This is a genomic window from Halorhodospira sp. 9622, assembly GCF_022228025.1.
GTDB lineage: Bacteria > Pseudomonadota > Gammaproteobacteria > Nitrococcales > Halorhodospiraceae > Halorhodospira > Halorhodospira halophila_A.
The window spans coordinates 54,428-112,098 of the sequence record NZ_JAJNRE010000006.1 but is presented as its reverse complement, the minus strand read 5'-3'; the positions used below and the strand labels follow the sequence as shown (position 1 = coordinate 112,098).

Below are 57,671 nucleotides of genomic sequence, written 5' to 3'. Positions count from 1 at the left end.
TTGGAGGTCAAGGCGACGACCTACACCGGGGCCGACCCGATGCTCAAGCTCAACGCCGAGCATCTGCGCCCTGGAGTTCACTACGTCCTGGTCCAGATCGCCTGGCCGGATGTCTGCACCGTCTACCCGCCGATCAGTAGCGAGCGTGTCCGCGAGATCGGCGAACAACGGGATTTTGGGTACGGCGCTCGCTGGGTGGTGAGCGCCGGAAAGATCCTCGCGCGAGCGAACAAGGAGGTCGCATGAGTACAGCAGCTATGTGGGTGGCAATGATTCCGGCCGTGGTCGTGGCATTCGTGGTCACGGTGCGCGGGGTGATGGATGCGCTGGTATGGCTGATGGGCACGGGGGATGACTGACATGCAGCCGATCATCTGCCTGGACTTCGATGGCGTCATCCATAGCTATGAAAGCGGCTGGCAGGGGGGTCGCGTGATCCCGGATGGTCCGGTGCCCGGGGCGTTTGAGTTCATCCTCGACGCGCTCGGTGAGGGGTACCAGGTGGCGATCCACTCCTCGCGCAGCCACAAGCTCGGGGGCCGGCGCGCGATGAAGCGGTGGATGCGCCGGCACGCCGCCGGGGCATTCCTGATCACCAACCGCAAGCCCTGGATCGACGCCGGGTACCAGCTCGGCGGCGAGTCGTTGAGCGATGAGGCGCATAGGGCTGGGCGTTGGCTGGTCCGCCAAGTGCGCTGGCCGCTGTGCAAGCCGCCGGCGCTGGTGACCATCGACGACCGCGGGTATCGCTTCATGGGCGTGTTCCCGAACCCCGAGTGGGCTGCCTCGATGCGCCCCTGGAACAAGGTGTGAGCCCTATGCCGATGTCTCACGGTGAGCGACACCCTCGGGCTCGGGCAACTGACGAGATCGTTGAGCGGGCCAGGGTTCTACACGAGCAGGGCCTTAGCACCGTCGAGATCGCCCAGCGCCTGGGCTACCACTACTTCACGGTGCGCGACTGGATCCGGTACCGCACCCGGACCCGGCTGACGGGGGATGTCCGATGACGCAGATCGCAGTCCGGGACGAGAACGACCGCCGGCGGCTCATGGCCCTGATCCAGAGCCGCAAGCCGCCCTTCACAGCCAGTCTGAGCAAAGGGGCGCCACGCTCACTGAACCAAAACCGCCTGCAGCGGCTGTGGATGAACGAGGCCGAGGAGCAGGGGGATCAAAGCGCCGAGGAGTACCGGGCGTTCTGCAAGCTGCACTTCGGCGTGCCGATTCTCAGGGCCGCTCACGAAGACTTCCGCGAGCAATACGACCGGGTGGTGCGCCCGCTTGAGTACGAAATGAAGCTGCTGCTGATGCAGGTGCCCATCGACTTTCCGGTGACCCGCTTGATGACGGTGCCTGAGAAGCGTCAGTACCTCGATGACGTTTACCAGCACTTCACGGGGTTGGGCATGGGGCTGACCGAGCCGGATTGGGCGGGGAGGGAACTTGCGTGATGCTCCAGAAAACGCCGCCGGTGCGCTCGAAGAGGCTCCGCGACTCCGCCCGAGGTCAGCAATGCCAGCTTCGGCTGCCCGGCGTGTGCTCTTGGGGTCCCGAGACCGTGGTGCTTGCCCACCCGCCCCTGGGCAACGGGGGCATGGCGACCAAAGGCTCGGACCTCGAAGGCGCGTTCTGCTGCTCGGCCTGCCATGACGTGCTCGACGGCCGGGTGCCGTGCCCGGATCACCTGGGCCCGGGTGCGATCTTCGGCGCCTGGATCCTGGCCGCGGCCCGGACCCGGGCGATCTGGCTGCAAATGGGGCTGCTGCGCGTCGAGGGGGTCGCCCCGCCGCGCGTCGATGAGGAGGGATTCTGATGAGCCGGCGTCATGTACCTCTAGACGCGCTGGATTCCGTCGAGCAGGCCGTTCATGCCATGCAGATCCGCGAGCGCCAGTGCGAAATCTGCCTCTACGCCCGAGACCTCGGCAGCGCATGGGGCGAGCTGGTGACCGAGTGCAAGAAGGGGCTCAGGCGTCCGGCCCGGGGGCGGCGTTGCCGCGGGTTCCGGGCCGCGGAGGGCGACGGATGATCGACTTCGAGTTGCCGGAGCCGACGATCCTGCTCAACCGCTGGCAGCGGATGCACTGGCGCGACCGGCGCCGGCACACCGAAGCCGTGGCCTGGATGGTGCGCGCAGCCGTGACGCCGCCGGCGCAGCCTGTCGCACGCTGCCAGGTTCACATCCAGCGCTACAGCGAGCGGCTGCCGGATTGGGACGGGCTCTACGGCGGGCTCAAGCCGCTGCTCGACTGCCTCGTTCGCCCCACAAAGCGCAACCCGCACGGCCTGGGGATCATCGAAGACGACGACCCGCAGTGCATCGTGAGACTCACCGCCGAGCCGACGTTCGCACCGAGGAAGAAGGGGTGGACCCGCGTTCAGATTGTGCCCGTAGAGGGGGAGGGAGAGGCGTGATACGGACCTACAGCGCCAAGCTGGCCATCACCATCGCAACGCTCCACGGGTGGCAGACGCCAGAATCCGATCAGATGCGCTACCGCTGCCGGATCGACTTCTCGCCTGCGACCAGCACGGCGGGGGCCGTTGCCCATGGGATCGACTGTGGCCGGGTGCTCGCGGCCGTGGATGACTGCCCTGAGCCCTCCCGCCTGTGGCTCTACATCGCCTACGCTGAGCCGGCCGCGGAATGGGTGTCCGATGAGGGCGTGTTCCGGTTGCACGACCTGCTGACCCTCGCCGTGCGGGAGCGGATTCCCGGGCTCAAGGTGGCAGCGGATCGCCTGGAGTCGCTGATGCTCGCGGCGATGGGGGATAAGCGGTGGACCGGACTCGGCAACCCGCGCCTGCGCCCCGCGGACTACGCGCGCAAGGTGGGGTTCCCGCGACAGTCTTGGCCGAACTACCGGCGGGTGGTGCAGGCGGCGCACGACCAGATCGACGATTGGGAGGCGGTAGGACTCAAAAGGGTGGCTGCGGTGCTCGATAGTCGGCTGCCTGATATTGACGCGCAGCAGGTCTGACAATACTATGTCTCGATAACTACCATGCCATTGGTGTAAGCAAGCCCGGCTTCCTCGCGGATCGCCGGGTTTTTTTATTCCTGCCCCCCGGTGCCCCCCACATGCACGACATCGACCAGCTTACCGCCCGGTTCTCGGAGCGGTACGGGATCCCTGTGCGCCTGCTGCGCGCGATCATCGAGGTCGAGAGCGCCGGCAACCCCTACGCTATGCGCATGGAGGCCAACTACCGTTGGCTGTGGGATGTGCGCCACAACGGGCCCCACCGCGGCGGGCCATTCTACGCGCCCCCCGGCGTCTCGCGCCCCACCGAGTCGTATGGGCAGCGCACGTCCTGGGGGCTTATGCAGATCATGGGCGCCACCGCGCGCGAGATCGGGTTCAGGGGGCCTTTCCTCTCCGCGCTCTGTGATCCGGAGACCAACCTCGAACACGGGTGCGAGTACCTGGTGCGCCTGTACCGGCGCTTCGGGGATCAGCACGGCTGGACGGGCGTTGCCGCGGCCTACAACGCCGGCAGCCCGCGCACGACCGATGGGCGCTACGTCAACCAGGAATACGTGGACCGACTGATCCAGGCGGGGTGGGAGGAATGATCGAACGATACCAGGGGCTCGGGCACGGGCGGCTGCTTCTCGTCATGGCCGCCGTCATCGGCTTGATGGTGTCCGTGATGGCTGGCTGCGCGGCCATCACCGAGCGGGGTGACCGGGCCGCCGAGCGCGTCGGCAAGGCGGTGCATGACTACTGCCAGGCGACCAGCGAGCAAGACCGCCAGGCGCTTCGCCAGCGCGCTAACGCCGCCGCGGCCCCGCACAGCGTCAGGGTGAACTGCGATGAGTAAGCGCGGATCCGTGGTCCACCTCGTCCACGGGGCGTTCAACAAGAACGCTTCGGGTTGGGACGCCTTGACCGCCGAACTGATCGCTGCTGGTTGCGAGGCCGTGATCCACGACTACGGCTGGGTGGGCCCGCTGACGACGCGCCGGCGCTCTCGTCGAGCTGGGCACGACCTGGCTACCGAGATCGGCCCCGAGGATCACGTCGTCGCATTCTCCAATGGCGCCTTGGTCTGCTGGGAGGCCCTGGAGGCGGGGATGAAGTGCGACCGCATGTTGCTGATCCAGCCAGCGCTCACCAAGTACGCCGAGTTCGGCCCCGGCGCCCGGAGCATCACGGTCCTTTACAACCGGCGCGATTTCGCAGTGCAGATGGCGCGGCTCTGGGCCTGGGTCAATCCGGTCAGTTGGGCCTGGCGCCACCATTGGGGCGCGATGGGGCGCTACGGCCCACAAACCGAAGACCAGCGCGTGAGCGGCATCGACACCGAGCGCGAGGCCGACACTATCGGGCATACGGCTTGGCGAGAGGAGCACGCCGGGTACTGGCTACCACGGATCGTGGGCCTGATTGAAGACCGATGAGTCAGCCGGATCAGACCAACACGGAACTGTACGTCAACCTGCACCGCGAGTTGGGTCAGGTTGAGGGCCGGGTGGCGACACTGGAGAGAGGCCAGGATCGTATCGAGTCCAAGGTAGACCGGATGGGCGAGACGCTGGGCGGGAAACTCGACGCGCTGCGAGACGATCTAGCGTTCCGTAAGGGCTACGGGACCGGTGGTTGGAAGGTGGTCACCGTGGTCGGCGGAGGCGCCACTTTCCTAATCGGCATCGTCATGTGGGGGCTTACGGAGTACCACCGTGCGCAAATCTCGGGTGCTGTATATAAGCACACGCAAGAGGCGGCAGAGCAGGTTTTGGAGCAACGCGGCCACTAATCGCCGGTGCGGTTCTTGTGCGGCTCCATAGAAGCAGGATCGAAACCATGGGCAAAACCTCCGGGCTTACCGACCGGCAGCGTCGGTTCGTGAAGGAATACCTGATTGACGCCAATGCCTCGAAAGCTGCGGTACGCGCCGGTTATAGCGAGAAGACCGCATCGCGGATAGGCCCGGAACTGCTTGGAAAACCTTGGGTGCGTGCGGAAATCGACAAAGGCCAAAGCCAACGGGCTCAGAAGCTGGAGATCACCGCCGAGCGGGTGATCGAGGAGCTGGCCCGAGTGGCGATGGCTGACCCGCGCAAGCTGTTCCGCGAGGACGGTTCGCCGAAGCCGGTCCAGGAGTTGGACGACCAGACCGCTGCCGCGCTCTCCCGCGTGAAGGTGCGCGCCATCCCGGGCAGCGAGGCGCAGGTGCTCGAGTACCGACTGATCGACAAGAACCAGGCCCTCGACAAGCTGATGAAGCACGTCGGTGGGTACAAGGCCGACAACGAGCAGCGGGGCATGTTCGGCACCCTGGACCGCGACACGCTCAAGGCCCTGCGTGAGCAGGTGAAGGCCGCCGAGCAGCGGGCCGAGCAGACGTCAGTGAACAAGGGCAGCGATGCAGCAGGTTCTCGACCCGAGCTTCATTGAGGGCCTGTCGCCCCTGGAGCGGCGCGCGATCCTCGCGCAGATTGACGAGGAGCTTGCCCAGGAGCGCTTGGCCGACTACCGACCCTACGCCAAGCAGCGCGAGTTCCACGCCGCCGGGGCGAGCTTCCGGGAGCGGTTGCTGCGGGCCGGCAACCAGCAGGGCAAGACGTTTGCGACCGGCGCCGAGGTCGCCTATCACCTCACCGGCGAGTACCCCGATTGGTGGCCCGGCCGGCGCTGGGATCGCCCCGTAGTGGTGTGGGCGAGTGGTGAGACCGGCGAGACGACGCGCGATAACGGCCAGCGCGTACTTCTTGGGCATCCGGGCGAGGAGGGCACGGGACTGGTCCCCAAGCGGTGTCTGACCAGCGATTACGGCATGGCCGCCGGCGTCAGCCACCTCTACGACTACATCCGTGTGAAGCACGCAAGCGGCGGCTACTCCTTCCTTCGGTTTCGCTATTACGCCCAGGGCCGGCGCAAGTGGCAGGGCCCGCCGGTCGATTTCGTCTGGTATGACGAAGAACCGCCCGAGGACATTTACGACGAGGGCCTGGCGCGGACCATCGCCACGGGAGGGATCGTCGCGCTCTCGTTCACCCCGCTGATGGGCATGTCGTCGGTCGTGTCGAGGTATCTGATGGAAGGCTCCGATCAGCGCCACGACACGAACATGACCATCCATGACGCCGAGCACATCGACGCCGAGGAGCGCCAGCGGATCATCGCCTCGTTCCCGGCACACGAGCGCGAGGCTCGCGCCCACGGCATCCCGACCCTCGGCTCCGGGCGGATCTTCCCCATCGCCGAGGAGGAGATCAGCGTCGAGCCGTTCACGGTGCCTGCCATCTGGCCGGTGATCGGTGGCCTCGACTTCGGCTGGGACCACCCGACCGCGGCCGCGAAGATCGTATGGGACCGCGATTCGGACACGATCTACGTCACCAACGGCTACCGAAAAAGCCAGGCGACGCCCGTGATCCACGCCGCGGCGCTCAAGCCCTGGGGGGCGCGCTTGCCGTGGGCCTGGCCGCACGACGGGTACCAGACCGAGAAGGGCTCCGGCGTGCAGCTTGCCGAGCAGTACCGGGAGCAGGGGCTCAACATGCTCCCCACCCACGCCGCGTTCCCAGAAACCCGAGACGACACCCGGCTCTCGCGCACGAGTGTGGAGGCCGGCCTGGCCGAAATGCTCGATAGGATGCAAACCGGCCGGTTCAAGGTGTTCTCGCACCTCACCGACTGGTTCGAGGAGTTCCGCCTCTACCACCGCAAGGACGGGAAGATCGTCAAGGAGCGCGACGACCTCATCGACGCCACCCGCTACGCGATGATGATGCTCCGCCACGCCGAGCCGCCGTCCGCATCCGCCGGCACCACCGTCGCCCGCCCGGCACCTGACTGGAGAGTCTGACCCGTATGACCAAGCCACTGCCCCGCGAGCGCATCGAGCAGATCCTCACCGACCTGCGCTATGAGCCCGCATGGCGTGCCGAGGCCGCGCGCGAGGCCGACTTCTACGACGGCAATCAGCTCGACACCGAAACCATGCAGCGGATGCGCGGTCTGGGCATCGCGCCCATCGTCGTGAACCTGATTCGCCCGACCATCGACACCGTGCTCGGCCTGGAGGCGCGCACCCGCACCGACCCCATCGTGCGCGGCGAGGACGACCAGGCCACCGAGGTGGCCGAGGCCCTGAACGTCAAACTCCAGGAGGCCGTGCGCCTCGCACGCTTCAACACCGGGTGCTCGGAGGCCCACGAATCGCAAGTGAAGGTCGGCATCGGCTGGCTGGAGGTCAGCCGCGAGTCGGACCCCTTCAAGTACCCGTACCGCGTGCAGGCCGTCCACCGCGACGAAATCTGGTTCGACTACCGCTCCCGCGATCCGATGCTCCGGGACGCCCGGTACCTGGTGCGCAAACGCTGGTACGACGCCGACGACCTGGAGGGACACTTCCCGCGGCACAAGCGGCTGATCCGCCAGTCGGTCGCCCAGCGCCCGGCGTGGGATGACCCGAACGGTGTCGATGTCTCACTTGGCCGTTCCTGGGAGATCGAGCAGACGACATCGCTCCAAGAGGAGGAGTGGCTGGACACCGAGCGCCACCGGCTTGCGCTCTACGAAGTGTGGTACCGCGTCCACACCGATATGTGGGTGCTCGACCTGCCCGATGGCCGGGTGGTCGAACTCAACCGGCAGGATCGACGGCACCTGAACGCCGTTGCCGCGGGTCTCGTAACGCCACGCAAGGCCCGCTCCTTCCGGCTGCGCGTGGCCTACTACCTCGGCCCGCACCAACTCGCCGACCGCCCCTCGCCGTACACCCACGGTCACTTCCCCTATGTGCCGTTCTTCGGCTACCGGGAGGATCGCAGCGGCGCCCCCTACGGGCTGATCCGCGCGATGAAATCCCCGCAGGAGGAGGTCAACGCCCGGCGCAGCAAGATGCTCTACAACCTCTCCACCCGCCGGGTGATCGCCGACCGGGATGCGGTGGACGACCATGCCCAGGCGGCGCAGGAGGTCGCGCGCTCTGACGCCTACATCATCACGAACCCGAGCCGGCAGAACGCCAATGGGTTCAACGTGGACACCGACGCGCGGCTCAACCCGCAGCAGTTCGAGGTGATGCAGGAGGCGAAGCAGAACATCCAGGACGCTTCGGGCCTATTCCACGAGATGATGGGTCGCGGCGCCGGATCCGGGCAGTCGGGCGAGGCGATCAAGAGCCTGGTCGAGCAGGGCCAGCAGGTGCTCGGCAAGATCATTGAGAACTACCAGGACGGCCGGCGTCTGGCCGCCGAGTTGCTCATGTCGATGCTCGTCGAAGACCTGGGCGAGAAGACCGACGTGCCGGTGCGCGTCGAGTCGGTCACCGGCGAGGTCAAGGATGTCCTCCTGAATCACCCGGAGCACGATGAGCTCGGCTACGAGTACCGAACCAATGACATCCTCAAGCTGCGCACCCAGGTCGCACTCGACGAGACCCCCAGCAGCACGACGTACCGACAGCACTTGCTCGCCCGGATGATGGAACTGACGCAGGCGTTGCCGCCGGAGCTACAGGCGGCGGTCATGGACATCATCATCGAGGCATCCGACCTGCCCAACCGCAAGGAGTTCGTCGAGCGCATCCGCGCGGTCACCGGCATGGGCGGCGGCAGCAAGCAGCCGCAGACCGAGGAGGAGGCCCTTCAAGCGCAGCAGCAGGCCGAGGCCGAGCAGCGCCAGGCCGAGATGCAGCAGCAGGCCGCCGAGCTGGAGCTACGCGAACGCGAGGCCCGTGTCCGCGACCTGGAGGCCCGCGCCGAGAAGGCCATGGCCGACGCCCAGCGCGCCATCGCCATGGCGCAGAAGACTGCCGGCGTCGATACCGAACACCAGGCCGCGCAGACCGCCAAGACCATCAGCGAGATCGAGCGCGGCAGTCACGAGGACATGCGCGCCGAGGCCGCCCAGCACGCCGACCTGTTCGAGCGCGGGGCCCGCTTGCGCCGGGAGGAGCAGGAGCAGGCGGCAGCGCTACAGACATCGGACGGGTCACGACACGGCCCACCATAACCCTCGCCGCAGTAGACGCGGCACACCGAATCGCCCGGCCTCTGAGCCGGGCTTTTTCGTTCTAGGGGCACGACAGTCCCCGACCACGCAACTCCAGGCGATAGGAGAGACGACGCGATGAGTGGACAGACCGACGACTACCTGAGCAACCCCGACGGTATCCCGAACGATGAGCAGGAGATCGACCGGATCCTCGCTGAACTCGAAGGCGAATTCGACGAGCAAGGCGACGATGCGGGCCAACCAGCCGGCACGGGTGCCAAGGGCGAGGGCGATGCCGGCGAACCGGCCGCGGACCAAACGGGCGCGGTGGCGGATAGCGGGCAGCAGTCCAAGCAGGGCGAAGACGACCCGAAGGCCCAGAAGCAGGAGGGCCAGGGCGAGAACACCGGCGCGGACGATGAGCCCGAGCGGGTAGTCAAGACGCGGGATGGCCGGCACGAGATCCCGTATTCGGTGCTCGAAGGCGCGCGCAAGCAAGCCACCGAGTACCAGCGCGAGGCTGAACGGCTCCGGCAAGAGCTGGAGCAACTGCGCCAGGGCCAGGCCCCGTCACAGGGTGCCCAGGCTGCCCCCCAGCAAGACGGCGGCTCCCCCGATAGTGGAGAGAAGGGCGGCACCGAGGAACTGGACCTGGAGGCGTTCCGGCGCGACTACGGCGACGAACTGGCGAAGCCGCTGGAGGTGCTTTACCGGCAGAACCAGCAGCTCCGCGAGGAGATCGAGCGTCGCCACCAGCAGGCCGAGGAGCGCGTGCAGCAGACCGAGCAGCAGCGGATCCAGGCCGAGGTCGATCAGGCCAAGGCCGCGGTCACCGATGCCAACGGCAAGCCGGTCCTCATCGAATGGGAGCAAAGCGGCGACCCGCGCTACGCCGCCGCTGTGGCCCTCGATGAGCAGCTTCGCGCCAACCCCGAGTATCAGGACTACTCGCTGGAGGATCGCTTCCGCGAGGTGGTCAAGATGCTCGGCGTCTCCACTGCATCGCAGCCCAACACCGAGGACGTGACCGCCGCTGCCGCCCGCCGGCTGCAAGAGGCGGAACGCGCGAGCGACAACACTCCCAACTCTCTATCTGACCTGCCGGGCGGCGCTGCCGCGGGGGTGAGTGAGTCCGAGGAAGTCGAGCGCATGTCGGCAACCCAGCTTGCCGAGAAGCTCGACCGGATGACCGATGCCCAGCGCGAGGAGTTCCTATCCCGGCTCTAGTAGTCGAGGACGAAGATCATGGCTCGTACCAACATCCCCGTCGGCTCTCCGCTGGCGAAGAAGCTCTACTCCGTTGCGGCCTTCGCTGAGACCCAGCGCCGGCCGTCGTTCCGCCGCCGGCTGACCGGCCCCGCGCCCAAGCAGGCTGGGGCGGAGTCCAAGCTCAAGGGTCAAACCAGCCCGGATTACCCCATCGTGCAGATCCGTGACCTGAGTACCAGCGCCGGTGACCAGGTTTCGGTGGATCTTTTCAACATCATCACCGGCCGCCCGACGATGGGGGATCGCAAGCTCGCCGGGCGCATGATGGACCTGACGTTCAGTTCCATGGACCTGCGCATCGACCAGTACCGGGCCGGCGTGGACACCGGCGGTCGCATGACGCAAAAGCGCACCGTGCACCAGCTTCGCGGTATCGCCAAGGCCAACCTGGCCGGTTACGGCGCACGGCTGGAGGATCAGCTTGCGCACGTCCACCTGGCCGGTGCCCGCGGCGACGACGATGGCATTGATTGGGCCGTGCCCAAGGAGAGCCACGAGGAGTTCGCCGACATCGTGGTGAACGACGTGGCGCCGCCGTCCTACGGCCGGTACTTCTGCGCCGGCAGCGCGGACAACGTGAGCCAGATCGGGAGTACGAACATCATCACCCTGGAGACCATCGACATGCTCCGGGCGACCCTCGATGACGATGTGTTCCCGCTCCAGCCGATCCGCCTGCAGGACGCCAGCGGCAACATGGATCCGCAGGCCGACGACAACCCGCTCTACCTGCTCACGATCTCCAGCCGGCAGTGGTACCAGTTCCTCCAGAGCACGTCGGGCAATGATTGGCGCACCTTCATCGCCAACGCCCACGCCCGCAGCCAAGGCTGGAACCACCCGCTGTTCCTCGGCGAGACGGGGATGTGGAACGGGATCCTGGTGAAGAAGCACAACCGCGCGGTTCGCTTCTACCAGGGCACGCCGGTCAAGAGCCACAACTCCAGCGGCACCGTGGTCCAGAACGAGGCGGCCGCGCCGGTGGACCGGGCCCTGTTGCTCGGCGCCCAGGCGCTCGCCGAGGCGTATGGCAACCACGGCACCAGCGGCTACCACGCCAACTGGCACGAGGAGAAGGTGGACCACGACAACGGCATGGAGGTCTCCATGGCGTTCATGGGCGGCAAGGCCAAGGTCCGCTTCAAGCGCCAGGACACCGGCCTGATGACTGACCACGGCGTGATCGCCGTGGACTCCTACGCGCCGGATCCGAACGCCTAAGCCGGCCACGGGGGCGGCCCAGCGCCGTCCCTTCTCCCTGAATCCCTGGAGGACTGAATCATGGCTCGCATCAACTTCGAGCAGCTTCACACCGACATCATTCATGCCGGTGAGTACGGCAACACCGCCACGGCCACCGCGACCCTTAACGTCGATGGCTCCAGCGGCGATACCGTCCACTTCATTCGCCTGCCGGCCCATACCCGGCTCCTCGATCTGATGGTGGTCCACGGTGCCTGCGGCAGTGGGGCCAGCGCCTCGTTCGGCTACATGACCGAGAACGACACCGAGGCGACCTACTTCACCGGCTCCAAGTCCCTGGCCAGTGCCGGTCGCATCCGTGCCGACTCGAACCACGCCCCCAAGGTGGTCGAGGAGGTCTGCGACATCATCGCCTCGCTCGGCGCCAGCGTGGACGGGGAGATCACCGTCGTCGCCACCTACGACTGGCAAGGCAAGTAACCCCGCAATCCGGGGCGGCCACGCGCCGCCCCGCCGGAGGATAGCCCCATGAAGGTGAAGTACATCGGCCGGGAGCCGACCCACCGGGACCGGCTCTACGGCAGCGGCGTGTTCTGGTCCGGGCCGGGTGACGTGCAGGAGGTCGAGGAGGAGATCGCCGAGCGGATGCTCAAGCGCCACCCGGATCAGTACGCCCTAATCAGCGGCGTGACCGACGCCGGGCAGAAGCCGGCCCAGGAGCCGGAGAGCGGCGAGGAGGACGGCGGGGGCGAGGAAGACCTGATGGTCGAGGTCCGCGGCGAGTTCTACCCGCTTCGCAAACTCTCGCGCGACGTGCTCGCCGAGTACGCCGAGCAGCGCCACGGCGTGAAGCTCGACAAGCGCCGCTCGGCACAGTCGCTCGCCGAGGAGATCCGCCGCCTGGAGACGGAGGGCTGAGGCGATGCCGACGGTGACCGCTGAAATGATCCTCAACCGGGCGGCACGCACGCTGCACGACGACACCGGCGTGCGCTGGACCCCGGAAGACCTGCTTACCTACCTCTCCGACGCCCAGCGCGAGATCGTCATGCTCAAGCCGGCGGCCAACGCCATCAATGACGTGGTGGCACTGACCCCGGGCACTCGGCAGCGGCTGCCGTCTGACGGCATGACCCTGATCGACGTGGTGCGCAACATGGGCAGTAATGGCGATACCCCCGGTCGCGCTGTTCGCTCGGTGCGTCGTTACATCCTCGATGCCACTCGCCCCGATTGGCATACCGAGCCGACGAGCGCCGAGGTCAAGCACTTCATGTTCGATGACCGGGATCCCAAGACCTTCTACGTCACCCCTGGGCAACCGGATCCGGCCTCGTACCTGGAAATCGTCTACGCCGCCTCGCCGGCTGAGGTGACCAGCACCCAGCAGGCGATTGGCCTGGATGATGTGTTCCAGACCCCGATCTTCTACTACGTCATGTCCCGGGCCCACGCCAAATCGAGCACGCCGAACCTGCAAGTGGCCGCGATCTACTACGAGCAGTTCCGCGCGGCGGTGACCGGGCGCTCGGATGCGCTGTTCGAGCTGCACCCGGATCAGGCGCAGAAGCGCATGGAGGAGAGCAGCGGCCATGCTTGATACCGCCGCCCTGGTCCGCAGCGTCCAGCTTGACCTCCAGGAGCACCCGGACTATCCGGCGTGGACCGACGAGCACTTCTCGGAAATGCTCCGGGCGGCCATGGACCAGCTTGCCCTGGTGCGGCCCGAGGCGTTCCAGCGGGTGGCGTCGGTCGCCTTGCAGCGGGGAGTCACGCACCACATCCCCGAGGACGGCGTGCGGCTGATCGAGGTCACGGCAAACGTGGACCAGGGCCTTCCCGGCGAGGCCGTTACGCGCGTCGATGGGGCGACCATGGCCCGCTTCGACCCGGCCTGGCGCAGCCGCCCCGAGGCCGACCAGGTGGACCACTACCTGTGGGACGAGCGCCAACCTCGGGTCTTCCACACCGTGCCCGCCGTGCGCTCGGGCACCCGCGTCCAGATCGTCTACATCCAGCAGCCCCCCGCCTTCGAGGTCGGCGAATACCCGACCCTGGAGCAGATGCCCAGCCACTACCGCGAGCCGCTGCGCCACTGGATGCTCTACCGCGCCTGGCTCAAGGGCACCCGCCCAGGCATCGAGCCGAAGGCTCAAGCCCACTACGAATGGTTCTACCACGCGCTCGGCGAGAAGGTGCCGACATCCCAGCGCGTAGACCCCCGCACCCAGGAGCCCCATCAGCGGGCCTAATCCAGACGAGGCAGCACGATGAGCGGATTTTCCAATCACTCCCGCGATATGGCCCTGAACCATATCTTCCGAACCGGCAACCGCTACGTCGCCGTGTTCAACGGCACGAGCGAGGTCAGCGCCAGCGGGTACGCGCGCAAGCCGGTCACCTTCGCCTCCCCGGAGAGCGCCCCAGGCGGCGGTCGGCGCGTACGGAACGCAAGTGCCGTGGAGTTCGACGAACCCCAAGCGAATTGGGGCACCGTCGATGCCGCCGCGATCTACGACAGCGAAACCGGCGGCAACCGACTGAGCGAGATCATCCCCCTGGAGGAGCCGCGGGACGTGCCCGCCGGCGATCAGGCGATCCGGTTCCCGGCCGGCGACCTGTCCATGGAGATCGACTAGCGATGAACGTGAGCGCGCAGCCGATCACCGGCCACTTGCTGCGGGCGCTGGGCTATACGCACGTCCGCTGGGAGCGCCGGGTGCGCGGGCGGGTTCGGTGGACGCGGAGGTTTGAATTGAGGGCAGAGGAATGAGCTACCAAGGTCAGTGGACAGGAAACGAACTGGACGAGACGGTTGGCTTTGTCCGAGAGCGGTTCCGGCGAGACGGGAATTGGGTAGAGGTTCCTGATTACGCCGTCAACGTCAAGGACTTCGGCGCGGTCGGCGATGGCGTTGCGGACGACGGACCGGCCATCCAAGCCGCCCTCGATTCGGTGAGAGATAACGGCGGCGGCGAGGTGTTCGTCCCGAGCGGAATCTACGCATACTACGGGCTTTACGATGAGTCCGATGGGACTATCGAGGGCTCAAACACCTGGCTCAAGAAGGAGTATTACAACTACTTCATTCCGAGCAACTGCCGTCTCAAACTGGCTCCCGATGCAGTGATGGTCCGCATGGCGGACGATGTTGGGAACGGCTGGATCACCAACTACACGAACGGCGAGGGCAACTCCCGAGGCGCCTTCAACATAGAGATTTGCGGCGGAACGTGGGACGGTAACGCTCCGGCTACGTCGGGGAACAACACCTGTATCAACATCGGACAGGCGACCAACGTCTATATCCACGATACCGTAATCAAGGACAACAACCGACACCATATCGAAGTTAACTCATCCCGCCACGTCCGTATCGAGCGGGTGGTTTTCGACACGATGGTGAACCCGTCCAGCGGGACGGAGGCTATACAGCTTGATGGGGCTTTTAACCAGACGGTCTATAAGACCATGTACCCCAGCCCTTACGACGACACCACCAACCACGACGTTCATATAGTCGGGTGCGTGTTTTGGAACACGAATTGCGCTATCGGCACGCACAGCCAGAGCGACGGGCGCTCCCACGAGAATATCATCGTAGAAAGGTGCCACTTCGAGCACGACAGCGAGTATTCCCACGGAAACAGAGAAATCCTCGACTTCCGTGACTACGATCAAGTGCTCATCCGGGGCAACTATTTCAAGAACGTGCCCACGGCAATCTACATCTACAACCGTAGCAACGGAGAACGCGGCCAGCACAGAATTGTCGATAACGTCTGCGAAGGCGTATTCAACACTGATGTTGTAATTGACGCCGAAGGAAACGGCTCTATTTCTGACGTGGTTATTTCGGGCAACCACTTCGGGAGCATCCAGCTTGATGAGGTTTCGCGGGTCATCGAGCAAGGGAACTTCCTGGGGCAACCGACGACCACTACCGGGGCGACGGTCGATTACCAGTCCACGAACAATTTTGTGGGCAACGATTGGGTCGGCAGCGATACCGGGAGCGTAGAGCCGGTAGAACCCGGTGCCGAAGCGATGTTCCTAGTAGCCCACGGCGACGACGCTGACGCCCTGCGCCCTTCCGGTTTTGCGGGAGGTACCTGGGTTGGAGAGGTGGAGCCGCTTAACTGGTCCTACCCCGATGTGTGGCTCGACGTGACGGACATGAGCTGGTCCATTGCGCCGCAACCAGGGGCGGGGACCGAACCCGAACCTGGTGACTACCACGCCGAGGTTATCACTGACGCGCCGGTAGCTTACTACCAACTGCTTGAGGAGTCGGGCGATGTTGCCGCGGAGTACAACGGGGACCATGACGGCGTTTATGAGTCAATGACTCTGGGTGAGGAAGCCCCGCTTGGGCTTTCCGCGGTTGAGGCGACCGAGGATGCAAGCCGAATCGTGGTGCCCGACTCCCCGGCACTAAGTTTCGGCGACACACAGGCTTGCACGCTGGAGGCGCTTATATGGGTGTCGCCGGAGGGTGGAACAAACCGAGTTTCCGACCGAGCACACATATTCAGAAAAGGCTCTTACGGCCACACAGATTTTGAGTATCTGTTTAGAATCCAAGACTTCGACGCCCACCTTCGGTTCCAGATCAACAGTGGCCCGGGCGGTACCGAGTCCTGGGCGCAGGTTGACTCCGTGCCCAAAGAGACGTGGTTGCATGTTGCCGCCGTTTACGATTCAGGCGTCATGCGTATATACGTCAACGGGGTTGAGTCAGCGGTCAACTCCTCGGCGGTTTCTATGTTTCGGCCGAGTGAGGACATAGCGGGGCTTGCCGTTGGCGGCGAGACGGGATTGGCCGATGAAGACCCCTTCTGGGGCGGTATTAGGGGTGGTTTCAACGGCCTCCTGGCCTCTCCCGCGGTCTACGACTACGCGCTATCTGCCGAGCGGATCGCCGCGCACGCCGCAGCAGCAGGGCTGCTTGATGACTAGCGCTGCCGCGTGCCGGGTTGAGGGGGAGGCGCGGGAATGAGCTATGTGACTTACACCGATGCCGACGGCCTTGTGTACCTGACTTCGGAGGGTCTGGCCTTGCGGGTGTTGGAGGCCGTCCCGTTCCATGATGTTTCCGCCCGCGGGGTATCGCAGACCGGCGCCCAGGCGGCTGCGGAACTCACCGAGCCGCGATTACTGCCTGTTTCTGCCACGGGCCGGGCGCAGACGGTCGCCCGTGCCAATGCTGACCTATTCGCCCGGTTCCACCACGCATCCGCTACGGGTCGAGCGCATACATGGGGCCAGGCCAGCGCCCAACTGGAGGCTCTGGGGGCGGCGGTCACCGCCCGGGGCCGCGCCCATACCCGGGCCACGGCTCGGGTCGCCTACCTGTACGGCTTCATCTACCGGCCCGCGACCGTCACCAACTGACCGGGGTTCCCCATGGAGAAGATCGACACGCTACTGCGGGACGTGCTGCCCGAGGCGCCCGGCTGCCCCAAGGTCGTGGCGCTGAACGCGGTGCGCCATGCGCTCAACGAGTGGCTGCGCGATGGCCGGGGGTGGCAGGTCCGACTGACGCTGACCCCGGCCGAGGATGGGGGCTACGAGTTCGAGCCCCTGGAGGGCTCGGTGGCGCTGGCCCTGGTCCACGCCCGGGACGCGGAAGGCGAGGTCATTCCGGCCCGCTTCTCCCCGCCCAAGCGCGTCGAGCCCGAGGGCGACGAGCCGGCGCACAGCGCCGACGTGCTGCTGGGTCTGGCCGAGCAGGCGAACGAGGTGCCCGAGTGGCTGCTGGCGAAGGGAGCGGAGGCCGTTGCCGCGGGGGCCAAGGCCCGGCTGCTGGTCATGCCCGGGGTGGAGTGGAGCGCCCCGGAACTCGGGATGCACTACCGCTCGGTCTACCGCGATCACCTATCGCGCTTCCAGCTTGAGCGGGCCCGCAACTTCACCACCGACCCGATCCGCACGGCGCCGAGCCGGTTCTAAGAGGGATCACCATGCACCATCGCACACGGTTCTTCCGGGGCTCCTGGCCGCGGCGCTCGGCTCGTTTGCTGGAGGAGGGGCAGGCCCAGGCGGCGCGCAACTGCGACTTCGACAGCGGCGCGCTGCGTCCCCTGCGCGAGCCCGAGCCGGTGGAGCTGGTGGACCTGGATGGCCACACGGTCGGGACGATCTACCGCTGGCGCATTGACGGCAACGACTACTGGCTGCGCTTCCCGGGGCAAGTGGACGTTGCCCCCGGCCCGCTCAACGACGACGTATGGCAGCGGATCTACTTCGCTGGTGATCCGCGCTATAACGAGCCGCGTTACACCTACACGCCGGCGGTTTACCAGGGTGGTGAGCGGTACCCGGTGACGAGCTACCGGCTGGGCGTGCCCGCGCCGAGCAATGAGCTTGCCGTCAGCGCCGTCGAGCCGCAAAGCGTAACCATCGACGCCATTCACCGGGAGTGGCCGATCCGGGTGGTCACGGATGGCGAGCACGGCCTAGAGGACGGCGAGGTGGTGCGCTTTGACATCGAGGCGCAGAGCCCGGATGAGGAGGAGGGCGAGAACCACCTGGCCGAGTACCTGAACCACCTCGACGGCTTTCAAATCCGGGTCGTCGATGAGACCACCTTCACGCTCAACAACACCGACGCCGAGAACGTGGCCTACAGCGCGTTCGTCTCCGGCACGTTCCGCCCCTTCTACCCGGAGGAGTGGCAGGAGGTGCGCTTTTACACGCACACCCTGGTCACCGAGCTTGGCGAGGAGGGGCCGCCGACACCGGACCCGGTGCAGATCACGGTCGGTGTGACGCAGGCGGTGGAGATCGAGCTTCCGCCGCTCTCGGTCGATGAGGGCGCCGGGCGGCTGATCGAGCGCCGGCGCATCTACCGCACGGCCTCCGGCAACCAGGGGGCGGAGTTTCGCTTCGTCGCCGAGGTGGAACTCTCCGATCAGAGCTTCACCGACACGGTGCGGAGCACGGTCCTGGGTACGGCGCTGGAGAGCACGGCCTGGGATCCGCCGCCGAAGGGGCTGCGCGGGTTCGACACGCACCCGGGCGGATTCATGCTCGGGTTCACCGACAACCGGCTCTACGCCAGCGAGCCGTACCGCCCGCACGCCTGGCCCGAGCAATACAGCCTGAGTCTGGACGAGCCGATCACCGCGCTTGGGGTGTTCGATGTCTCCATTGCCGTGGCCACGGCCGGGCGGCCGTATCTTGTCACCGGCTCCGACCCGCGCGCGCTCCAGGCCCGGCGCCTGGAGGTCAACGAGTCGTGCGCCTCGCCGGCGTCGATGGTCTCGTTCGGCTACGCCTGCGTCTACGCCTCCCCGGCCGGCCTGGTGCAGATCAGCACCCGTGGCGCCGAACTGCTGACCCATCAGCACATCACCGAGCGCGAGTGGGCAGCGTACAAGCCCGAGACGATCCGCGCCTTCGAGTGGGGCGGGCGCTACGTCGGCTTCTACGACGGCGGCGGGTTCATCTTCGACCCCCGGCAACCGGAGCTTGGCTTCATCGACCTGGACCTGGAGGCCATCGCCGGGCACCGCGACCCGCTCGATGACGGGCTCTACCTCCTCGACCCCGAGGGGATGATCCAGCGCTGGGACAGCGCCGATGCGCGGATGCCGATGCACTACCGCTCGCCGCAGTTCCCGGTCCCGCTGCCGGCCAACGCCGGTGCCGCGCAGGTGATCGCGGCCAGCTACGAGAACACCACCTTTCGCCTGTTCGCCGACGGCGAGCCGGTCCACGAGCATACGGTCACCGACCCCGACCCCTTCCCCTTGCCGGGGGGATACCTGGCTCGATCCTTCGAGTGGGAGGTCACCGGCACCGACACGGTGGATGAGGTCGCCTTCGGGGATAGCATGGAGGCGCTGGCGCAATGAGCAAGCCGACCCGCACCACCCAGCTTCCCAGCGTGCCCACCGACGCCAGCCCAGCCGAGCGCCAGTTTCTTGACGCGGTGAAGCAGGTCATCGAGCTTGGCGAGGGCCAGCGGGGCGACCCGCTCGATGCCAAGCTGACCCGGCGTGACCTGGTGGAGATGGGGCTCGCCAAACTCAAGGAGGGGCTGCGCGCCGGTGTTGGCGTCGGCGGCACCCTGGAGCCGGTCGAGCCGCCGCCGAACGTCACCACGCCGCCGCGGGTGGCTGACTTCCAGGCGCAGGCCGCGTTTACCCGCGTCATTCTCACCTGGGGGCGGCCGCAGTACAGCAACCACTCCCACGTTGAAATCTGGCGTGCGCAGGTCGCCGACATCGGCCAGGCGGTCATGGTCGGGGTGCAGTTCGCGCGCATCCACACGGATGTCGTGGGAAGTAGCTGGAGTGGCTACTATTGGGCCCGCAACGTCTCCCTCGCCGGGGTCCGGGGCCCGTTCTCGCAGTCGCGCCAGGCCGAGACGGCCCGAGACGCCGACTACTTCCTGGAGCAACTCACCGGCGAGATCACCGAGTCCCAGCTTTACGACAGCCTGAACCAGCGCATCGACCTGATCGACGGCGACATGGATGGTTCGGTCAACGCCAGGGTGGCCCATGAGCGAGAGGAGCGGATTGAGGCCGATGAGGCGCTAGCCCAGGACATCACGCAGGTTTCAGCCAGCGTCGGCGAGAACCAGGCGGCCATCGAGGAGCGGGCCAAGGTCACTGTGGACGGCGAGGACGTGAACGCGCAGTGGACGCTTCGCCTCCAGACCACCAACGACGGTACGCCGGTGGTCGGTGGCATCGGCCTGGAGGCCGACGGTGATGCGGTGACCTTCGGGCTCAACGTGGACCGCCTATGGCTCGGTCACCCATCGGTGGACTACACCCAGGAGGGCAAGGTCTTCCCCTTCGTCGTGGACGGCGGGACGGTCTATTTGAACGAGGCCGTCATCAAGGATGCCTCGATCAGCTACGCGCAGATCAAGCAGGCGGCGGTCGATCAGATCGCTGCCGATTCCCTGGAGGCGACCGAGGCGTACATCGGCGACCTGAACGTATGGGATCTTGGCGTTGAGAACGCCATCCAGAGCGACAACTTCGCGCCCGGAAACTCCGGTTTCAGGATCCGGCGTGACGGTACCGCCGAGTTTATGAATGGGTATTTTCGGGGCAATATCCATGCAACCTCGGCGGATATTGATAATATCCTCACCCTCGGCGGCAACAATGTCGTTATTACGCGGGGTTCCAATCTGACCTCAAGGAACCTGAGCACTTCCTGGCGCGAACTCGGCAGTGTGAATCTCAATTCCGAGGGGCAGCCGGCGCGTATTGACGTGATGGCCATGTTATTCGGCGCGGACATTCCTGTAGATAGCAGCCAATGGTATGTCTCATTCAGCCAGGGAAGCACCAGCATAGGCCGCGTGCAGGCCCGCCTTTTGAAAAACGGGAGCACGGTGCATAGCTGGGGCAACGTCGGCAGTTATGTGACGTGGGCCCACTCCCTTGGCTACCTGTATATCTTCTCGCAGGGGTTGGGTCCAATGAGCCTTTCGTACCTCGATCAAAGCCCGGGAACCGGGACGAATACCTATACGGTCCAGGCCCGGTATACGGGCTCGAATATGGCCTTTGAAAATCGGGGCGGCACGATGACGGCGACGGGGCTGAAACGATAAGCGCGCGCGCTTTTGAGGGAAACGATCTTGACCCAATCCGTTTATGAAGCAACGGACCCACGGCGCATACAGAAAATCATGGACAGCCCCGAGGTCGCGGGCCGGTGCGGCCAAGGCAGTGCTTGGGACGCCTACCTGAGCGACCCGGCGACCACGGTGCTGGGGGTCTACGAGGGTGGTGAGATTACCGGCATTTTCGCCATCGACCGGATCAGCGATTCCAGTGCGCAGGTTCACAACCTGCTCACCCGCCGCTGCTCGGACAAGGCCGAGGCGGTGCGCCTGGGGCAAGCGCACGCCTTCGGCGCCCTGGGCTACTCGCGGCTGCTTGGCAAGGTCGAGGCGGACAACCGCCCGACGCTGCACATGGCCGCCAAGAGCGGGATGCAGCGGCTCTACGAGCACGAGGGCGAGGTCTACACCGCGCTCAATATCCAGGACTGGCCCTGGCGCCTGGAGCGTTGGATGCGAGCGGCCTCGGGGCTCGACGGACCCTTGGGGATCATGCTCGGCGCGCTGTGTAGGCTGATCCATGCCGGGGGCGCCTTGCGCGGGGCGGCGCTCTACAACGAGTGGGCAGCGGTTCACGAGGCGCCGATGGTCCAGGTCCACCGATACACGCACGATTCCGCCATCGTCCATTGCGACGGGGCGTTCTACCTGATCCAGCCCGGCCGGGTTGAACCAATCGAGGTGACAGCATGAGCGGAGGACGCAGCGCGGCCCGGCGTGAGCGGCGGCGGATGCGCGAGGCCCAGGAGCAAGCCAACAAGCTGGCTGCCCAGCGGCTCAAGTGGGCCCAGGGGCAGATGGATGAGTACAACGACCTCTACGGCGATCTGGAAAGCCGGATGATCGCCGAGGCCGAGCGTGGCGCCCATGCCGACTACGCAGGCGTCACGGATCGGGCCGCGGCCGATGTCTCGCAGCAGTTCGAGCGCCAGCGCGAGGATGAGCGCCGGCGCATGGCCGCTTTCGGCATCGACCCGAGTTCCGGGCGCTTTCAGGGCATGGACCGGCGGGCGGGGCTTGCCGAGGCGACGGCCACCGCCGGCACCGTCAACCATGCGCGTCGGGCCGAGCACCAGCGGGCGCAGGCGCGTACCGATGCGCTGCGCGGTGGGGCGATGAGCATGGGCTCGCACCGTTTCTCGCTGGCGCACTCGGCCACGGACGCAGCCCATGCCGGGCGGGTGAGTACGAAGCAGAACACGGCGGCGATGCACCAGGCGGAGGCAGGCGCGGCGGACGCGCGGGCCGCGGGCACCGGACAGATGATCGGCACGGTCGTAGGCGGTGTCGCAGGCGCCATGATCGGTGGGCCGGCGGGCGCCATGGCGGGCGCGTCGATTGGCGGCGGCGCGATGGGCGGTGGCGGCGGTGGACCAACCTTCCAGTACACCCCCAGCGCCGCACCGACGGCAGCCCCGGCCTCGGGCAATACCGCCGGGCTGTGGCGCCCCGACCCGACGAACAACGCGCAAGTCGCCACCCACGTCCACGGCACGCCCTCCACCGGGTTTGGGCTCTCCCCCTGGCAGCAGCAGTACCAATAGAGGAACGCGATCATGGCTGGATTCTTCGGCGGCATGGCCCAAGGGCTGACCCAGGGGGTGAGCACCGGCGCGCAGCTTCGTAACCAGCGCGAGATCGCTGGTCTGCGACGGGCGCAGAATGAGCGCGCGCAGCAGGTCCACGATCAGCAGATGGCCGAGCACCAGCGGGCGCAGATGCAGCGCACCGCTCGGGACTTCTACGGCGCGATGCAATCCGGCGACGAGGCGATGGCTACGCGGATCGTCCAGCAGAACCCGGAGGTCTTCCGCGCGGCGTTGCACCTGAACGAGAAGCGCCACCCGATTGGCGCGGCGCAGGTGTCCGACGATGGCGAGTGGTCGCTTCTGATCGGCTCCGAGCACACCGGCACTGCCGGGCTGTGGACGCAGGATGGGCAGCCCTCGGCGCAGGCCGAGGATCAGGTGCTGGGCTTCCGGCCCGAGGACGTGGCGCGCTTTGCCGGGATCGAGGCCCCGGAGCCGGACCTGGAGTGGCGCGAAGGGGTGTACTTCGATAAGCGCACCGGGGATCCGGTGGCCGATCACCGGGAAATGATGAGCCAGGGCTCGCAGTTCAGCGAGCCGATGCGCCACGAGGAGCTTGGCTGGGTGCAGCGTGGCCCGGATGGGCGGCTCTACCAACTCGACGCACCCGGGGCTTCGGGCACGGGCGCCGGCGGCGCCGGGCTGGACCTGACCCCGGGCAGCACCGACTACAACCGGATCTACGACACCCTCGGCCAGCAGGTGAACAACTACGTCCGCCGCCAGGTAGGCGAGGAGTTCATCGGCGACCCGAACGTGGCCCATGTCGAGAGCTGGGCGCGGGATGCGGCGCTAAACGTCTACCGCCAGGAGGCCGAGGCCGGGCACCTGATGCCTCCGCACGAGGTTGGCAACGCCGCAGCCCGGCTGGCCTTCTCCGGCGACTACCCACTTTTGCACCCGCAACGCGCGATGGAGGCAGCCGCCGAGCAGATCGACCAGGAGCGCAAGGAAGCCGGCGAGGGGCGCATGAGCCGGCGCCATGTGGATGAAGAAGCGGTACAAGCCCGCGCGCAGCAGATTCAGGCGCAGGAGGCCGAGCGTCTGCGCGCGGAACTGGCCCAAATGTACGCCGGCCAGGGCGCGGGCCGGCAGGCCCCCGGTCAGCAGATGACCCCCGGCGGGCAGCAGATGTTCGCCGGGCAGCAGGCGGAGCAAGGACCGGGCGCGGCCGACGCGCTCCCCTACCGGGATCAGCGCACGGGGCTTTCGTTCGGCGAGGGCATGGCCGGCGGGCCCATCTTGCCGCGGGATCAGTTGGGGATGGGTCTCGAACGCCCTGAGACAATCTCCAATAACCCGGTGCGGGTCAACGACAGCGCCGCCGTCCAGGCTCGGAATCGGGCGCTCGATGCGGTGGGCGATTCCATGCAAACGGCCCGGGACTACTACACCGACCCCGACGGTATGTACCAGCGGAATACCGCTGGGCTGCGCGAAGGCATCGGCAAGGCCGGCGATGCCTGGTGGCGGGGTTACGAGACCGTCGAGGGCGTTCGTCAGAACGTCGCCGGGCTGTTCCAGCGCCGGGCCGAGGCCCCGCCGGAGGATGTGGCGGCGACCATCGAGGAGGTCGTTCAGGGGCGGACCCCGAGCCGGGATGCCCTGGGCAAGACGATCCGCTGGGCGCTGGAGCATGAGGATCAGGTCGATGCGGCGCTGATGCGCCGGTTGCGTGAATTGGCACGCCGGACAATGGAGAGGGCCGAGTAAGCATGGTGCAGCTCGAGGGCGGGTGGAAGAATCAGGGGCTCACGGACCAGGAGCGTGCCCTGGACGGCAGAGCTGTCATGGCGGCGCAGGATAGCCAGCGCACGTTTGAGCGGATCCGTGCTCAAGTCCCACGCTGGTCCCCGGAGCGCAAATCCCGCCTGGTCACGCGCTTGGCCGAGGAGGGCCTGAGCCCGACACAGATCCGGCAGCAGATCACCCGTCTTGGCGTCGATCCCGCCGAGGTGGAGGGGACGCTGGCGAAGCTGCCGCAGCCGGTGACCGCCGGCGCCCCGATAGCACCCCGCCAGGAGCCGGCTCCCGCCCAGGCAGCCACCCCGGAGCCGTCACTGCAGCCCGAGCCCACCGCGCAGCCGAGCGGCCCCGAGGACTGGTCGGACCTGATGCGTGGCCTGGATGAGTCGGTGCATCGCAAGGCCGTGGCCGAGCGCCATGCCGCCGAGCGCACCGTCGCCGGCCATCTGGTCGAGGCGCCGAAGGCCGTGGCCCGTGGTGCCACGGGCGCCTTGGGCGAAACGCTTAAGGGCTTTCAGCTTGATGTGGACCGGATGGAACATCGCCGGGGTGTTGGCCCGAATCGCCCGGTGGAGGAAGGCGGGCTGTATCGGCTCGGCTCCTACTTCTCCGAGGGGGTTCGGGACCGCCTGGCGCCGCACCCGGCCTATGAGCAGAGCTTCGTGCAGCAGGCGGCCGAGGGTGGTGGTTCGCTGGCGTTCTATGCCGGCCTGGCCGTGGTGGGCAGGGGCGCGGGCATGACCCGGGGTGGGGCGCAGTACGTCGCCCCGGCGCTCTCGGCGCAGGCGGCCGGTCAGTCCGAGGCGTATCAGAACGTCAAGCAGTTCATGGAGGAGAACCCGGAGCGGGCGGCCGAGCTGGGCATTGACGATGAGTACGCCCTGGAGCTTTCCGCGGAGGGCCGTCTGCCGGGTATCGTGCAGATCCTCTCCCTGGGGCCGATCCTGCGTCAGATCCCGGAGCCGATGCGCCCGTCGGCCAGCGCCTATCTGTTGCGCCGCATGGCTGAGGCCGGCGTGACCGAGTACACCGTCGAGAATGCCGGCGCGCTGTTGCAGAACCTTCTGCGCCGTGAGTACGACGAGGACCACCCCATTTGGGACGAGGTGCCCGAGCGCGGCGAGACGGCGGCCGTTGGCGCCGCCGCCCTCCAGGCGCTCCTGTTCCCGCTCCAGCGCCGCGGTGCGCGCGCCCCGTCGGCCACCCGTGACACCGAGCAGGATGCCCCGCTCGATTCGCTCTACGGCCAGGAGGAGCAGTCGCCCACGGCCGCGTCCGAGCGATTCGAGCGTGTGCAGCCGGAGGATGATGCGTACAGCCAGGCGGACACGCCGCTGGAGCAAGAGCAGCCGACCGAGTACGAGGCGGGCTGGGTGGCCCGGACGGGCACCTACGCGGACCCGGTTGCCGAGGGCGAGGAGCCCGCGCAGCAGGCGCCGCACGCCGAGCCGTCGATGGCCGCCGATGAGATCGGGGTGGAGTTCCCGATGCAGGAGGTGCCGGTCGCGCAACTCCAGCTTTCGCACGACGTGCCACAGTTCAAGCGCGGGGCGGATGAATCGGGGGTGGTCGAGCCCCTGGGCGGTCAGTACGAGCGCCTGGGCACGGCGCCGATCCTGGTATGGGAGCGTGAGGACGGCCGCCAGGAGGTGATTACCGGGCGGCACCGGCTGGATCTGGCTCGGCGCACCGGTGAGCAGACCATTCCGGCACAGGTCGTGCGCGAGGCCGACGGCTTCACGCGCGAGGATGCCATGGTCGCGGATGCGGAAATGAACATCCGCGACGGACAAGGGGAGGTTGCCGACTATGCGGCGTACTTCAAGCAACGCGGAACGGATGAGGCGCAAGCGCAACGCCGAGGCTTACTCGAACGCGCTAAGGGCCGAGATGGATTCGCCATCGCGTCCCAAGGATCGGAAACCCTTTATCAACTACACCAGAGTGAGCATATCGGGGACCGGCAAGCGGCAGCGGTAGCCCGGGCAGCACCCAACGACGAGCGGCTGCAGGCGCTCGGCATCGAGCGCATCCAGCGCGGGGAGAGCATCGAGACGGCCACCGCCATGATGCAGGCGGTGCAGGCGATGGGCGCCGAGGGCCGCGGGCCCGAGCAGGTGGATCTGTTCGGGCTCGATGACTCGGCCATGCGCCAGGCCGAGGAACTGGCGAAGAAGGCCGCCGCGCGGCAGCGGGAGATCAGCGAGGACATCCGGCTTCTGCGCAACCCGTCGAAGAACCCGCAGCGCGCCCGCGAGCTGGGAATCGACGTGCAGGATGAAACCGGCGCCCGCGAGCGGCTGCGCTCCCTGGAGGCCGAGCGCGAGCGGTGGCAGCGCTGGCACACCGACCCCGAGCTTCGCCGCTCGCTTCTCCAGCAAACGCAGGGCGAGGCGCCAGCGCAGGAACCGGCGCAGGAGCAGCAGCCCCCGGGGCCGGTTGCCGAGGGGCAGACCGACCTGTTGGGCCAGGCCGTGCCCGAGCAGCGCGAGGCCCGGGCCTAGACTCCCACCCCGACGCAGGGCGACATGATCGGGGGCGCCACGCCGGAGCAGCAGCGCCTTCACGACGAGCAGCGCGCCGTTGATGAGCGCCTATCCGGCGGTGAGGCCGGCCACGTCCCGGCCGGCGCCGGCGAGGGGGCGCTGTTCGATGGCTCGCAGGCGCAGACCGACATCGCTGACGCCCCGGCCGCCCCGGAACTGGTCTACAAGGCCGATGGCAGCCCGTACCCGACGCAGGCCGCCGCCCGTGCCGCCGCGCGCAGCCGCAAACTCTCCGATCACACCCCGGAGCAAGTGGGCGAGGGCGCCTGGGCGCTTCGCCCCCCGCAGGCCGAGCCGAGCGCGCAGACCGCCGCCCCGGCCGAGGCCGCCACCGAGCCGTCCCCGGAGGCCGTGGCCGAGCCGACGCCGGAGCCCCAGCCCGCCGCGGAGCCGGCCGCGACCACCCCGAGCGAGCCCTTCACGCCGACCCACGAGGCGTCCGACGGCGAACTGGTCCGCGCCCTGGAGGACGAGGACGGGGTGTACGTCAACCAGGCCGGTGAGGAGATCATCGACTCGGGTGCGCGCCCTCTCCCCGCCGAGCGCCAGCAGCCGGTGGAGGCCGCCGAGCAGACGGCCGCCGAGCCCGCGGCAGCGCAGGGCGCCGAGGACACGGCGAGGGCCCTGGGCCTCGATGGTGACCTGTACCACGGCACCGCCGCCGGTATCGACTTCGACCGCTTCGACGCCGCGCGCTCCGGTTCCGGCGTCGGCATGAACGCCTTTGACCAGGGCGATCACTTCTACCTGACCGAGAGCCGCCGGGCCGCCGAACTGTTCGGCCAGTGGGCCGAGAACAAGCGGGAGTTGCAAGCCTCGCGGATGCCGCCCGATGACGCACGCGGCTCGGTGCTGACCTTCCGCCTGGACCCGGATGCCCGCGTGATGCAGGTCGAGCGGATGCCCCGTGGCCGGGACCGTGCGCAGAAGGTGATCGACCAGGCGCAGGAGCAGGGCTACGACGCCATCGCCTTCCCCGAGCGCGGTTTCGAGACGGTGGAGGGCTCGCTGGATGTCTACAACCTGATCCGTTCCGAAGGACTCCCGCGCACCCTGATCGTGCTCAACGAGGATGCGTTCACCCGGACCCGGGATGAGGCGCAGGCCGCGGCCATTGATGAGCAGCAGCCCCGGCATATCCTTCGCGCACTCGGCGCCCCGCTGCCGCGCTCGAACGAGTCGAAGGGGGATGCCCGCAAGCGCGCAGAGAAGGCCCTGGAGGCGGCGCGTCGGATCGACGAGGGGGTGGACCGGCTCACCGGCAAGACGATCAAGGAGCAGATCCTCGCGCCCCTGGGCCTGGCCAAGAACGGCCGGGTGGCCGAGATCCGCGAGCGCGTGAAGCAGTGGCGCCGCGAGAACCCGGATTCGGCCCTCACCGAGCGCGCAGAGATCGCCCGGCGCTACGATGCCGGCAAACTGAGCGTGGCGGACGCCTGGGAGCAGGGTCTAATCCGGCAGCATCCCGGCGCTTTCCCGAAGAAGGTCCGCTCCCTGCTTCACGACACCGGCAACACCGGGGTCTACGACTGGCAGAAGGGCCTGGAGGAGTTCCTGGAGGCCCGCGACGATCAGAACGTCCAGGATAGCTACAACCTGAACCGTGAGGTCGCCGCCGGGTACTTCGACGGCGGAGAGATTGGCGAGATCCCGGCCCACTTGCGCCGGGTGCTCGCTGCCCGTGAGTTCGGGCTCGATGTTCCCGCCAAGGCGTGGGCCGCCTACGAAGACCTCTCCGATGTCCGTGCCGAGCGTGAGCGCAGCCGGGAACAGGCCGCCGAGCGCGAGCAGGAGCGCCAGCGGCAACAGGAGGAGCAGGCCCTCGATGCCGAGCGCCTGATGGAATACGACCGGGGCCACGAATCCGGCCGGCGCAAAAAGGCGATCAGGCGGGAGGCCGCGCGCCGTTTGCGTGAGCAGATGGAGCGTGCCGGGGATCCGCAGGTCCGCCGCGAGCTTGAATTGGCGCTGTACGTCGCCGACCGCGGGAGCTTTACGGACGAGCATGGGCGCAAACTCCTCTCCAACATGAGCCCCCGCGCCCAAGAGCAGGCCCGGGAACTCAAGCAGCAGATCATCGAGGAGGTGCGCCGCGACACCCAGGACCGGGATACCGAGTCCCTGGAGCGCGAGACACAGGAGGCCGAGGGGGGCTGGCTGCGCGCGCGGTGGCGGCGCATGGAGAATTACCAGCGCCAGCGCATTGCCGAGGAGGCCGGGGAGGCGGACCCGGAGTGGACCAGTCGCCAAGGGCATGAGCAGATCAGCGCATCCACCCTGGAGCGACTGCGCCCGCTCATCGAGCGCGATCACAGCGAGGACTCCCCGCGCACGCGCCTGGAGCAGATGCGCCCGAGCGAGCGCGTCCAACTCGCCCGGCGCGCGGGCCTGGAGGCGCGCAAGGGGCTGGCCGCCCCCCATGTCCTACGCGAGAGCGACGTGGAGGCGCTTGCCCGGCAACTGGAGCAGGAGTCGCCTTCGCGGGTCGATCAGGCGGCCGCCGAAACCGAGACCGCCCCGAGCGAGGCCCAGGCCGAGGCCGGCAACTACCGCAAGGGCCAGGTATCGCTGCACGGTCTGGAGATCAGCATTGAGAACCCCCGCGGCTCGACGCGCAGCGGCACGGCCGCCGACGGCACCCGGTGGGAAACCACCATGGCCGACCACTACGGCTATATCCGGCGCAGCGAGGGTGCGGACGGCGATCACGTCGATGTCTTCCTCGGGCGACAGGCCGAGGATCCGAGCCTGCCGGTGTTCATCGTCAACCAGGTGGACCCGCAGAGCGGCGCCTTCGACGAGCACAAGGTCATGCTCGGCTACCCGAACGAGCAGGCCGCCCGTGAGGGCTACCTGGCGAACTACGAGCCGGGCTGGCAGGGGCTTGGGTCTATCGAGGCGATGGACCTGGAGGGGTTCAAGGCGTGGGTGCGCAGCGATCAGACCGCCGAGCCCGCCGACTCCCTGGCCGGTCAGCTTGCCGGGATGGACGAGGCCGAGCTATCGGCGCTGTTCGATGAGGTGGCCGCCGAGCGTGGTGCCGCACAGACCGAGCGCCCCCAGGGGGCCCGGGCCAAGACGGCCGAGAAGCCCGATGGTAAGAAGCGCCCGCGCAAGCAACAGGCCCGCGCCGAGCAGCAGGAGTCGGTCGAGCGCACGGCCGCGGAGATCGCCAAGAGCATGGGCGGAAACCTCTCCAGCGCCGGGCAGGAGGCGGTGGCGGGGCTTGCCGCGCTGTTCGGGACCAAGGCCGGGCGGCTGAGTTCGGGGCTGTCCTTCGATGAGAACACCTACCAGCAGGCCAAGCCGCACTTTCAGGCGATGCTCCGCGACTTCCAGGCCGCCGGGAAGGATCTGCGTGCGTTCATCCGCGCGGTACTCGATAATTTCGGGACGGGAATCAAGCCTTACGTCCTGCGCTTTGCGCGGGATCTGCAAGAGGGGCAGGGCCATGGAGATCAAGATGCCGTATCTGCGGGCGATGCAGGAGCGGGCGCCGCAGATTTACCGCGAGCTGATGCGCTCCGGAACGATGGAGGAGCATCTGAGCGAGGTGTCGAAACAGGCGCACGCCATGTACCGAGAACTGACGGCCAACGCGCCGAAGTACCCGGACGGGGTGGTGAAGGAGCCGCATCACCGGGAGGCCGAGGAGATCGTGCGCGAGACGTTCATCGACTTCGAGAGCGACCCGGACGAGATCCACAGAACTTTACCGTAGAGCCCGGCGGGCTCCAGGAAACCCGCGGCCCGAAGCAGAAGGCGCAGGATAACCTGCGCGCCATCGAACTGATCCAGGCCCTTGAGGCCGAGGGTCGGCCGGCCACCCCGGAGGAGCAGGCGCAGCTTGCCCGCTACATCGGCTGGGGTGGGCTCAAGGGTGCGTTCCCGGACGCCCAGGGCGAGTACGCCAAGGGCTATCGGGACATCGGCACCCGACTGCGCGAGCTTCTGAGCGATACCGAGTACCGCACCGCCGAGCGCAGCTTGCAGTACGCCCACTACACCTCGGAGACGGTCACCCGGGGCATGTGGGATCTGGTCCGTCGGCTCGGGTTCGACGGCGGCCAGGTGTTCGAGCCGGGCATGGGCGTGGGCAACTTCCCCGCCACCATGCCCGCCGACGTGGCGGCGTGCACGCACTACGCCGGCCTGGAACTCGATCACATCACCGCGCGCATCGCCCGGGCGCTCTACCCGCGCTGGGGCGTGCGCCAGGACGACTTCACCCGGACGCCCTTGCCGCGGGACACCTTCGATCTGGTGATCGGCAACCCGCCGTTTGCCGACATCCCCATCCGCAGCGATTCCCGATACCCGCAAGGGTTCCTCCTGCACGATTACTTCTTCGCCAAGTCCCTGGATGCGGTGCGCCCCGGTGGGCTCCTGGCCTTCGTCACGTCGGCCGGGACCATGAACAAGGCCGATGCCAGCGCCCGCGAGTACCTGGCTGATCGGGCCGATCTGGTGGGCGCGATCCGTCTGCCGGGTGCCGCCTTCGAGAAGACCGCCCACACCTCCGTCACCACCGACATCGTGGTACTGCGCAAGCGCCTGGAGGGGGAACTGGCCGGGGATCGTAGCTGGACGGAGACGGTTGAGGTCACGCTCCCGAACAAGCACGGGCAGTCGATCACCGGGCGGATGAGCCGCTACTTCGCCGAGAACCCGGAGATGGTGCTCGGCGAGCAGGGGTTCTTTGACCCGCTCTACGAGAATCGCTACGCCGTGCGCGGGATCAAGGGCCAGCCGCTCGACAAGGCCCTGGCGCGGGCCATCGAGCAGTTCCCCGAGAACGTTATGGCCGAGGGGGTGACCCAGGACGAGCGGGCGGAGATCGACTTCGGCACCGATCAGAAGAAGGACGGCTCGTTCTACTTCGACGGCGAGCGGCTGATGCAGGTGCGCGACGGTGTCGGCGTGCCGGTGAAGGCCCGCGGCAAGGGGCAGGCGGGCATTCCCAAGGAGCATATCGAGCGCATCCGTGGCCTGGTCCCCATCCGTGATGCCCTGCGCGCGGTCTACGCCGCGGATCTGGCCGGGCAGCCGGACAACGCCAAGGTGGCCCGTCAGCGTCTCAACGAAGCCTACGATGCCTTCGTGGAGCGGTTCGGGCCGATCAACAAGCTCGAACGCCAGTACCGGCGCCCGACCATCGTTCAGCAAGAGGCCGCCCGGGCGGAGGCACGTGAAGAAGCCCGGTATGCCGGGGAGCTCTGGCATGAGGGCGACTTCGACGCCTCGGGGCTGATTGCCGAGGGAGCATCGCTGACCAAGATCGCCGCCGTGCGCAAGGCCGCCCGCGAGCAGGCCGAGCGGGAGGGGCGCAGCTTCGACGAGGGGAGCTTCGACCCGGCCGCCATGGAGGATCTGGTCATCGAGAAGCGGGAGAACATCGACCCGTTCATGGATGACCCCGAGAGCTACCGTCTGCGCGCCATAGAGCGATATAACGACGAAACCGGCGAGGTGACCAAGGGCGGGGTGTTCCGAGAGAACATCATCACCCGTGAGCGCGCGCCCGAAATCCGCTCGGTCAACGACGCGATGCTCCATGTCCTCAACCGCAAGGGCCGGCTCGACATCCCGGAGATCGCCGCGCTCTCGGGCAAATCGCAGACGCAGGCCATCGAGGAGTTGGGTGAGAGCATCTTCAAGCTCCCTGGCACCGAAGACACCTACGTCCTGCGCGATGCGTACCTCTCGGGCAACGTGCGCGAGAAGCTGCGCCGCGCCGAGGCGGCGGCGGAGAAAAACCCCGAGTTCGAGCGCAACGTCGCCGCCCTGGAGGCGGTGCAGCCGGTCGATCTAACGCCTTCGGAGATCAGCGCCACCCTGGGCGCCCCGTGGATCCCCGAGGCAATCGTGGAGCGGTTCGCCACCGATGGGTTAGGGCTTCGCACGCTCACCGCGCGCTATACGCCGAAGCTCGCCTATTGGGAGGTCAGTGGGGATAAGGGATCGGCGGCGTCCACCGCCGAGTGGGGCACGGCGGACCTGTCGGCCACCGAGCTGATCGAGCACGCACTGAACCGGCGCACGCCACAGGTCACCCGCTCGGAAAAGCTCGCTGACGGCACCCGGACCACCTGGGTCGATACCGAGGCCACGCAGGCTGCACAGGACAAGCTCAAGACGATCAAGGAGAAGTTCTCGACCTGGGCCTGGGAGGACGAGGGCCGGGCCGCGGAACTGGCCGAAATCTACAACGAGCAGTTCAACTCGACGGTCGTGCGCGAGTACGACGGCTCCTACCTGACCACGCCGGGCGTCTCGTCCGCTTGGCAGTGGCGCCCGCATCAGAAGCGGGTGATCGCGCGGATCATCCAGTCGGGCAACACATACATGGCGCACGGCGTTGGCGCCGGAAAGACCTCGGCGATGATCGGCTCGGGGATGGAAATGCGCCGGCTCGGGCTGGTGAAAAAGCCCATGTACGTGGTCCCGAATCACATGCTCGCGCAGTTCACCAAGGAGTTCTATGAGCAGTACCCCACGGCACGCATTGCCGTGGCAGATGAGCGGCGCTTTCACACCAGCCGGCGCAAGCAGTTCATCGCCAACGTGGCGAGCGAGGACCTGGACGCCATCATCATCACCCACTCGGCGTTCGGGATGATCCCGGTCAGCAACGAGTTCCAGGACGGTCTGATCCAGCAGCAGATCGACGACTACCGCGAACTGCTTGAGCAGATGGACAAGGATGCCGAGAACCGCATCACGCGCTCCCGGTTGCAGAAGCAGATCGAGCGCCTGGAGCAGCGGCTTACCGGCAAGGCGGAGAAGGCCACGGACCAGGTATTCACCTTCGAGGAGATGGGGGTGGATTTTCTGTTCGTGGACGAGGCCCACTACTTCCGCAAGCTGGACTTCGCCACGAAGATGTCCGGCGTGAAGGGGGTCAGCCCCGAGGGCTCGAAGGCGTCGTGGGATCTGTACGCCAAGAGCCGCCACCTGGAGCGGGTGAACCCGGGGCAGAACCTCGTGCTGGCCTCGGGGACGGCCGTGACCAACACCATGGCCGAGCTCTACACAATCAGCCGCTACCTCCAGCCGCAGGAGTTGGAGGCGCGCGGGCTGTCGCACTTCGACGCCTGGGCCGGCGCCTTTGGCGATACGGTCACGGACCTCGAGCAAGACGCCGCCGGCAACTACAAGTCGGTGACGCGCTTTGCCAAGTTCGTCAACGTCCCGGAACTGTCGAACATGGTTCGCCAGAACATGGACGTGGTGACCAGCCAGCAGCTTGGCGAGTACGTCACCCGGCCCCGGTTGCGCGGGGGCAAGCGGCAGATGAACCTGGCCGAACGCTCGGAGGCGCTGGTCGAGTATCAGGCGAAGCTGGCCGCGCGGATGGAGGCCATCGAGCGGCGCAAGGGCCCGCCGGAGCCTGGCGACGACATCATGCTCTCGGTCATCAACGATGGGCGCCATGCCGCCATCGACATGCGTTTGGCCGACCGCGAGGTGAGCGAAGACCCGGGCAGCAAGCTCAACATGCTCATCGACAACGTGGCCGAGATCCACCGGCGCACGAGCGCGCAGCCGTTCTACGAGCCGCGTGCCGATGGCTACAGCGAGACCCCGGTGGACGCTGGCCCGGCCACGCAGATGATCTTTGCCAACCTCGGGCTCTCGGGCACACGGGGCTTCTCGGTGCCGAACTACATCCGCGCCGAACTGGCCCGCCGCGGGGTGCCGCGCTCAGAGATTGCCGACATCCGCGACTACAAGACCCACGCCGCACGGCAACGGCTGTTCAACGACGTGAACGAGGGCAAGGTCCGCGTGCTCATCGGCTCGACGGCCAAGATGAGCACCGGCGTCAACGCCCAGCGCCGGCTCTACGCGGTCCATAACCTCGACCCGCTTTGGTACCCGGCCGACGACGAGCAGCGCAACGGCCGGATTCTGCGCCAGGGCAACATGAACCCCGAGATCGAGATTCACGACTACTCGACCAAGGGCACCTACGACTCGACCATGTGGCAGATGATGGAGCGCAAGGCGCGCTTCATCGAAGGCTTCTTCCGCGGCGACCCGACGCTGCGCGACATGGATGACCTGGGCGAAGCCAGCCAGTACGAGCAGGCCAAGGCGCTCTCGACGGCCGACCCGCGGATCATGCAGCTCACCGAACTGCGCCAGAACCTTGAGCGTGAGCAGCGGCGCAAGGCGGCGCACCAGCGCGAGCAGTCGGTGATCCGTCAGCGGATCAACCGCGCACAGATGAGCCGCCAAGCCTCGGAGAACCGGATCCCGCGCATCGAGGAGGACATCGCCCAGCGCCAGGACACCAGCGGCGAGGCGTTCACCGCCAAGATCGGCGATCAGGCGTTCACCGACCGCTTGGAGGCCGGCCAGGCGATGCTCCAGCGCATCGAGGAGTTAAAGCAGGGGCAGGGCATGGCGCCGCCGAAGAAGATCGGCGAGATCGGCGGCTTCGACATTATGGCGACGGTGTGGGGCACCCACGAGCGGTTCGCCGACGTGGGGCTCAAGCGTGCGGGCGACTACTCCGCCGACGTGCGCGTGACCGGCTCGGCCCGGGGCCTGATCCAGTCGCTTGAGCACCAGCTTCGCGGGTTCGAGTCGGAGATCGAGCACCACCGAAAGCGCATCACCGAGGCCGAGCAGGAGGTTCGGGAGTACGAGAGCCGTCTGAGTCAGGAGTACGACGGCGCCGAGCGCCTGGAAGACCTGCAAGGCCAGGTGCGGGCCCTGGAGGCGGAACTCGCCCGCGAAAGCCAGGAAGGCGGCGAGGCCGGCGGCAGCGAGGAGCGGTATGCCCGCGGCCCCTACCACGATCCCTGGATCGGCATGGTCCCGCGGCAAGGCCCGTCGGAGCACTACACGCAGCGCCAGGGCGACGCGGTGGACTGGCACCACAGCAACATCGTGGTGGACATGGACGCCTACGAGGCCGACAGCACCCTACGCTACGTCCGCTACGGCGATGCGCACGAGGTGCGGATCAGCGGCTCGCCGGCCCTGGCGCCCTATGGCCGTGGGCGGGCGCAGATCCGGCGCATGGCCACCGAGATGGTCGAGCGCGGCACACCGGGCGATGTTCGCCTGCGCGTCGATGACATGGCGCTTGGGCACGAGATGGAAGGCGTGGACCTGGGTGCGCTGCGCGATTGGGCCGAGGGGCCGAGCCTCAAGCGGTCCTCGACCCTGGGGCAAGGGCTCCCGGTCGAGCAGGCCCGGCGCCACGTTGCCGCGGTCAGCGCCGGGTGGAACGGCCCGCGCCTGGAGACGGTGCAGAGCGTGCGCGACCTGCCCGCCGACATCCACGCGCTGGCCGAGCAGGCCGGGGCCCTGGAGGATATGCGCGGGGTCTACTACCGCGGGGTGATCTACCTCGTGGCGGATCGCCACGACAGCGCCCAAGCCCTGGAGCGGACCCTGCTGCACGAGGCGGTCGGCCACTACGGGCTGCGCAATCTCCTCGGTACCCGGATCCGCCCGGTGCTCAATCAGGTGTGGGCGGCCACCGGCGGCGTGAAGGGCAATCAGTCGATCATCGACAGCTACTTCCAGCCTGGCACCTTCGATCCGCAGAACGCCACGCACCGGGCGATCATCGCCGAGGAGCGCCTGGCGCAGATGGCCGAGGATGGCACCCACGCCGGCATCATCGAGCGGGCGGTGGCGGCACTGCGCGAGTGGCTGCGCGGGCTCGGGCTGACCATCCGACTCAACGACGCGGACCTGCGGGCCCTGTTGCGCCGGGCTCACCGCTCCCTGGAGGCGCAGACGCCGGATCAGATGGCCGGCGAGGCGGCCTTTGCCCGGCGCGGCCAGGAGGGCACCGAGGCGTTGGACCGGCAGCGCCAGGTCAGCGAGGGCATCCGCAAGGGCGCCCCGGTGGATCGGCTGTTCAGCGCGGTCTTCGACCTGACCGGCAGCACGGATGAGTACGGCCGCTTCCGCCCGGGTGTGCAACTGACCGAGCAGATCCGCAAGACGCTCCACGAGCGCACGGTGGACCCGGAGGGCACGTTCGGGCGCTGGCTGCACCCGCTGGTGGAGCGGGGCCGGGCCGGGCTCATCGACCGCTACGGCGTGCCCGAGTCGTTCATCCAGCGCGATGCCGCCCGGGAGTCGGAGAGCCGGCGGATCCTCGGGCAGATGGAGGGGCTGGTCGAGCAGATCCAGAAGGCCGACCTCAGCCGCGAGGAGCGCCTGGTACTCCAGCGCGTGCTTGATGAGGGCGAGGTGCCGACCGAGGCGCTGGAATCACTCTCGACGCCGATCCGTGCCGCCCTGGATGACCTGACCGGGCAGATGATCGAGCTTGGGCTGATAAAGGCCGATAGCGCGATCACCGACTGGCTGCACCGCAGCTACCAGAAGCACGAGGCGGAACTCTCGGGACTTCCGAAGTGGATGCACCAGGCGCAGCGCAAGCACCGCAAGAAGATCGGCGGCGACTCGCTGCGGATGCGCGGGCTCAAGGAGGAGGTCACCACCGAGCGGCTGCTTCGCAACGTGCCCCGCGACTGGTGGGGCCGGAAGCTGCGCCCCGGCCAGGCCGACACCCACCTGGTGGGCACCGAGTGGGTCATGCTCGACCGCCTGGAGCCCACCCCCGAGGGCATGGACCCGCTCACCGGCATGGACCCGGCGCAGCCGACCCACCGCCGGGTGCGCGAGCGCGTGTTCTGGCCCGCCGACCGGGAGCTTCCGGCGCGCTTTGACACCTGGGAGAACCGCGGCACCTTCGAGGTGGCCGGTGCCCGGGGCGATAAGCTGATCCTCCGCCGCGACTTCACTCGGGCCGAGCGCGAGGACATGGGCCAGGTGCTCGATGTGCGCTACAACCTCATCAAGAGCTTCCAGCTTCTCGCGCACGATATTTCCAGCGCCCGGTTCTTCTCCGACATCGCCAAGAACCCGGATTGGGCCACGCACGAGCCCACCACCGAGACCGGCGAGGCGCCGGAGATCGTCAACGCCGAGGAGGCGCGGCGGCTCTCGACGTTCGTGGGCGTCGATTGGGTGCGGGTGCCCGAGACTCGGGTGGCTAAGGGCGCCAAGGCGTTCAAGTGGGGTGATCTGGCCGGCATGTACGTCCGCCCGGAAATCTGGCGCGACCTCAACGAGCTGGACATCATGCAGACGCCGGGGACGTGGCGAAAGCTGCTGACCCACTGGAAGCTGAACAAGGCCCTGGCCCTCGATACGCCGATCCCGACTGCGGACGGATGGACCACGATGGGGGAAATCCAGGAGGGCGACACACTGTTCGATGAGAACGGAAAGCCCTGCACGGTCTTGGAGGTGAAGGACGTTCAGCACGGCCGACCCTGTTACCGGGTAGAGTTCTCGGATGGGACCAGCATCGTGGCCGACGATGAGCACTGGTGGTTCACGAACCACCGTAACGATGGGGGCGCCGTTCGTACCACTGAGGAAATCCGCAACACGCTCACGATCAACCATCGGGGCGAAGCGGCCCATTCGATCCGGGTGGCCGGCGCACTGGAACTACCGGATGCCGACCTACCCTTGCCGCCCTACGCGCTGGGGGTTTGGCTTGGAGACGGCCACAAGAGAAGCCCCCGCTTATACGTTGGCGGCCAAGACCTGGAGGAGGTTGTCTCCAACCTGGAGTCATCCGGGGTGGTTTGCACCGCCCCGATAAAGGATAAGCGCAACAACGTCTATTCGTTTACGATTCAGAAGCAGCCTGGACGCTGTATCCGTGGCCACGACGACAGTCACCGCAACCCGAAAAACTGCGGGGAGTGCGAGCGAGAGGCCCGCCGAGAGAAATCCATCGGCGAGCCGATGTCTCCGGTAGTCAACGCGGACTTCGGGGACCGAATGCGTGACCTGGGTGTGATCGGCGATAAGCACATCCCCGGCGAGTATCTGCGGGCTTCGCAGCAGCAACGGCTGGAGCTTCTGCAAGGCATCGTGGACTCTGACGGGTGCATCACAACCAAGGGGGAGTGCATCATCATCAGCAGCTCCGAGCGTCTTGCCCGGGGCATCAAAGAGCTTGTGACCTCGCTCGGGTACAAGCCGACCCTGCGTCCGTCTGAGTCTCGCCTGAACGGAGAGTGCGTCGGCACACACTGGAGAATCTACTTCCGCCCGAACACGGATCGCCCCGTAGCCACAATCCGGCGCAAGGCCGAACGGATCCGGCCGGCCTCGGTCTCCCGGCGGCGCTCGGGGAACCGACAAATCGTATCCATCACCCCGGTCGATTCGGTGCCTGTGCGGTGCATTGCGGTCTCGTCGGAGAGCCACCTGTACCTAGCCGGCGACGGCATGGTGCCCACCCACAACACCGCCCGCTCGCCCGTGGTCCACGTCAACAACGTGATGTCGAACCTCGGGCTCATGGACCTGATCGACGTGCGTGTGCGTGACCTTGCCGCGGGGATCCGGGAGTTCGCGCACAAGGGGCCCATGTACCAGGAGGCGCGTGAGCACGGCGCCTTCGGCGGCACCTTCGTCCACCAGGAGATCCAGCGCGACGTGCTCGCGCCCATCGTCGATGAGATGCTCGCCGAGGCCCGGCGCGGTGAGGAGTCGATGGGTGGCCGGGTGCGGTTCCTATCCCAGCTTGGTTACCGGCTGTGGGACGGGGTGAAGAAGGCCGACCGGCGCATGGTGGACTTCTACCAGGTCGAGGATGAGATTTTCCGCATGGGGACGTACATGCGCCTGCGCGGCATGGGCATGGATGCGCCCGAGGCGGCCCGGCAGGCGCGGGTGCAATTCCTCGACTACAACATCCGCGCCCCCTGGGTGAACGCCGCCCGGCAGAGTGTGCTGCCGTTTATCAGCTACACCTACCGCGCGGCGCCGGCCATCGCCACGGCCATCGCCCACCGGCCCTGGAAGCTCGCCAAGTACATCACTATCGGTTACCTGACCAACCTGCTTGCCTTCGAGCTGGAGCCCGGCGACGAGGACGAGGAGCGGCGCACGATGCGCCCCGAGGTCCAAGGCATGACCTGGGCCTCAATCCCGTTCACGGACATCGGCTGGAACCGCATGGTGCGGCTGCCGTGGCGCGATCAGTACGACAACCCCATGTACATCGACATCATGCGTTGGGTGCCGGCCGGCGATGTCTTCGACACCCAGCAGGGCGTCACCGGCGTACCGGCCTGGCTGCAGATGGGTGGCCCGCTCCAGATCGGCTTCGAGCTATACCTGAACAAGCAGAACTTCACCGGGCAGGAAATCTACGACCCGCTCGCCTCGGACTGGCAAGACCGGCTCAATGCGCGCATAGGCTACTTGTGGCGTGCCTACGTGCCGAGTGGGGCGTACATCCCAGGCTCCTGGCACAATGCCTCGCTCATGTCCGCACTGCGCGGCGAGCGCGACCTTCTCGACCGCCCGGCGAGTATCCCTCAGTCTCTCGCCTCCGGGGTCGGCATCAAGGCGCGCGGGCACGATGTGGACCTCGGGTACTGGTTCCGAAGCATGGAGATCGACCAACGCCGGCGCGCGCTTCACGCCGAACGTCGAGCGCTGGAACGCGACTATCGGCGGAACGCAATCAGCTATCCGGCATATAACCGAGCCGTGAGACGTGTTGAGGCAAAGACGGACCATCTGTCCAGCGCAGCAGCGGCGATTGCCCCGCGCTGAGGGGTGTTGAATGCGTGGTGCCCCAGCTCAAGAGATGATGAATTGCGTGAAAGGGAAAGGCGCGCGCTGTTCCGCCTTCCACGGCCCCCGGGTCACTTCCGCTGCACGGGCGTACACGCGCTGTAAGAACTTCGCTCGGTGCTTTTGCGTTGGTCCGGTAGCCTTTATCACCGTTTCCTTGAGCGGGTGATTGCTCTCGATGAGCCACTCATTCCGGGTCGCTAGCTGCTGCATGTAGCTACGAGCAGGCAGACTGTCGTGCTTTTTCTGGTTGCAGTCCTTGCACGCGAGAACTAGATTCCAGACGCCGTCGATGGGTTGATCATGGAGGCCTCGCGCTGCGCTAGCGAACGGTACGAAGTGATCGACGTGCGAGCCGTCCAGACCCTCTGGCAAATACGAGATGGGACAGTAGCAGTAAAAGCAATGCCCGCGCTGGTAGCCGTTAAGAGAGGGCCGCACCGAAGCCCTGAAGGGTGTTCGCTTTCCAAGTAGGGCCGGGATCAGCGACTCGCTCGGCTCCTCGTAGGCCATCAAAAGAGGCTGTCCCGATCCGTATCGGGTCTCCCAGGCGCGCTCGACCAGTTGCCAGCGGGTTTCGACTTCTTGGGTAATTTCTGAAGTGACCTCTGAATTAGCGAGCTGGAGTATTTCGTCGGTCAGGCGGATCCCGCCACTGCGTTTTCCCTTGCGTTCGTCGATGTAGAATTGCGTGGGATCCGCATGGGGCGTTTCTACGTTATGAAATGCATCAATAACGTGGTTGAACCCGTGGATTAGTGTCGCGCTCTGAAGTTCGGTCTCGTTAATCCGCCCTTCCACGTAATGGAAGCACGCCGCGACGTACCGGCTTGACCTGCTGGTCATCTGGCGCGGAACCTCGCGGACATGGCGAACCATGTGGCGCTGGTAAGGTACTGCAAGTTCTTCAAGGGTTACGAACCCTCTCCCCTCGGCCGCGAGCTCTAACAGAGCGCGTCCGAGTGCGAACTTGTAGGTCGCAACATTGCGCCCGTGAAGAATGATGTCTCGCCAACCTTGTTTAAGCTTCGGATCACTCATCGGGGTCCTAGAGTTATTTGAAAAAATCCGAAAGTCCCTGGTTGTGCCGTACCGTGTAATTCTGTACACGTGAGTAGTAGCGCTCTATATTGTAGCGAGGCGGGCCTTACGGGAGGTTTTCGACAGCCGAGGGCAACCAGCCGAGGACTCGATGTCTGTCTACCCTACGAAATCCTCGCGCAGGTGTGCAAACCCGCTCGATGGGCGAGGAAATCCGCAACTCGCCGCTCCGGGTCAGGCATAGACCTATGTGGCATGTCGAGCGTGATTGACTCCCATCAAGGCAAGTGAAAGGCCGGGCTGCTCGGCTACCGAGGGGCGAGATGGTACCCTGATAAGCCTCGTGGGAAACGTACTCGCACTCTGCGCCCGAGGACAAGGATGGCCGAGCAAGCAGTAGACGCGGAACACCCGGTCGAGCAGTTCATCAGCCGTTGGAGCGGCGTCGCCGGGACCGAGCAAGCAAACTCCCAACTCTTTCTCACCGAGCTGTGTGATGTCCTAGAGCTTCCGAAGCCGGATCCGGCCGGGGACCGCGCTGAGGAGAACGAGTACGTCTTTGAGCGGCGCCTGCATGAGCACGGCCCAGATGGTTCCGTCCACAACCGGAGGGCGGATCTCTACCGGCGTGGCTGCTTCGTTCTGGAATCGAAGAAGATCAGGGCCGGAGAGAACACCACCGGCTGGGACAAGGCCCTCAAGCGGGCGTTTGAGCAAGCCCAGGGTTACGTTCGGGCGCTGCCAGCGTGGGAAGGTCGGCCACCGTTCATCCTGGTGGTCGATGTGGGCCAGGTCATTGAGTGCTACTCAGAGTTCTCACGTAGCGGCGGCAACTACGTCCCATACCCGAGCCCAGCCCAACACCGAATCCGCCTGGAGGATCTTCGGGATTCAGAGGTCCGCGAGCGCCTTCGGCTCGTCTGGCTCGAACCGGACGCGCTCGACCTGTCCAAGCGCGCGGCGCGTGTTACCCGGCAGATCAGTGATGACTTGGCAAAGCTCGCGCGCTCGCTAGAGCAGGGCGGCTACGAGGTTGAGCGCGTCTCCCGATTCCTGATGCGGGCCATGTTCACGATGTTCGCCGAGGACATCGGTCTTATCCCGCACGGCCGCTACCAGGAAATGCTGCGGGAAGTACGCCAGAACCCCGAGGTGTTCCCGGATGCCATGCGATCCCTCTGGGAGCGGATGCGGGATGGTGGATTTGAGTCTCGTTGGTTGGTGCGCATCCCGCAGTTCAACGGCGGGCTCTTTGACGAGATCAACCCCATCCCTCTCAACACGGACCAGCTTGATCTACTGATCAACGCGGCCTCCCACGACTGGACCGAAGTGGAGCCGGCGATCTTCGGGACGTTGCTGGAGCGGGCCCTGGACCCCAAGGAGCGGCACAAGCTCGGCGCACACTACACCCCCCGGCCGTACGTTGAACGCTTGGTTCTACCGACGGTCGTCGAGCCCTTGCGCGAGGAGTGGGCAGACGCACAAGCCCAGGCGGCCATGCTGCTTGCCCAGGGGAAGGAGAAGGAAGCCCGCGAAGCCGTGGAGCGCTTTTTTGGTCGGCTGCTGGAGACGCGCGTGCTCGATCCAGCTTGCGGCTCGGGCAACTTCCTCTATGTGGCGATGGAGCACCTCAAACGCCTTGAGGGTGAGGTTCTAGAGCTCCTCTCGGAGCTTCGTGGTGGGCAAACTGGCTTCGATGCCGAGGGCATGACCGTGGACCCGCACCAGTTCCTCGGTTTGGAGATCAATCCGTGGGCAGCCCACATTGCGGAAATGGTGCTTTGGATCGGCTACGTCCAGTGGCACTACCGAATCCATGGGCGCGTGGATAACCTGCCGGAGCCAATCCTGCGTCGGTTCCACAACATCGAGCATCGGGATGCGCTAATCGAGTACGACGATGTGGAGCCACAACTCGATGGCGATGGTCAGCCGATAACAATATGGGATGGTCGCTCGTACAAAGAGCACCCGGCTACAGGCGAGCTGGTCCCTGACGAGGCTCAGCGCCTTCAGGTCTATCACTACATTAATCCCCGACGAGCGAACTGGCCGGAGGCGGATTTTATAGTCGGGAACCCCCCGTTCCTCGGTCCTTCCAATATGCGCCGTGCCCTCGGAGACGGTTATACCGATGCGGTGCGATGCGTATTCAGGCGTCTAGTGCCAGATTCGGCGGATTTTGTACTATATTGGTGGCACATCGCTGCTGAGAAGGCGAGATCGGGGCAGGTGCGGCGCTTCGGGTTCATTACGACCAACAGCCTTCGGCAATCGTTCAATCGTAGAGTTTTGGAAGCTCATTTACAGGATAATAAGAAGCCACTGTCTCTGGTTTTTGCGATACCGGATCACCCTTGGGTGGACGGCAATGACGGCGCCGCCGTGCGGATTGCGATGAGCGTCGCACAGCACGGCCATCACGAAGGTGTGCTTGCGACACCTACTGATGAAGTCCGAAGTGCCGATGACGGAGTTACGGTGGCGCTCAGAAAAAAAGAGGGCGTTATATACCCCACTCTTTCCGTTGGGGCCAACGTCGGCGCCGCTCGGTCGCTTGCCTCGAACACGGGTTTAAGTGCCATGGGAGTTAAGCTCCACGGTTCCGGTTTTATCGTAGAGCCGGATAAAGCAAGTCAGCTTTCTAAAGAAAGCCTGGACCCGACCGACCGGGTGATCCGCGATTTCAGGAACGGTCGAGACGTCTCACAGATACCGCGTGGTGTAAAAGTCATAGATCTCCATGGACTTGACCTTGAAACCGTCCGTAAGCGGTATCCCGCAATCTATCAGCATGTTTTCGAGAGGGTTAAACCCGAGAGAGACCAGAACAAGCGCTCTGTCTATCGTAATTACTGGTGGGTCTTCGGTGAACCTAGAATCGACTGGCGACGCATGGTAGCGGGACTCCCGCGTTACATATCTAAAACAAGAACCTCTAAGCACCACTTTTTTGTTTTTTTAGAGCATTCAATCCTGCCAGAATCTAAACTGGTCAATATAGCACTTGATGCTCCATTCTACCTGGGTGTGCTGTCTAGCCGAATCCACTTTGCTTGGGCATTGGCATCGGGAAGCTGGCTCGGGGCGGGCAACGATCCGACCTACAATCATTCCAGTTGTTTCAATACCTTCCCCTTCCCCGAGGTGGGCGATAGCCTGGCTGAGCGGATCGCAGACCTCGCCGAGCATCTCGATGCTCACCGCAAGGAGCGCCAAAGGCACCACTCGGAGCTTACGCTCACGAACATGTACAACGTCTTGGAGAAGATCCGCGCCGGGGAGACGCTGACGAAGAAGGAGCGCACAATCCACGAGCAGGGGCTGGTCTCGGTACTCGCGGAGCTACACGATGAACTCGACCGGGCAGTGTTCGAGGCGTACGGCTGGGATGATCTCGCAAACGTGCTTGTCGGGCGTCCCGGTGGGACCACGCCCCTTCAAGACAAGCCCGAGGACCAAGAAGAAGCCGAGCAGGAGCTACTGCAGCGCCTAGTAGACCTCAATGCCCAGCGCGCTGCTGAGGAGGCCCGAGGGCATGTCCGCTGGCTGCGTCCTGAGTTTCAGGCGCCAGACGAGGCGGGGGAGCAGACGAGTGAGAGCAGCGGGCACCAGGCGGAGCAGACCGAGTTGGCCACGGTTTCTACCGCCGCAGAGCCGGCCGGCAAGAAGCCGACGTTCCCGAAGAATACGGGTGAGCGCATCCGAGCGGTTCGCCAGGCCCTCTCTGAAGGGCCTCAGACGACCGACAGCATCGCGGCGCGCTACACACACCGGCCCCGTAAGGCCGTCCAGGCTGCCCTAGAGGCCCTGGAGGCCATCGGTATGGCGAGCCATGAGGGTGAGCTGTGGTGGCACACTTAGAAAGGAGAATGGTGTTCGATCTGCTTGAGGAATAAATTCCGTAGGGGGGGGGGTTATGGAGTGGCTGGTAGGACCAATAGCTATAGCGATTGTTATTTTTCTTGCCCACGCACACGGTGGGAATGTTTCTAAAAAAATAGGCGCAAACCCAAAAACCCATTCTATCAAAGAGGGGCTAGACCTAGCGAAGAAGCGTCAAGAAATGCCTAGATATAAAAAGGCAGGGGGAAACTTCGTGAATGATGAGGAAGAGGTTGCACTCCGGCTTGTCCCGCAATATGCAGATGCCATCCACGATCATGTCAGACCTATTTACGAGGATGCTAAGAAGCGGTATGGATCTGCGGGAGAATATTTGGGTGGTGGCTTTTATAACTTCACGGTTGGTGTATTTGCTGCCTTTTCTTCCGTCGCAACACAATCGGCAGGTTTTCGAGAGTTCGGCACATTTAACTCGTTCTGTCTTCTGAGGGTCGGCGCGAAGCTCGCCGGGGAACAAAACGCAGAGTCCTTTTTGTTGACCGTAAATAAGTCTATGGGATGCGATGATAAGCCGCCAGGATTTGAATCCGGCATTCGCTTTGGGACTCTGGCAGCTAATCAATTTTTTATAGAAGAAGATCCATACCGTAGCCGTGAGACTTTAAAGTCGGCGTTTGAAGCCCAGTTTAGTTATCTTTTGTAGGGTCGTCCCTGTGTATAGAACCGCCCACGATCATCGGTTCAGGCTGCCGCCGGATATATCTTGTGCTGTTGGGTGAGGCAAGTAATAGTCCTGAACGCTTGGTTTAGGTAGAAGGATAGGTAGGGGCTGCCCATCGGCAAGCAGGACACCTCACACCCGGTCAGGAAGCTCAACCAAATGACTTGCAGTGACTCGGCGCTATACAGACACACTGTCTTCCTGTATTTGGCCCCTTCCATATGTGCCGTGTTTAGATTGTCCAGAGTTTTATAAATAATTGAAAGGTGCCCAGTATGTCGTATTCAGAACAAAATATTGCGAAAGAACAAGAATTAACGGTTTTTGAAGGCGCAGAGAGTGAAGAAGAAGAGCCGTTTGTCTCTTACGACATCGCTACCTACCCGTCGGATCTTACCCTCTCTGTGATTTTCGAGATGTGGAAAAACGAAGATCTGGAGATTCCCAGGTTTCAGCGGCACTTTGTTTGGAGTATAAAGCAGTCATCCTTGCTCATTGAGTCCTTTCTGATGGGGCTACCAGTTCCGCAGGCTTTTATATATGTAGACGAAGCGAACAAAAATCTAGTAATAGATGGTCAGCAGAGAATTCTTAGCGTGATCTATTATTTCGAGGGGTACTTCGGCTCAGAAAATTTACAGGGACGCCGGCAGGTTTTTCGGCTGACTGGATTAAATGAGAAAAGCCCGTATGCCCGCAAGCGATTTGTCGATCTTGATGAGTCAGATCAAAGGAAACTTAAGGGTTGCGTTCTTAGGTTTATGAACGTGCGGCAGCTCGACCCCAAAAAAGAACATACAAGTATATATCATATATTTGAGCGTCTCAACACCGGAGGGACTCCGCTCAAGCCACAAGAGATCAGAAACTGTGTTTTTCGGGGGAAGCTAGTCCAGGTTCTTGGAGAGCTTAACAACCTTCCACAGTGGCGTCGAATCCTCGGAAAACGGGGCCTCGATAAGCATCAAAAGGACGTTGAGTTAATATTGCGTGTGCTGGCTTTATATAAAAAGTGGGGGGAATATGAAAAGCCGATGAAAGAGTTCCTGAACTCCGAGATGCGGAAGAACAAAAACGCACAAGGAAACAGGATTCACAAATTCAAAGAGTTATTCCCCGCGGTTTGCGAAAAGGTAGTTGAAGAGTTAGGCGATAAGCCTTTTCATATCCGAGGGCCGCTAAACTCGTCAGTACTCGATTCCGTCCTGTGTGTACTTATTGAGTCTGGTGCCAAATTCCCGAAAGACTTCGCAGAGCGTTACAAAAAACTTGTTGCGGACTCCAGTTTCGAGGAAACGACATACTACGGAACCAGCGACGAGAAAGTGCTAAAACAGCGATTTGAGATCGCTAAAAAACACCTCGTGGGATAGTGCTTATGGCCTACACCGACCAATTCAGAGCGACTGATGATTACATCGCGCACACCAATGCCCTTGTCAAAGACATAGATGATCCGTTTATAAGACAACGATACATTGGTTTTATCACCATAAGTGCGGTTACTGCTTACGAGTTGGCAATAAAAGATATACTAATAGAGTTCGCGCGGCGCAAACATAACGTATTTGGCGCATACATTGAATCGGTGTATGAGAGGATTAACGGAAAAATATCTATTAAAGACTTGAAAAAAAATCATGTTCCGAAATTTGGTGCAAAGTACGCAAAACGCTTTGAGCGCCATTTGGATAAGTATGAAAAAGAACACTTAACACGCTTTAGACGCAGTATAAAGTCCTCGTACGGTAACATAATAACGTGGCGGAATGTGTTCGTCCATGAAGGAAATCTGGCCGGTAACGCTAGCTATGATGAGGCCGTGAGTGCATACGAAGACGGAAAACAGTTGATTCATGTTGTTGCCAGGACGATGGTTCGCTGAGCTTCGTACTAAGGTCTGGAAAGCCAACCAAGTATGCAGCGGACGCTTGTTCCTCGCGCCGATTAAAGCTTCGTTGGGTTACATAAGGGCACTTATATGATTTATTCGGTTCTGGCTATTCCGGTTTTCGCACTATTCTTTATGTTCGCATGGGGCGCGGCTCCATGCTGGCAGTTTGAGGGTCTTTGGCGTAATAGGTTTGGTGAGCATCCAAATCCGGCCAAGTTGTTTGAGGTTGGTTTGGCGCCTGCATCACGTAGACAGGCTTCGTTCGTGGTCTTTATGGGTCTTTCCGGTATCGTTTTGGGAGCAACTTGGCTGTTTTCTTCGTCACCCATAGAATGGTTATTGTTAGTTGCAGGAGCTTCGGCCATAGGCGGCGCTGGTGTTGGGTATCTGTTGCATCACGTGGGCTCGGGAAAAGAAAAAATTGAGCGATACTTTGAAGTAACGTCACGCGAGAGCTAATGGCCCCCTCGCGAATCGTGTGGGTGACAACGGCTTGTAGCGGGGTAGCCGACGGCCGGCGTGACCCTGTATGTGGTGCCTCGCCGTCTTGACCAAGCGAGGAGCTGCCATGGCCACCGAGCACGGCTTCGTCACGTCCAAGAGGGTCAGGCCAAGAAGGCGGGCGGGCTAGAGCTACACCGCACCGTCGCTAGAGCGTCGAGCAGGCCCATTCGCGTAGTGCGCTCCCGATGATCGAGCCGACGACGGGGAAGACGAGGAACACGCCCAGGCCGATGCCGGCAAGCTGGTAGAGGTAGTGCCGGTGGGTCAGGGCGTGTCGCCGCTTGCCCAGGGCATCGAGGCCCATGAAGGTGGCCAGGCCCGCGGCAAAGGCCGGGGCGACGGTGGCGGCGGTCAGCAGCCAGCCGATGCCTTCATCGAGCAGGCAATGGGCTTCGTTCATAGGCCGAGCATCAGGCCGAAGACCAAGGCCAGGGTGATGATATTGCAGACGGCCATCCGGCCGGGGTGATTCTCGTTGGCCCACATATTCCAGATGATGAACCCGAGTACGACGAGGAACTCCACGGCGCTCTCCGTGCGAGGGGGCAGCCTCGGAAGTATGGCAGATGCGAGGGTCGCTGCACTGCTGCACTGGTGCTGCAGCAGAGTGCAGCAGTTCGACTGGTCGGGACTGGTCGGGGTTTGTCGAAAACGTGTAAAATCAGCAACCTAGAGCGTAAGAAATTGATTAAAAAAGGCCCTGGAACGCACTCATAATGCGAAGGTCGGTGGTTCGACTCCACCCATAGCCACCAGATACCTTACCTGAGTCCTCCCCGTTTTATCCCCAAGTAATGGCCCGAGCGGCAAATGGCCAAAACCGCGGGGACGGCGGTGAGGCGTGCGAGGATTAGGGCCATCTGCGCTTTCCACCGCTGAATCTCCCTGTCTGGAGTGGGGCGCCAACGGCTACCAGGCTCCGTAGTATGATCCTGGTATACACGCGTCCGTGAGCCTGGTATGTCCCCACACCCCGCCCCATCCGACGAACGCCGCGGTCCCGCCGGGAGCGCGCTCGGCTATCTGGACTGGCTATTCAACCCCTTTCAGCGCCGCGATGCCCAGGCCGTTTACGACCTGCTCGGCACCGGTGCGATCACCGCCGAGGGACTCTATCTGAACCTGGGCTACTGGGCCGAGGAGGACGACCTGGATGCGGCCAGCGCCGCGCTGGCGCGGCTGGTGGCCGATACCGCCGGCTTCGGTCCGGAGGACACCGTCCTCGATGTCGGTTTCGGGTTCGCCGATCAGGACCTGCTCTGGGTGCGTAGTCACGAGCCGGCCCGGATCATCGGGCTGAACATCACCGCCTCCCAGGTGGCCGTGGCCCGGCAGCGGGTGGTCGAGGCCGGCCTAGAGGAACGCATCGAGCTCTGCGAGGGCTCGGCCACGGCCATGCCGCTGGCCGATGCGTCGGTGGACTGTGTGGTGGCCCTGGAGTCGGCCTTCCACTTCCAGACCCGGGCGGATTTCTTTGCCGAGGCGTATCGGGTCCTGCGCCCCGGCGGACGTCTGGTGACCGCCGACATCATCCCGCTGCCGCCGGCCAAGCGTGCCGTGGATCGGCTGCGTCAGCGCCTGTCCTGGTGGCTGGTGGCGAGCCGTTTCGCCATCCCCGAGGCCAACCGCTACACACGGCTCGCTTATCCCGGGTATCTGACCGCGGCCGGCTTCGTGGACGTGTACGTGCGCTCGATTCGCGAGCAGGTGTACGCGCCGCTGCACGCGTGGCTGCGGGCGCACCCGGAGACTCTCGAGCGGATTCATCCGGTGGCCCGTCTGCCGGCGCGCTGGGCGCGCCGGATGGATGCGGACCGGCTTTACGCCGGGTTGGACTACATCCTGGCCAGCGCCGTCCGGCCCTAGTGGGTGGGGGGCGAGGCACTTCGACGCCGACCCTGGTCCAGGCCACGCCTGAATCGGCTATCATGCCCCGATGACCATGGGAACGCACGACGAGGACAAGGTATTGCTGTCGGCCATCGATGATCCGGAGGATCTGCGGCGCCTGCCGCTGGAGCGATTGCCGGCCGTGGCCCAGGAGATGCGCGACTATCTGGTCGAGAGCGTCTCGCAGAGCGGGGGGCACCTCGCTGCCGGGCTCGGGGCCGTGGAGCTGACCCTCGCGCTTCACTACGCCCTGGATACCCCCCGCGACCGACTGGTCTGGGACGTGGGCCACCAGTGCTACGCCCACAAGGTGCTCACCGGCCGGCGCAGCCAGTTGCCCCGCATCCGCCAGGCCGGCGGTCCCGCCGGATTCCCCGTCCGCGACGAGAGCCCCTACGACGCCTTCGGGGTGGGCCACTCCTCGACGAGCATCAGCGCTGCCCTCGGCATGGCGCTGGCCGAGCGTGCTGGCGGCGAGCACCGGCGTTGCGCCGCGATCATCGGCGATGGTGGCCTCAGTGCCGGCGAGGCGCTCGAGGCGCTTAACCACGCCGGCGACGTGAAGGCCGATTTGCTGGTCGTGCTCAACGACAACGAGATGTCGATCTCGGAGAACGTCGGCGCCCTGTCCAACTACCTCACGCGGCTGCTCTCCGAGCCGCTGGCCGGGCAGTTGCGCCGGGGTGCGCGGGACATGCTCCGCTACCTTCCGCCGATCCACGAGCTGGCGCGGCGCACCGAGGGTCACGTCAAGGGGCTGCTGGCGCCGGCTACGCTCTTCGAGGAACTGGGCTTCCACTACTTCGGTCCGGTGGACGGGCACAACGTCGAGGGGCTGGTCCGCGTGCTGCGCAACCTGCGCGATCAGCCCGGACCGCGGCTGCTGCACGTGGTCACCCGCAAGGGCAAGGGCTACGCCCCGGCCGAAGAGGACCCCATCTCCTACCACGGCGTGAGCTGCTTCGACCCGGCCCGCGGGCTGACCAAGGGGGCGGCGAGCAAGCTCAATTACACCGATGTGTTCAGCCGTTGGGTCTGTCGCGCCGCCTGCACCGACGAGCGCGTGGTGGCGATCACCCCGGCGATGCGCGAGGGCTCCGGTCTGGTCGAGTACGCGCGGCGTTTCCCTGAACGCTACTTCGACGTTGGCATCGCCGAGCAGCACGCCGTCACCCTGGCCGCCGGATTGGCTTGCGAGGGCGCGCGGCCGGTGGTGGCCATCTATTCCACTTTCCTGCAGCGCGCCTACGATCAGGTCATCCATGACGTCGCCCTGCAGCGTCTGCCGGTGCTCTTTGCCGTGGATCGGGCCGGGATCGTCGGTGCCGACGGCGCCACCCACCAGGGCACCTACGACCTCAGCTACCTGCGCTGCATCCCGGATCTCACCGTCATGGCGCCGGCCGATGAGGCGGAGTGTTGGCGGATGCTGGCCACCGGGCTGACCCTCGACGGGGCCGCGGCGGTGCGCTACCCGCGCGGCACCGGCCCCGGCGTGGCACTGCCCGACGACATGGAACCAGTGCCGGTGGGCCGGGCCGAGGTGCGCCGCGAGGGGGGCAGCGGTGTCGCCCTGCTCGCTTTCGGCGCCCTGCTGCCGGTGGCCGAGGCGGTGGGCGAGGAGCTCGACGTCACGGTGGTGAACATGCGCTTCGTCAAGCCGCTGGACGAGGCGCTGCTGCGCCGGCTCGCCGGCGAACATCGGCACCTGGTGACGCTGGAGGAGAACGTCATCGCCGGCGGGGCCGGCAGTGGCGTGGCCGAGTGCCTGTCGAGTGCCGGCGTGCACACCCCGGTCACCCACCTGGGGCTGCCGGACGCTCCCGTGCATCATGGGGCGCGCGGTGACATCCTGGCCGAGCACGGTCTGGATCGCGACGGTGTCCGCAGGACGGTGCAGGGGCTACTCCAGCAATCGTAGCAAGGAGGCGCCATGCCCGAGGCTTCGCTGGTCGACCAGGCGCTGACGCGCAACAAGGCCCGGCATGAGCACTACGCCGGATTGGACTACATCCGCCTGACCGACGGCTTCTCCGGCTGGCCGCGGGGCACCGTGTTCCTCGGCGATCGTGCCGTACCCGGCTACCCCTCCATCGGTCGGGTGCTGAACCTCGAGCAGGGACTGGCGCAGCACTTCCGGGCCCCGTTTCACGCCGAGGAGAAGATCGATGGCTTCAACGTTCGCCTGATCCGTTACCGGGGCCAGGAGCTGGCCTTCTCCCGGGGTGGCTTCGTCTGCCCGTTCACCACCGACCGTCTGCCCGATCTGATCGACTCCGCCGTCTTCGACGCCGAGCCGGATCTGGTCATCTGCGCCGAGGTGGCCGGGCCGGGCAACCCCTACCTGGAGGGGCACCCCCCGGAGATCGACGAGGACGTGGCGCTGCTGGTCTTCGACCTGATGCGCTGGGACCGCGTCGAGTTCATGGAGGTCGAGGAGCGCCGCGAGCTGCTCCGCGCGCATGGGTTGCCGGCGGTGCCGTATCACGGCCGCTTCACCGCCGATCAGGCCGGCGAGCTGCGCGAGGTGATCGCGGGGCTCGATGCCCGCGGGGTCGAGGGCGTGGTGCTCAAGGAGGAGGGCGACCGGCGCAAACGGGCCAAATACGTCACCCCGGCCTCGGTGGTGCAGGATCTCAGCGCCATGGGGGATGCGCTGCTCGACCTGCCCCCCGAGTACTTTACCAACCGGTTGATGCGCCTGGTTCTGATCCTTGAGGAGTCCCCGGAACTCGACCGTGAGACCCTGCGCACCGAACTCGGCGGGGCGCTGGTCGACCCGCTGCTCGATGCCGCCCGCGAACACCGTGAGACCCACAAGGTGGCCCACCACTTCTGCAGCCGGTTTCGCCACCGCGCCAACGCCGAGCGCTTCGCCGAGCACTTGCGCCGGGTGCCGCAGAGCCAGATCCACGCCACCGTGCGCAGCCTGGAGCAGGCCGCCGACGGCTACTGGGAGCTGCGCTTCGACCGGGTTTTCCCGCGCATCAGCGGGCTGCTGGGCAACTTCCTCAGCGGCGGGCAGGTCTACGACTAGGCGTACTCGTCCACCTGATGGTCGCTATCGCCGCTGCTGGACCGTCGCGCGCGGGCACGCTGGCCGCGGCGCAGCCGCTCATCCACCGCGTCCGGCCGCCCGGTCTCGTCGCCGGAGTGGCCGATCGGCTCGATACGCGGGTACGGGGCCACCGGCTGGATCTCAGCGATCCCCTCCAGTTGTCGGAGGCGGATATCGCGCTGCGTATCCCGGATCGGGGGGACATGGAACACGGCACCCTCCTTCGGCCTGGGGCCGGGCTGGTTACTTCCTAACCAGTGTAGCGGCGCCTGCGTCTGTTGACTTGAGTCACACCGGTGGCGAGCGGTCACGGCGTCCGCTACCAGTCCTCCTCTTCGTCCCAGTCCTCGTCATCCCAGTCGCCGTTTTCCCAGTCGTCATCGTCCCAGTCACCCCAGTCGTCTTCGCCGAGGCGCTCGCGACGGTTCTGCAGGTACGACTCGCGCATGAAGATGTAGGAGTCGGTGCCGGTCTCGGCCATGAGTTCGTCCAGCGAGAGCAGGGCTACCCGGGTATCGATGCCGGCGATGATCGGCACGGTGTAACGCTCCGGAGAGGGAATGTCCGCCCAATGTGTGGGGCTGTGGTATTCACGACTGAAATACTGGGCCGCCAGGCCGCTGCTGTCGCGTGCCGTGCTCGGGCCGAGCAGCGGCAGGACCAGGTAGGGGCCCTCGGGGGCGCCCCAATGGCCCAGGGTCAGCCCAAGGTCGCTGCGCTCCCGCTCCAGGCCGGCGGCGCCAGCCACGTCGAATAGGCCCAGCACGCCGATGGTTGAATTGATGGCGAAGCGGGTGACGCTGCGTGTCCCGGCGCTGGCACGGCCTTGCAGCAGCTGGTTGCCGGCGTGAAACGGCTCGCGCAGGTTGTTGAGGAAATTGCTGATCGGGCGGCGCACTCCGCTGGGCACAGTGTCACGGTAGGCAACGGCCACCGGGCGGATGGCGTAGCGGTCGGCGACCTCATTGAAGGCGTGCACCCGGCGATTGAAACCCTCCAGCGGATCCCAGGTGCCCTGATCCCAGTCGTCGTAGGCGCCCCAATCGTCGTCATCCCAGGCCTCATCCTCGGTGGCCCACTCGTCCTCTCCGTTGGGATTGCCCGAATCCCCGGAGCTGGCGCAGGCGCCCAACAGCGGTAGCAGGGCCAGCAGCAGGGCCCCGTGCAGCAAGCCTCGTCTCATGAAGGGTCTCCGCAATCCGGTGGGGCCGGCGCTTGGGCCGCCGCGGCCCCCTTGCCCGGGTTGAGCAGGTTGTCGGGATCCAGGGCGCCCTTGATCCGCTGCATCAACTCCAGGCCCAGGGGGTCGGCGCAGCGGGCGACCTCGTCGCGCTTCGCCTGGCCGACGCCGTGCTCGGCGGCGACCGAGCCGCCATGGCGGCAGACCACATCGTGCACCGCCCGATGGAAGGCTTCGGCGCGTGCGCGGAAAGCCTCGGGCTTGGCGTCCGGCGGCTGGCTGAGGTTGAAGTGCAGGTTGCCGTCGCCCACGTGGCCGAAGATGCAAGGGCGGACGCCGGGGTCCAGCTCGGTCACGGCGGCCAGGGCCTCGGGAACGAACGCGGCGAGAGTGCCGGGGCGCACCGAGATGTCGTGCTTGATGCTCGCCCCGGCGCGTTTCTGACCATCAGGGATGGCCGTGCGCAGCCGCCACAGCCGTGCGGCGGCGGCCTCGGTGGGGGCGAGCAGGGCGTCGTCCAGGTCGCCGGCGGTCTCGGCCGGTTCCAGAGCTGCTGCCAGCGCCTCGTCCAGGTCCGCCCGCGGGTCGGCCGTGGCGAGTTCCAGCAGCAGGTACCAGGGGGAACCGGGCAGTGGGTTCTCCGGGGTATCGTCGAGCAGCTGGCCCATCCCCAGGGCCTCGGCGCTCATCAACTCGGCGCCGACCACCGCCTCGCCGCTCTCGGACTGGGCGGCCCGCACCAGGGGCAGGGCCGGCTCCAGCCGCGGCAGGGCGAGCAGCGCCACGCGGCGGCTGCGCGGCGGCGGGAGCAGGCGCAGGGCCGCGGCGGTGATGATGCCCAGCGTCCCCTCGGAGCCGATGAACAGATCGCGCAGGTCGTAGCCGCTGTTGTCCTTGCGCAGCCCGCGCAGATCGCTCCAGATGCGGCCGTCGGCCAGCACGACCTCCAGGCCCAGGGCCAGGTTGCGGGCGTTGCCGTAGCGCAGCACGTTCAGCCCGCCGGCGTTGGTCGCCAGGTTGCCGCCGATTCGGCACTGCGCCTCGGAGGCGAGGCTCAGCGGGAAGAAGCGCTGCGCGTCGGCGGCGGCCTCCTGCAGGTGGGCCAGGGTGCAGCCGGCCTCGGCGACCAACAGTCCGTCGTCGGCGTCCAGGCTGCGGATGCGCTGCAGCCGCTCCAGGCTCACCACCACCTCGGTCTCGTGCCGGGGAGAGCCGCCGCCGACGGTGCCGGTGTTGCCCGACTGCGCCACCACCGCGGCGCCGTGCGCTCGGCACAGGGTGACGGCGGCGGCCACGGACTCGGCGTCGGAGGGGCGGACCACCAGTCGCCCGCGGCCTGGAAACTGGCCGCGCTGCTCGGCCATGTAGGGGGCAGTGCGCGTGGGCTCGCTGAGGACGGCATCGGGGCCCAGGCGTGCGCGCAGTGCCTCGGCCAGCGGGTGTTCTGCGGTCTCGACCATGACCGGCATTATGCCGCTAGAGATAGGGGGACGCGAGCCAGCAGGCGGCGTCGCGGACCCGCTCCAGGGGCGGGCGCTGGCGCAGCTCCTCCTCGCTGATGCGGCGCGAGCGGGCTCGGATGCGTTGGCAGTCGGCGGCCATCTCGCCGGCGATGGTGCGGTCGTAGAACTCGGCGTTGAGCTCGAAGTTCAGCCGCAGGCTGCGCGGATCCATGTTCGAAGATCCGACCTGGGCGTAGCGCCGGTCCACGATGAACAGCTTGGTGTGGGCGAACGGCGGTGGCTGGTAGTAGATGTTCACCCCCCAGTGGATCAACTCGCCGAGCATGTGCCGTGTGGCCCAGTGGACGAAGGGCAGATTGTTCTGCTCGGGCAGCAGGACGTTGACCTCCACGCCGCGCAGTGCCGCCGCCTCCAGGGCGGTCATCAGTGAGCGCATGGGCAGGAAGTAGGGCGTGACCACCCAGATCTCCTCGCGGGCCGCCGACAGGGCGCCGATCAGCGTCATGACTAGCCGGTCCAGGTCCTCGTTGGGTCCGTCGGTGATGATCCGGCTCAGGGCGCCGTCCACGTGGGGTCTGCCGCGGTGTGTGGTCCCTCGCTCCTCGCCGGTGGTGAACGCCCAGTCCTCCAGAAATACCTGCTCCATCTGGCTGACCACGGGGCCGTCGACTAAGAAGTGGATGTCCGCTACGCGGTGCTCGCGGTCGGACTGCAGCAGGTGGCGGTCGCCCAGGTTCATGCCGCCGGTAAAGCCGGTCTGGCTGTCGACCACCAGAATCTTGCGGTGGTTGCGCAGGTTGATCGACAGTTGCGGCGGCAGCAGCCGCGGGGGCAGGAAGCGGGCCACCGGCACCCCGGTGCGACGGAGCAGCCGGCTGGCGCGGGGCCAGGAATAGAGTTCGCCGACACCGTCGATGAGCACCCGCACGTCGACCCCACGGCGGTGCGCAGCGGTGAGGGCACGGATGAACTGCCGCCCGCTGGTGTTGCTCTCGAAGATGTAGGTGCTCAGGAAGATCGTCCGCTGCGCCGCGTCGATCGCCTCGAGCATGGTCGGATAGGCCTGCTCACCGTTGCGCAGGGCCTGGACCCGGTTGCCGTACTCCAGCGGCCGCCCGGTGACGGCATCGGAGATGCGGATCTGCTCGGCGTACTCAGGGCCCAACGAGGGGCTGTGGGTCTCCATGGACGGCCCGGGGCTGGGCGGGATGCGCTCCTCAGCCACCAGCTTGCGGGCTCGGGTCTCGACGCGGTTGATGCCGAAGACGTAGTAGAGGAGGGCTCCACCGACGGGGAAGATGATGCACACCGCCATCCAGGACGCGGCCACCTGGGGCTCGCGTTTGGTCAGCAGGGCGTGTACGGCGGCCGCCGGGCCGACGACCGCGGCGATTACGCTGGCGGCGGCGAGTATCCAGGCTGCGGCGTCCATGGGCGCCTAGTCTCGACCTTTTCGCCGCGGTTGGGAAGACGGGCTGCGCGGTTGAGTGGGCCGTCTGCTTTGGATTAGACTAATTCTGTATTTTT

48 protein-coding genes and 1 pseudogene (1 of these 49 cut by a window edge) are annotated in these 57,671 nt (G+C 65.7%); 42 read left to right on the top strand and 7 right to left on the bottom strand.

Translation table 11 applies throughout. The features are described from left to right. The 34 genes and pseudogenes from LRG07_RS05230 to LRG07_RS05075 all read left to right on the top strand — a co-directional run. On the top strand, positions 1-246 hold the end of the coding sequence (locus LRG07_RS05230; protein ID WP_201169703.1) for a hypothetical protein. It extends 255 nt beyond the left edge of the window; the window shows 246 of its 501 coding nt (coding positions 256-501); the start codon falls outside the window, past its left edge; it ends in the stop codon at positions 244-246. Positions 247-360: 114 nt separating this feature from the next. Beyond that, positions 361-813 (top strand): hypothetical protein, encoded by a 453-nt coding sequence (locus tag LRG07_RS05225; protein WP_238641934.1) that lies wholly within the window; start codon positions 361-363, stop codon positions 811-813. Between the two features lie 5 nt (positions 814-818). Then, the gene (locus LRG07_RS05220) at positions 819-1,010 is read left to right on the top strand and encodes a hypothetical protein (RefSeq protein WP_238634735.1); all 192 of its coding nucleotides are present in this window, start codon (positions 819-821) and stop codon (positions 1,008-1,010) included. After that, positions 1,007-1,453 carry a hypothetical protein gene (locus LRG07_RS05215; RefSeq protein WP_238634736.1) on the top strand — a complete coding sequence of 149 codons (447 nt, stop codon included), beginning with the start codon at positions 1,007-1,009 and terminating at the stop codon, positions 1,451-1,453. The genes LRG07_RS05220 and LRG07_RS05215 overlap by 4 nt, the downstream gene beginning before the upstream one ends. Next, a complete protein-coding gene (locus tag LRG07_RS05210; protein ID WP_238641933.1) occupies positions 1,453-1,815 on the top strand; it encodes a nuclease domain-containing protein in 363 nt (120 codons plus the stop codon). Before LRG07_RS05215 ends, LRG07_RS05210 begins: the two co-directional genes overlap by 1 nt. Further along, complete coding sequence (locus LRG07_RS05205) at positions 1,815-2,030, top strand: hypothetical protein (protein ID WP_238641932.1); 216 nt, start codon at positions 1,815-1,817, stop codon at positions 2,028-2,030. The genes LRG07_RS05210 and LRG07_RS05205 overlap by 1 nt, the downstream gene beginning before the upstream one ends. Further along, the gene (locus LRG07_RS05200; RefSeq protein ID WP_201169692.1) at positions 2,027-2,416 is read left to right on the top strand and encodes a hypothetical protein; all 390 of its coding nucleotides are present in this window, start codon (positions 2,027-2,029) and stop codon (positions 2,414-2,416) included. Before LRG07_RS05205 ends, LRG07_RS05200 begins: the two co-directional genes overlap by 4 nt. After that, positions 2,413-2,982 (top strand): hypothetical protein, encoded by a 570-nt coding sequence (locus LRG07_RS05195; RefSeq protein WP_201169691.1) that lies wholly within the window; start codon positions 2,413-2,415, stop codon positions 2,980-2,982. The genes LRG07_RS05200 and LRG07_RS05195 overlap by 4 nt, the downstream gene beginning before the upstream one ends. 101 nt (positions 2,983-3,083) lie before the next feature. Next, complete coding sequence (locus LRG07_RS05190; protein ID WP_238636807.1) at positions 3,084-3,578, top strand: transglycosylase SLT domain-containing protein; 495 nt, start codon at positions 3,084-3,086, stop codon at positions 3,576-3,578. Further along, positions 3,575-3,826 carry a hypothetical protein gene (locus LRG07_RS05185; RefSeq protein WP_238636806.1) on the top strand — a complete coding sequence of 84 codons (252 nt, stop codon included), beginning with the start codon at positions 3,575-3,577 and terminating at the stop codon, positions 3,824-3,826. The genes LRG07_RS05190 and LRG07_RS05185 overlap by 4 nt, the downstream gene beginning before the upstream one ends. Further along, positions 3,819-4,406: a hypothetical protein gene (locus LRG07_RS05180; RefSeq protein WP_238641931.1), complete on the top strand. Its 588-nt coding sequence runs from the start codon at positions 3,819-3,821 to the stop codon at positions 4,404-4,406. Before LRG07_RS05185 ends, LRG07_RS05180 begins: the two co-directional genes overlap by 8 nt. After that, positions 4,403-4,762 carry a hypothetical protein gene (locus tag LRG07_RS05175; RefSeq protein WP_238636804.1) on the top strand — a complete coding sequence of 120 codons (360 nt, stop codon included), beginning with the start codon at positions 4,403-4,405 and terminating at the stop codon, positions 4,760-4,762. Before LRG07_RS05180 ends, LRG07_RS05175 begins: the two co-directional genes overlap by 4 nt. 47 nt (positions 4,763-4,809) lie before the next feature. Then, entirely contained in the window at positions 4,810-5,403 is a 594-nt protein-coding gene (locus tag LRG07_RS05170) for a terminase small subunit (protein WP_238641930.1), read from the top strand. Beyond that, the gene (locus LRG07_RS05165; RefSeq protein WP_238641929.1) at positions 5,372-6,817 is read left to right on the top strand and encodes a terminase large subunit domain-containing protein; all 1,446 of its coding nucleotides are present in this window, start codon (positions 5,372-5,374) and stop codon (positions 6,815-6,817) included. The genes LRG07_RS05170 and LRG07_RS05165 overlap by 32 nt, the downstream gene beginning before the upstream one ends. A 5-nt stretch (positions 6,818-6,822) precedes the next feature. After that, on the top strand, positions 6,823-8,970 hold the full coding sequence (locus LRG07_RS05160) for a hypothetical protein (protein WP_238641928.1): 2,148 nt from the start codon (positions 6,823-6,825) through the stop codon (positions 8,968-8,970). 117 nt (positions 8,971-9,087) lie between these two features. After that, positions 9,088-10,179: a hypothetical protein gene (locus tag LRG07_RS05155; protein ID WP_238641927.1), complete on the top strand. Its 1,092-nt coding sequence runs from the start codon at positions 9,088-9,090 to the stop codon at positions 10,177-10,179. An 18-nt stretch (positions 10,180-10,197) separates the two neighbouring features. Beyond that, positions 10,198-11,442, top strand: coding sequence for a N4-gp56 family major capsid protein (locus LRG07_RS05150; RefSeq protein WP_238636799.1), 1,245 nt, complete (start codon positions 10,198-10,200; stop codon positions 11,440-11,442). Between the two features lie 60 nt (positions 11,443-11,502). Then, positions 11,503-11,904 (top strand): hypothetical protein, encoded by a 402-nt coding sequence (locus LRG07_RS05145; protein ID WP_238636798.1) that lies wholly within the window; start codon positions 11,503-11,505, stop codon positions 11,902-11,904. 48 nt (positions 11,905-11,952) lie between these two features. Continuing rightward, the gene (locus tag LRG07_RS05140; protein WP_238636797.1) at positions 11,953-12,342 is read left to right on the top strand and encodes a hypothetical protein; all 390 of its coding nucleotides are present in this window, start codon (positions 11,953-11,955) and stop codon (positions 12,340-12,342) included. A 4-nt stretch (positions 12,343-12,346) separates the two neighbouring features. Further along, the gene (locus tag LRG07_RS05135; protein ID WP_238641926.1) at positions 12,347-13,024 is read left to right on the top strand and encodes a DUF6682 family protein; all 678 of its coding nucleotides are present in this window, start codon (positions 12,347-12,349) and stop codon (positions 13,022-13,024) included. Continuing rightward, positions 13,017-13,676, top strand: coding sequence for a DUF6682 family protein (locus LRG07_RS05130; protein ID WP_238641925.1), 660 nt, complete (start codon positions 13,017-13,019; stop codon positions 13,674-13,676). Before LRG07_RS05135 ends, LRG07_RS05130 begins: the two co-directional genes overlap by 8 nt. An 18-nt stretch (positions 13,677-13,694) precedes the next feature. Then, positions 13,695-14,063 (top strand): hypothetical protein, encoded by a 369-nt coding sequence (locus LRG07_RS05125; RefSeq protein WP_238641924.1) that lies wholly within the window; start codon positions 13,695-13,697, stop codon positions 14,061-14,063. Positions 14,064-14,193: 130 nt separating this feature from the next. Continuing rightward, positions 14,194-16,383: a LamG-like jellyroll fold domain-containing protein gene (locus LRG07_RS05120; RefSeq protein ID WP_238641923.1), complete on the top strand. Its 2,190-nt coding sequence runs from the start codon at positions 14,194-14,196 to the stop codon at positions 16,381-16,383. A 36-nt stretch (positions 16,384-16,419) separates the two neighbouring features. Further along, positions 16,420-16,818: a hypothetical protein gene (locus tag LRG07_RS05115; protein ID WP_238641922.1), complete on the top strand. Its 399-nt coding sequence runs from the start codon at positions 16,420-16,422 to the stop codon at positions 16,816-16,818. Between the two features lie 12 nt (positions 16,819-16,830). Continuing rightward, the gene (locus LRG07_RS05110) at positions 16,831-17,376 is read left to right on the top strand and encodes a hypothetical protein (protein WP_238641921.1); all 546 of its coding nucleotides are present in this window, start codon (positions 16,831-16,833) and stop codon (positions 17,374-17,376) included. 11 nt (positions 17,377-17,387) lie between these two features. Next, positions 17,388-19,283: a hypothetical protein gene (locus LRG07_RS05105; protein WP_238641920.1), complete on the top strand. Its 1,896-nt coding sequence runs from the start codon at positions 17,388-17,390 to the stop codon at positions 19,281-19,283. Then, the gene (locus tag LRG07_RS05100) at positions 19,280-21,007 is read left to right on the top strand and encodes a DUF1983 domain-containing protein (RefSeq protein WP_238641919.1); all 1,728 of its coding nucleotides are present in this window, start codon (positions 19,280-19,282) and stop codon (positions 21,005-21,007) included. The genes LRG07_RS05105 and LRG07_RS05100 overlap by 4 nt, the downstream gene beginning before the upstream one ends. Positions 21,008-21,085: 78 nt before the next feature. Beyond that, complete coding sequence (locus tag LRG07_RS05095; RefSeq protein WP_238641918.1) at positions 21,086-21,712, top strand: hypothetical protein; 627 nt, start codon at positions 21,086-21,088, stop codon at positions 21,710-21,712. After that, positions 21,709-22,563: a hypothetical protein gene (locus tag LRG07_RS05090; protein ID WP_238641917.1), complete on the top strand. Its 855-nt coding sequence runs from the start codon at positions 21,709-21,711 to the stop codon at positions 22,561-22,563. The genes LRG07_RS05095 and LRG07_RS05090 overlap by 4 nt, the downstream gene beginning before the upstream one ends. Positions 22,564-22,575: 12 nt before the next feature. Then, on the top strand, positions 22,576-24,321 hold the full coding sequence (locus tag LRG07_RS05085; RefSeq protein ID WP_238641916.1) for a hypothetical protein: 1,746 nt from the start codon (positions 22,576-22,578) through the stop codon (positions 24,319-24,321). A gap of 2 nt (positions 24,322-24,323) precedes the next feature. After that, positions 24,324-26,858, top strand: a complete 2,535-nt coding sequence (locus LRG07_RS05080) for a hypothetical protein (RefSeq protein WP_238641915.1) — start codon at positions 24,324-24,326, stop codon at positions 26,856-26,858. A gap of 24 nt (positions 26,859-26,882) precedes the next feature. Beyond that, positions 26,883-29,819, top strand: a pseudogene (locus tag LRG07_RS14045) (hypothetical protein); the annotation flags it as partial. A 361-nt stretch (positions 29,820-30,180) separates the two neighbouring features. Further along, positions 30,181-30,621 carry a TnpV protein gene (locus tag LRG07_RS14040; RefSeq protein ID WP_370641500.1) on the top strand — a complete coding sequence of 147 codons (441 nt, stop codon included), beginning with the start codon at positions 30,181-30,183 and terminating at the stop codon, positions 30,619-30,621. Positions 30,622-30,929: 308 nt separating this feature from the next. Further along, complete coding sequence (locus LRG07_RS05075) at positions 30,930-40,523, top strand: LAGLIDADG family homing endonuclease (RefSeq protein ID WP_370641499.1); 9,594 nt, start codon at positions 30,930-30,932, stop codon at positions 40,521-40,523. A 27-nt stretch (positions 40,524-40,550) separates the two neighbouring features. On the opposite strand, the gene LRG07_RS05070 is transcribed toward LRG07_RS05075, so the two are convergent. Beyond that, a complete protein-coding gene (locus tag LRG07_RS05070; protein WP_238641913.1) occupies positions 40,551-41,585 on the bottom strand; it encodes an HNH endonuclease in 1,035 nt (344 codons plus the stop codon). A gap of 381 nt (positions 41,586-41,966) precedes the next feature. On the opposite strand from LRG07_RS05070, the gene LRG07_RS05065 reads away from it, so the two are divergent. The 5 genes from LRG07_RS05065 to LRG07_RS05045 all read left to right on the top strand — a co-directional run bounded on the left by LRG07_RS05065 (position 41,967) and on the right by LRG07_RS05045 (position 48,508). Continuing rightward, positions 41,967-45,452, top strand: coding sequence for a DNA methyltransferase (locus LRG07_RS05065; RefSeq protein ID WP_238641912.1), 3,486 nt, complete (start codon positions 41,967-41,969; stop codon positions 45,450-45,452). A gap of 55 nt (positions 45,453-45,507) precedes the next feature. Continuing rightward, positions 45,508-46,137 (top strand): hypothetical protein, encoded by a 630-nt coding sequence (locus tag LRG07_RS05060; RefSeq protein ID WP_238641911.1) that lies wholly within the window; start codon positions 45,508-45,510, stop codon positions 46,135-46,137. 293 nt (positions 46,138-46,430) lie between these two features. Further along, on the top strand, positions 46,431-47,528 hold the full coding sequence (locus LRG07_RS05055) for a DUF262 domain-containing protein (protein ID WP_238641910.1): 1,098 nt from the start codon (positions 46,431-46,433) through the stop codon (positions 47,526-47,528). A gap of 5 nt (positions 47,529-47,533) precedes the next feature. After that, a complete protein-coding gene (locus LRG07_RS05050; RefSeq protein ID WP_238641909.1) occupies positions 47,534-48,040 on the top strand; it encodes a HEPN domain-containing protein in 507 nt (168 codons plus the stop codon). A 96-nt stretch (positions 48,041-48,136) separates the two neighbouring features. Then, entirely contained in the window at positions 48,137-48,508 is a 372-nt protein-coding gene (locus tag LRG07_RS05045) for a hypothetical protein (protein ID WP_238641908.1), read from the top strand. A 190-nt stretch (positions 48,509-48,698) separates the two neighbouring features. Here LRG07_RS05045 and LRG07_RS05040 read toward each other — a convergent pair whose 3' ends face one another. Both LRG07_RS05040 and LRG07_RS13910 read right to left on the bottom strand, forming a co-directional pair. Next, positions 48,699-48,953, bottom strand: coding sequence for a hypothetical protein (locus LRG07_RS05040; protein ID WP_238634761.1), 255 nt, complete (start codon positions 48,951-48,953; stop codon positions 48,699-48,701). Then, positions 48,950-49,078, bottom strand: coding sequence for a hypothetical protein (locus tag LRG07_RS13910; protein WP_255772038.1), 129 nt, complete (start codon positions 49,076-49,078; stop codon positions 48,950-48,952). Before LRG07_RS13910 ends, LRG07_RS05040 begins: the two co-directional genes overlap by 4 nt. A gap of 435 nt (positions 49,079-49,513) precedes the next feature. Here LRG07_RS13910 and LRG07_RS05035 point away from each other — a divergent pair, with 435 nt between their 5' ends. The 3 genes from LRG07_RS05035 to LRG07_RS05025 all read left to right on the top strand — a co-directional run bounded on the left by LRG07_RS05035 (position 49,514) and on the right by LRG07_RS05025 (position 53,480). Further along, on the top strand, positions 49,514-50,419 hold the full coding sequence (locus LRG07_RS05035; protein ID WP_238641907.1) for a class I SAM-dependent methyltransferase: 906 nt from the start codon (positions 49,514-49,516) through the stop codon (positions 50,417-50,419). A 76-nt stretch (positions 50,420-50,495) separates the two neighbouring features. After that, on the top strand, positions 50,496-52,364 hold the full coding sequence (gene dxs / locus LRG07_RS05030) for a 1-deoxy-D-xylulose-5-phosphate synthase (RefSeq protein ID WP_370641495.1): 1,869 nt from the start codon (positions 50,496-50,498) through the stop codon (positions 52,362-52,364). 12 nt (positions 52,365-52,376) lie between these two features. Next, positions 52,377-53,480 carry an RNA ligase gene (locus LRG07_RS05025; protein ID WP_201241891.1) on the top strand — a complete coding sequence of 368 codons (1,104 nt, stop codon included), beginning with the start codon at positions 52,377-52,379 and terminating at the stop codon, positions 53,478-53,480. Here the strand turns inward: LRG07_RS05025 and LRG07_RS05020 are convergent. The 4 genes from LRG07_RS05020 to LRG07_RS05005 form a co-directional block, all read right to left on the bottom strand. Further along, a complete protein-coding gene (locus LRG07_RS05020; RefSeq protein WP_201241890.1) occupies positions 53,477-53,713 on the bottom strand; it encodes a hypothetical protein in 237 nt (78 codons plus the stop codon). The genes LRG07_RS05025 and LRG07_RS05020 overlap by 4 nt on opposite strands. 107 nt (positions 53,714-53,820) lie before the next feature. After that, positions 53,821-54,684, bottom strand: a complete 864-nt coding sequence (locus tag LRG07_RS05015; RefSeq protein WP_238633326.1) for a VacJ family lipoprotein — start codon at positions 54,682-54,684, stop codon at positions 53,821-53,823. Continuing rightward, positions 54,681-56,141 carry an FAD-binding oxidoreductase gene (locus LRG07_RS05010; protein WP_238633327.1) on the bottom strand — a complete coding sequence of 487 codons (1,461 nt, stop codon included), beginning with the start codon at positions 56,139-56,141 and terminating at the stop codon, positions 54,681-54,683. Before LRG07_RS05010 ends, LRG07_RS05015 begins: the two co-directional genes overlap by 4 nt. Positions 56,142-56,157: 16 nt before the next feature. Then, entirely contained in the window at positions 56,158-57,576 is a 1,419-nt protein-coding gene (locus LRG07_RS05005) for a phospholipase D-like domain-containing protein (RefSeq protein ID WP_201169624.1), read from the bottom strand. Positions 57,577-57,671 lie beyond the last annotated feature (95 nt).

Bases quoted from the DNA above. Each gene is read 5' to 3' on its own strand.
- LRG07_RS05015 (WP_238633326.1), bottom strand. From the start codon at position 54,684: ATGAGACGAGGCTTGCTGCACGGGGCCCTGCTGCTGGCCCTGCTACCG.
- LRG07_RS05215 (WP_238634736.1), top strand. From the start codon at position 1,007: ATGACGCAGATCGCAGTCCGGGACGAGAACGACCGCCGGCGGCTCATG.
- LRG07_RS14040 (WP_370641500.1), top strand. From the start codon at position 30,181: ATGAGAACACCTACCAGCAGGCCAAGCCGCACTTTCAGGCGATGCTCC.
- LRG07_RS05050 (WP_238641909.1), top strand. From the start codon at position 47,534: ATGGCCTACACCGACCAATTCAGAGCGACTGATGATTACATCGCGCAC.
- LRG07_RS05140 (WP_238636797.1), top strand. From the start codon at position 11,953: ATGAAGGTGAAGTACATCGGCCGGGAGCCGACCCACCGGGACCGGCTC.
- LRG07_RS05105 (WP_238641920.1), top strand. From the start codon at position 17,388: ATGCACCATCGCACACGGTTCTTCCGGGGCTCCTGGCCGCGGCGCTCG.
- LRG07_RS05120 (WP_238641923.1), top strand. From the start codon at position 14,194: ATGAGCTACCAAGGTCAGTGGACAGGAAACGAACTGGACGAGACGGTT.
- LRG07_RS05025 (WP_201241891.1), top strand. From the start codon at position 52,377: ATGCCCGAGGCTTCGCTGGTCGACCAGGCGCTGACGCGCAACAAGGCC.
- dxs (WP_370641495.1), top strand. From the start codon at position 50,496: ATGGGAACGCACGACGAGGACAAGGTATTGCTGTCGGCCATCGATGAT.
- LRG07_RS05170 (WP_238641930.1), top strand. From the start codon at position 4,810: ATGGGCAAAACCTCCGGGCTTACCGACCGGCAGCGTCGGTTCGTGAAG.
- LRG07_RS05130 (WP_238641925.1), top strand. From the start codon at position 13,017: ATGCTTGATACCGCCGCCCTGGTCCGCAGCGTCCAGCTTGACCTCCAG.
- LRG07_RS05160 (WP_238641928.1), top strand. From the start codon at position 6,823: ATGACCAAGCCACTGCCCCGCGAGCGCATCGAGCAGATCCTCACCGAC.
- LRG07_RS05110 (WP_238641921.1), top strand. From the start codon at position 16,831: ATGGAGAAGATCGACACGCTACTGCGGGACGTGCTGCCCGAGGCGCCC.
- LRG07_RS05100 (WP_238641919.1), top strand. From the start codon at position 19,280: ATGAGCAAGCCGACCCGCACCACCCAGCTTCCCAGCGTGCCCACCGAC.
- LRG07_RS05065 (WP_238641912.1), top strand. From the start codon at position 41,967: ATGGCCGAGCAAGCAGTAGACGCGGAACACCCGGTCGAGCAGTTCATC.
- LRG07_RS05205 (WP_238641932.1), top strand. From the start codon at position 1,815: ATGAGCCGGCGTCATGTACCTCTAGACGCGCTGGATTCCGTCGAGCAG.
- LRG07_RS05225 (WP_238641934.1), top strand. From the start codon at position 361: ATGCAGCCGATCATCTGCCTGGACTTCGATGGCGTCATCCATAGCTAT.
- LRG07_RS05010 (WP_238633327.1), bottom strand. From the start codon at position 56,141: ATGGTCGAGACCGCAGAACACCCGCTGGCCGAGGCACTGCGCGCACGC.
- LRG07_RS05190 (WP_238636807.1), top strand. From the start codon at position 3,084: ATGCACGACATCGACCAGCTTACCGCCCGGTTCTCGGAGCGGTACGGG.
- LRG07_RS05070 (WP_238641913.1), bottom strand. From the start codon at position 41,585: ATGAGTGATCCGAAGCTTAAACAAGGTTGGCGAGACATCATTCTTCAC.
- LRG07_RS05125 (WP_238641924.1), top strand. From the start codon at position 13,695: ATGAGCGGATTTTCCAATCACTCCCGCGATATGGCCCTGAACCATATC.
- LRG07_RS05035 (WP_238641907.1), top strand. From the start codon at position 49,514: ATGTCCCCACACCCCGCCCCATCCGACGAACGCCGCGGTCCCGCCGGG.
- LRG07_RS05155 (WP_238641927.1), top strand. From the start codon at position 9,088: ATGAGTGGACAGACCGACGACTACCTGAGCAACCCCGACGGTATCCCG.
- LRG07_RS05040 (WP_238634761.1), bottom strand. From the start codon at position 48,953: ATGAACGAAGCCCATTGCCTGCTCGATGAAGGCATCGGCTGGCTGCTG.
- LRG07_RS05090 (WP_238641917.1), top strand. From the start codon at position 21,709: ATGAGCGGAGGACGCAGCGCGGCCCGGCGTGAGCGGCGGCGGATGCGC.
- LRG07_RS05185 (WP_238636806.1), top strand. From the start codon at position 3,575: ATGATCGAACGATACCAGGGGCTCGGGCACGGGCGGCTGCTTCTCGTC.
- LRG07_RS05200 (WP_201169692.1), top strand. From the start codon at position 2,027: ATGATCGACTTCGAGTTGCCGGAGCCGACGATCCTGCTCAACCGCTGG.
- LRG07_RS05055 (WP_238641910.1), top strand. From the start codon at position 46,431: ATGTCGTATTCAGAACAAAATATTGCGAAAGAACAAGAATTAACGGTT.
- LRG07_RS05210 (WP_238641933.1), top strand. From the start codon at position 1,453: ATGCTCCAGAAAACGCCGCCGGTGCGCTCGAAGAGGCTCCGCGACTCC.
- LRG07_RS05005 (WP_201169624.1), bottom strand. From the start codon at position 57,576: ATGGACGCCGCAGCCTGGATACTCGCCGCCGCCAGCGTAATCGCCGCG.
- LRG07_RS05080 (WP_238641915.1), top strand. From the start codon at position 24,324: ATGGTGCAGCTCGAGGGCGGGTGGAAGAATCAGGGGCTCACGGACCAG.
- LRG07_RS05165 (WP_238641929.1), top strand. From the start codon at position 5,372: ATGCAGCAGGTTCTCGACCCGAGCTTCATTGAGGGCCTGTCGCCCCTG.
- LRG07_RS05060 (WP_238641911.1), top strand. From the start codon at position 45,508: ATGGAGTGGCTGGTAGGACCAATAGCTATAGCGATTGTTATTTTTCTT.
- LRG07_RS05085 (WP_238641916.1), top strand. From the start codon at position 22,576: ATGGCTGGATTCTTCGGCGGCATGGCCCAAGGGCTGACCCAGGGGGTG.
- LRG07_RS05150 (WP_238636799.1), top strand. From the start codon at position 10,198: ATGGCTCGTACCAACATCCCCGTCGGCTCTCCGCTGGCGAAGAAGCTC.
- LRG07_RS05095 (WP_238641918.1), top strand. From the start codon at position 21,086: ATGGACAGCCCCGAGGTCGCGGGCCGGTGCGGCCAAGGCAGTGCTTGG.
- LRG07_RS05220 (WP_238634735.1), top strand. From the start codon at position 819: ATGCCGATGTCTCACGGTGAGCGACACCCTCGGGCTCGGGCAACTGAC.
- LRG07_RS05115 (WP_238641922.1), top strand. From the start codon at position 16,420: ATGAGCTATGTGACTTACACCGATGCCGACGGCCTTGTGTACCTGACT.
- LRG07_RS05135 (WP_238641926.1), top strand. From the start codon at position 12,347: ATGCCGACGGTGACCGCTGAAATGATCCTCAACCGGGCGGCACGCACG.
- LRG07_RS05075 (WP_370641499.1), top strand. From the start codon at position 30,930: ATGTGGGATCTGGTCCGTCGGCTCGGGTTCGACGGCGGCCAGGTGTTC.
- LRG07_RS05175 (WP_238636804.1), top strand. From the start codon at position 4,403: ATGAGTCAGCCGGATCAGACCAACACGGAACTGTACGTCAACCTGCAC.
- LRG07_RS05145 (WP_238636798.1), top strand. From the start codon at position 11,503: ATGGCTCGCATCAACTTCGAGCAGCTTCACACCGACATCATTCATGCC.
- LRG07_RS05045 (WP_238641908.1), top strand. From the start codon at position 48,137: ATGATTTATTCGGTTCTGGCTATTCCGGTTTTCGCACTATTCTTTATG.
- LRG07_RS05180 (WP_238641931.1), top strand. From the start codon at position 3,819: ATGAGTAAGCGCGGATCCGTGGTCCACCTCGTCCACGGGGCGTTCAAC.